Annotated in this window: 55 protein-coding genes (1 of these 55 running past the window's edge); 35 read left to right on the top strand and 20 right to left on the bottom strand. The window is 68.8% G+C overall.

What is annotated here, in order from left to right; genetic code table 11:
• Positions 1–254 precede the first annotated feature (254 nt).
• On the bottom strand, positions 255–1,976 hold the full coding sequence (locus tag FB382_RS16370; RefSeq protein ID WP_343055640.1) for an AMP-binding protein: 1,722 nt from the start codon (positions 1,974–1,976) through the stop codon (positions 255–257).
• Between the two features lie 361 nt (positions 1,977–2,337).
• On the opposite strand from FB382_RS16370, the gene FB382_RS16365 reads away from it, so the two are divergent.
• Positions 2,338–4,671 (top strand): ATP-binding protein, encoded by a 2,334-nt coding sequence (locus FB382_RS16365; RefSeq protein WP_182540800.1) that lies wholly within the window; start codon positions 2,338–2,340, stop codon positions 4,669–4,671.
• A gap of 19 nt (positions 4,672–4,690) precedes the next feature.
• On the opposite strand, the gene FB382_RS16360 is transcribed toward FB382_RS16365, so the two are convergent.
• The 3 genes from FB382_RS16360 to FB382_RS16350 all read right to left on the bottom strand — a co-directional run bounded on the left by FB382_RS16360 (position 4,691) and on the right by FB382_RS16350 (position 7,354).
• Entirely contained in the window at positions 4,691–5,689 is a 999-nt protein-coding gene (locus FB382_RS16360; protein ID WP_182540799.1) for an acyl-CoA synthetase family protein, read from the bottom strand.
• Between the two features lie 73 nt (positions 5,690–5,762).
• Complete coding sequence (locus tag FB382_RS16355) at positions 5,763–6,764, bottom strand: alpha/beta hydrolase (protein ID WP_182540798.1); 1,002 nt, start codon at positions 6,762–6,764, stop codon at positions 5,763–5,765.
• Between the two features lie 203 nt (positions 6,765–6,967).
• Positions 6,968–7,354 carry a hypothetical protein gene (locus FB382_RS16350; protein WP_182540797.1) on the bottom strand — a complete coding sequence of 129 codons (387 nt, stop codon included), beginning with the start codon at positions 7,352–7,354 and terminating at the stop codon, positions 6,968–6,970.
• Positions 7,355–7,543: 189 nt separating this feature from the next.
• Between FB382_RS16350 and FB382_RS23125 the strand changes: the two genes are divergently transcribed.
• Both FB382_RS23125 and FB382_RS21845 read left to right on the top strand, forming a co-directional pair.
• Entirely contained in the window at positions 7,544–8,017 is a 474-nt protein-coding gene (locus FB382_RS23125) for an NAD(P)-binding domain-containing protein (RefSeq protein ID WP_220481393.1), read from the top strand.
• Complete coding sequence (locus FB382_RS21845) at positions 7,900–8,442, top strand: NAD-binding protein (RefSeq protein ID WP_425490135.1); 543 nt, start codon at positions 7,900–7,902, stop codon at positions 8,440–8,442. Before FB382_RS23125 ends, FB382_RS21845 begins: the two co-directional genes overlap by 118 nt.
• Positions 8,443–8,469: 27 nt before the next feature.
• Here FB382_RS21845 and FB382_RS16340 read toward each other — a convergent pair whose 3' ends face one another.
• The 6 genes from FB382_RS16340 to FB382_RS16315 form a co-directional block, all read right to left on the bottom strand.
• Positions 8,470–9,390 (bottom strand): TIGR03619 family F420-dependent LLM class oxidoreductase, encoded by a 921-nt coding sequence (locus FB382_RS16340; RefSeq protein ID WP_182540796.1) that lies wholly within the window; start codon positions 9,388–9,390, stop codon positions 8,470–8,472.
• Positions 9,390–9,851, bottom strand: coding sequence for a nuclear transport factor 2 family protein (locus FB382_RS16335; protein WP_182540795.1), 462 nt, complete (start codon positions 9,849–9,851; stop codon positions 9,390–9,392). The genes FB382_RS16340 and FB382_RS16335 overlap by 1 nt, the downstream gene beginning before the upstream one ends.
• A gap of 156 nt (positions 9,852–10,007) precedes the next feature.
• Positions 10,008–10,829, bottom strand: coding sequence for a crotonase/enoyl-CoA hydratase family protein (locus FB382_RS16330; RefSeq protein WP_343055639.1), 822 nt, complete (start codon positions 10,827–10,829; stop codon positions 10,008–10,010).
• Positions 10,826–12,412, bottom strand: coding sequence for an AMP-binding protein (locus FB382_RS16325; protein WP_182540794.1), 1,587 nt, complete (start codon positions 12,410–12,412; stop codon positions 10,826–10,828). Before FB382_RS16325 ends, FB382_RS16330 begins: the two co-directional genes overlap by 4 nt.
• Positions 12,409–13,794 (bottom strand): cytochrome P450, encoded by a 1,386-nt coding sequence (locus FB382_RS16320; RefSeq protein ID WP_182540793.1) that lies wholly within the window; start codon positions 13,792–13,794, stop codon positions 12,409–12,411. The genes FB382_RS16325 and FB382_RS16320 overlap by 4 nt, the downstream gene beginning before the upstream one ends.
• Positions 13,791–14,963, bottom strand: a complete 1,173-nt coding sequence (locus FB382_RS16315; RefSeq protein ID WP_182540792.1) for an FAD-dependent oxidoreductase — start codon at positions 14,961–14,963, stop codon at positions 13,791–13,793. The genes FB382_RS16320 and FB382_RS16315 overlap by 4 nt, the downstream gene beginning before the upstream one ends.
• A gap of 204 nt (positions 14,964–15,167) precedes the next feature.
• Between FB382_RS16315 and FB382_RS16310 the strand changes: the two genes are divergently transcribed.
• Positions 15,168–15,944 (top strand): acyl-CoA thioesterase domain-containing protein, encoded by a 777-nt coding sequence (locus tag FB382_RS16310; RefSeq protein WP_182540791.1) that lies wholly within the window; start codon positions 15,168–15,170, stop codon positions 15,942–15,944.
• Between the two features lie 153 nt (positions 15,945–16,097).
• Complete coding sequence (locus FB382_RS16305) at positions 16,098–16,793, top strand: TetR/AcrR family transcriptional regulator (protein WP_182540790.1); 696 nt, start codon at positions 16,098–16,100, stop codon at positions 16,791–16,793.
• Between the two features lie 60 nt (positions 16,794–16,853).
• Here the strand turns inward: FB382_RS16305 and FB382_RS16300 are convergent, their stop codons facing one another.
• Entirely contained in the window at positions 16,854–17,636 is a 783-nt protein-coding gene (locus FB382_RS16300) for an SDR family NAD(P)-dependent oxidoreductase (RefSeq protein WP_182540789.1), read from the bottom strand.
• 94 nt (positions 17,637–17,730) lie between these two features.
• Here FB382_RS16300 and FB382_RS16295 point away from each other — a divergent pair, with 94 nt between their 5' ends.
• From FB382_RS16295 to FB382_RS16255, 9 genes are read left to right on the top strand one after another with little or no spacing between them, the layout of a single operon-like run.
• Complete coding sequence (locus FB382_RS16295; protein ID WP_182540788.1) at positions 17,731–18,912, top strand: thiolase family protein; 1,182 nt, start codon at positions 17,731–17,733, stop codon at positions 18,910–18,912.
• Positions 18,912–20,141, top strand: coding sequence for a CaiB/BaiF CoA transferase family protein (locus FB382_RS16290; protein WP_182540787.1), 1,230 nt, complete (start codon positions 18,912–18,914; stop codon positions 20,139–20,141). Before FB382_RS16295 ends, FB382_RS16290 begins: the two co-directional genes overlap by 1 nt.
• Positions 20,138–21,352: a cytochrome P450 gene (locus FB382_RS22960; protein WP_220481391.1), complete on the top strand. Its 1,215-nt coding sequence runs from the start codon at positions 20,138–20,140 to the stop codon at positions 21,350–21,352. The genes FB382_RS16290 and FB382_RS22960 overlap by 4 nt, the downstream gene beginning before the upstream one ends.
• Before the next feature lie 39 nt (positions 21,353–21,391).
• On the top strand, positions 21,392–21,937 hold the full coding sequence (locus FB382_RS16280) for a DoxX family protein (protein WP_182540786.1): 546 nt from the start codon (positions 21,392–21,394) through the stop codon (positions 21,935–21,937).
• A complete protein-coding gene (locus FB382_RS16275) occupies positions 21,934–23,025 on the top strand; it encodes an NAD(P)H-dependent amine dehydrogenase family protein (protein ID WP_182540785.1) in 1,092 nt (363 codons plus the stop codon). Before FB382_RS16280 ends, FB382_RS16275 begins: the two co-directional genes overlap by 4 nt.
• Positions 23,022–23,213, top strand: coding sequence for a ferredoxin (locus FB382_RS16270; RefSeq protein WP_182540784.1), 192 nt, complete (start codon positions 23,022–23,024; stop codon positions 23,211–23,213). Before FB382_RS16275 ends, FB382_RS16270 begins: the two co-directional genes overlap by 4 nt.
• A 28-nt stretch (positions 23,214–23,241) precedes the next feature.
• Positions 23,242–24,270: an acyl-CoA dehydrogenase family protein gene (locus FB382_RS16265; RefSeq protein WP_182540783.1), complete on the top strand. Its 1,029-nt coding sequence runs from the start codon at positions 23,242–23,244 to the stop codon at positions 24,268–24,270.
• On the top strand, positions 24,270–25,436 hold the full coding sequence (locus FB382_RS16260; RefSeq protein ID WP_182540782.1) for an acyl-CoA dehydrogenase family protein: 1,167 nt from the start codon (positions 24,270–24,272) through the stop codon (positions 25,434–25,436). Before FB382_RS16265 ends, FB382_RS16260 begins: the two co-directional genes overlap by 1 nt.
• A gap of 26 nt (positions 25,437–25,462) precedes the next feature.
• Positions 25,463–26,308: an enoyl-CoA hydratase gene (locus tag FB382_RS16255; protein WP_182540781.1), complete on the top strand. Its 846-nt coding sequence runs from the start codon at positions 25,463–25,465 to the stop codon at positions 26,306–26,308.
• Positions 26,309–26,368: 60 nt separating this feature from the next.
• Here the strand turns inward: FB382_RS16255 and FB382_RS16250 are convergent, their stop codons facing one another.
• Positions 26,369–27,181, bottom strand: coding sequence for an SDR family oxidoreductase (locus FB382_RS16250; protein ID WP_182540780.1), 813 nt, complete (start codon positions 27,179–27,181; stop codon positions 26,369–26,371).
• Positions 27,182–27,292: 111 nt separating this feature from the next.
• Between FB382_RS16250 and FB382_RS16245 the strand changes: the two genes are divergently transcribed.
• The 5 genes from FB382_RS16245 to FB382_RS16225 are packed head-to-tail and all read left to right on the top strand — an operon-like array spanning position 27,293 to position 32,066.
• Complete coding sequence (locus FB382_RS16245) at positions 27,293–28,768, top strand: aldehyde dehydrogenase family protein (RefSeq protein WP_182540779.1); 1,476 nt, start codon at positions 27,293–27,295, stop codon at positions 28,766–28,768.
• Positions 28,761–30,440 carry a thiolase C-terminal domain-containing protein gene (locus FB382_RS16240; protein WP_246377218.1) on the top strand — a complete coding sequence of 560 codons (1,680 nt, stop codon included), beginning with the start codon at positions 28,761–28,763 and terminating at the stop codon, positions 30,438–30,440. The genes FB382_RS16245 and FB382_RS16240 overlap by 8 nt, the downstream gene beginning before the upstream one ends.
• 12 nt (positions 30,441–30,452) lie before the next feature.
• Positions 30,453–30,839, top strand: a complete 387-nt coding sequence (locus FB382_RS16235) for a hypothetical protein (RefSeq protein WP_182540777.1) — start codon at positions 30,453–30,455, stop codon at positions 30,837–30,839.
• A gap of 13 nt (positions 30,840–30,852) precedes the next feature.
• On the top strand, positions 30,853–31,617 hold the full coding sequence (locus tag FB382_RS16230; RefSeq protein WP_220481390.1) for an SDR family oxidoreductase: 765 nt from the start codon (positions 30,853–30,855) through the stop codon (positions 31,615–31,617).
• Complete coding sequence (locus FB382_RS16225; protein WP_182540776.1) at positions 31,614–32,066, top strand: nuclear transport factor 2 family protein; 453 nt, start codon at positions 31,614–31,616, stop codon at positions 32,064–32,066. Before FB382_RS16230 ends, FB382_RS16225 begins: the two co-directional genes overlap by 4 nt.
• A gap of 30 nt (positions 32,067–32,096) precedes the next feature.
• Here FB382_RS16225 and FB382_RS16220 read toward each other — a convergent pair whose 3' ends face one another.
• On the bottom strand, positions 32,097–32,900 hold the full coding sequence (locus FB382_RS16220) for an SDR family NAD(P)-dependent oxidoreductase (RefSeq protein WP_182540775.1): 804 nt from the start codon (positions 32,898–32,900) through the stop codon (positions 32,097–32,099).
• Positions 32,901–32,965: 65 nt separating this feature from the next.
• Here FB382_RS16220 and FB382_RS16215 point away from each other — a divergent pair, with 65 nt between their 5' ends.
• The 16 genes from FB382_RS16215 (at position 32,966) to FB382_RS16140 (ending at position 49,125) form a co-directional block, all read left to right on the top strand.
• Positions 32,966–33,970, top strand: a complete 1,005-nt coding sequence (locus FB382_RS16215; protein ID WP_182540774.1) for an acyl-CoA dehydrogenase family protein — start codon at positions 32,966–32,968, stop codon at positions 33,968–33,970.
• Positions 33,963–34,769 carry an enoyl-CoA hydratase-related protein gene (locus FB382_RS16210; protein WP_182540773.1) on the top strand — a complete coding sequence of 269 codons (807 nt, stop codon included), beginning with the start codon at positions 33,963–33,965 and terminating at the stop codon, positions 34,767–34,769. The genes FB382_RS16215 and FB382_RS16210 overlap by 8 nt, the downstream gene beginning before the upstream one ends.
• Positions 34,770–34,802: 33 nt before the next feature.
• Positions 34,803–35,606, top strand: coding sequence for an enoyl-CoA hydratase/isomerase family protein (locus tag FB382_RS16205; RefSeq protein WP_182540772.1), 804 nt, complete (start codon positions 34,803–34,805; stop codon positions 35,604–35,606).
• On the top strand, positions 35,591–36,388 hold the full coding sequence (locus FB382_RS16200; protein WP_246377214.1) for an enoyl-CoA hydratase/isomerase family protein: 798 nt from the start codon (positions 35,591–35,593) through the stop codon (positions 36,386–36,388). Before FB382_RS16205 ends, FB382_RS16200 begins: the two co-directional genes overlap by 16 nt.
• Positions 36,385–37,854, top strand: coding sequence for a class I adenylate-forming enzyme family protein (locus tag FB382_RS16195; protein WP_182540771.1), 1,470 nt, complete (start codon positions 36,385–36,387; stop codon positions 37,852–37,854). The genes FB382_RS16200 and FB382_RS16195 overlap by 4 nt, the downstream gene beginning before the upstream one ends.
• Positions 37,854–39,056, top strand: a complete 1,203-nt coding sequence (locus FB382_RS16190; protein WP_182540770.1) for an acyl-CoA dehydrogenase family protein — start codon at positions 37,854–37,856, stop codon at positions 39,054–39,056. Before FB382_RS16195 ends, FB382_RS16190 begins: the two co-directional genes overlap by 1 nt.
• Positions 39,057–40,241, top strand: coding sequence for a CoA transferase (locus tag FB382_RS16185; RefSeq protein WP_182540769.1), 1,185 nt, complete (start codon positions 39,057–39,059; stop codon positions 40,239–40,241).
• Positions 40,238–40,882, top strand: coding sequence for a hypothetical protein (locus tag FB382_RS16180; protein WP_182540768.1), 645 nt, complete (start codon positions 40,238–40,240; stop codon positions 40,880–40,882). The genes FB382_RS16185 and FB382_RS16180 overlap by 4 nt, the downstream gene beginning before the upstream one ends.
• Positions 40,879–42,417 (top strand): class I adenylate-forming enzyme family protein, encoded by a 1,539-nt coding sequence (locus tag FB382_RS16175; protein ID WP_182540767.1) that lies wholly within the window; start codon positions 40,879–40,881, stop codon positions 42,415–42,417. The genes FB382_RS16180 and FB382_RS16175 overlap by 4 nt, the downstream gene beginning before the upstream one ends.
• A complete protein-coding gene (locus tag FB382_RS16170) occupies positions 42,410–43,234 on the top strand; it encodes an SDR family oxidoreductase (RefSeq protein ID WP_182540766.1) in 825 nt (274 codons plus the stop codon). Before FB382_RS16175 ends, FB382_RS16170 begins: the two co-directional genes overlap by 8 nt.
• The gene (locus tag FB382_RS16165) at positions 43,231–44,073 is read left to right on the top strand and encodes an enoyl-CoA hydratase-related protein (RefSeq protein WP_182540765.1); all 843 of its coding nucleotides are present in this window, start codon (positions 43,231–43,233) and stop codon (positions 44,071–44,073) included. Before FB382_RS16170 ends, FB382_RS16165 begins: the two co-directional genes overlap by 4 nt.
• Positions 44,070–44,897, top strand: a complete 828-nt coding sequence (locus tag FB382_RS16160; RefSeq protein ID WP_182540764.1) for a hotdog domain-containing protein — start codon at positions 44,070–44,072, stop codon at positions 44,895–44,897. Before FB382_RS16165 ends, FB382_RS16160 begins: the two co-directional genes overlap by 4 nt.
• A 230-nt stretch (positions 44,898–45,127) precedes the next feature.
• A complete protein-coding gene (locus FB382_RS16155) occupies positions 45,128–45,895 on the top strand; it encodes an SDR family oxidoreductase (protein WP_182540763.1) in 768 nt (255 codons plus the stop codon).
• The gene (locus tag FB382_RS16150; RefSeq protein ID WP_182540762.1) at positions 45,895–46,728 is read left to right on the top strand and encodes an SDR family oxidoreductase; all 834 of its coding nucleotides are present in this window, start codon (positions 45,895–45,897) and stop codon (positions 46,726–46,728) included. The genes FB382_RS16155 and FB382_RS16150 overlap by 1 nt, the downstream gene beginning before the upstream one ends.
• A 78-nt stretch (positions 46,729–46,806) precedes the next feature.
• The gene (locus FB382_RS16145; protein ID WP_182540761.1) at positions 46,807–48,012 is read left to right on the top strand and encodes an amidohydrolase family protein; all 1,206 of its coding nucleotides are present in this window, start codon (positions 46,807–46,809) and stop codon (positions 48,010–48,012) included.
• A gap of 126 nt (positions 48,013–48,138) precedes the next feature.
• Complete coding sequence (locus FB382_RS16140; RefSeq protein ID WP_182540760.1) at positions 48,139–49,125, top strand: NAD-dependent epimerase/dehydratase family protein; 987 nt, start codon at positions 48,139–48,141, stop codon at positions 49,123–49,125.
• Positions 49,126–49,148: 23 nt separating this feature from the next.
• On the opposite strand, the gene FB382_RS16135 is transcribed toward FB382_RS16140, so the two are convergent.
• The 7 genes in view from FB382_RS16135 to FB382_RS16105 are tightly spaced (at most 10 nt apart) and all read right to left on the bottom strand, a layout consistent with a single transcriptional unit that may run on beyond the window.
• Positions 49,149–50,807, bottom strand: a complete 1,659-nt coding sequence (locus tag FB382_RS16135; RefSeq protein ID WP_182540759.1) for an AMP-binding protein — start codon at positions 50,805–50,807, stop codon at positions 49,149–49,151.
• On the bottom strand, positions 50,804–51,622 hold the full coding sequence (locus tag FB382_RS16130; protein ID WP_220481389.1) for an amidohydrolase family protein: 819 nt from the start codon (positions 51,620–51,622) through the stop codon (positions 50,804–50,806). Before FB382_RS16130 ends, FB382_RS16135 begins: the two co-directional genes overlap by 4 nt.
• Complete coding sequence (locus FB382_RS16125) at positions 51,619–53,307, bottom strand: class I adenylate-forming enzyme family protein (RefSeq protein ID WP_182540758.1); 1,689 nt, start codon at positions 53,305–53,307, stop codon at positions 51,619–51,621. Before FB382_RS16125 ends, FB382_RS16130 begins: the two co-directional genes overlap by 4 nt.
• Complete coding sequence (locus FB382_RS16120; RefSeq protein WP_343055638.1) at positions 53,304–54,035, bottom strand: enoyl-CoA hydratase/isomerase family protein; 732 nt, start codon at positions 54,033–54,035, stop codon at positions 53,304–53,306. Before FB382_RS16120 ends, FB382_RS16125 begins: the two co-directional genes overlap by 4 nt.
• Positions 54,032–55,243 carry an amidohydrolase family protein gene (locus FB382_RS16115; protein WP_220481388.1) on the bottom strand — a complete coding sequence of 404 codons (1,212 nt, stop codon included), beginning with the start codon at positions 55,241–55,243 and terminating at the stop codon, positions 54,032–54,034. The genes FB382_RS16120 and FB382_RS16115 overlap by 4 nt, the downstream gene beginning before the upstream one ends.
• 10 nt (positions 55,244–55,253) lie before the next feature.
• Positions 55,254–56,153, bottom strand: coding sequence for an enoyl-CoA hydratase-related protein (locus tag FB382_RS16110; RefSeq protein ID WP_220481387.1), 900 nt, complete (start codon positions 56,151–56,153; stop codon positions 55,254–55,256).
• On the bottom strand, positions 56,146–56,833 hold the end of the coding sequence (locus FB382_RS16105; RefSeq protein WP_182540756.1) for an acyl-CoA dehydrogenase family protein. It continues 1,523 nt past the right edge of the window; 688 of the gene's 2,211 nt are visible here — the last part of the coding sequence; its start codon lies beyond the right edge, outside the window; its stop codon occupies positions 56,146–56,148. The genes FB382_RS16110 and FB382_RS16105 overlap by 8 nt, the downstream gene beginning before the upstream one ends.

Below are 56,833 nucleotides of genomic sequence, written 5' to 3'. Positions count from 1 at the left end.
CCAATCCCTCGCCGGCGTACGGCGTCTCGGGTGCGAGTTGAAACGCCATTGCCGTGCCTTCCTAGAACTGTGTGCACTGAGGCTAGGTGGGCACTGTCACATCCGCCAACGCACTACCCCCAAACGGGGGTAGTCCCCGCCCCCCTCGTTCGATGCGGCAGGGTGTGGCGCTCGATGATCCTTCGGAGTGTCGCGTCTCAACCGGAGTGCGCGACGACCTCGGCGACGGAGCCGCGGCGGGCGGGAACGCCGTCCTAGCGCCTGACTTGGGGGAAGTCCTCGTCTCGGTACTCACCCACTGGACGGTCGCCCTCGACCGCGACCTCGCGGTGACGGAGCTCGACGCGGCGGATCTTGCCTGAGATGGTCTTGGGCAGGTCGTGGAACTCCAGACGACGTACACGCTGGTACGGCGCGAGGTGCTCCCGTGCGTACGCCAGGATCGATTCGGCGGTGTCCGGCGTTGGCTCGAAGCCGGGAGCGAGCGCGATGTACGCCTTCGGCACGGCGAGCCGCACGGGATCGGGCGCGGGCACCACCGCCGCCTCGGCAACGGCGGGGTGCTCGATGAGCACGGACTCGAGCTCGAACGGACTGATCTTATAGTCGGAGGCCTTGAAGACGTCGTCGGTGCGGCCGACGTAGGTGATGTAGCCGTCCTTGTCCCGAGTGGCGATGTCGCCCGTGTGGTAGAACTCGCCCGCCGTCGCACCTGCGTTGCGCTCGCCGTCGCCGTGATATCCGGTCATCAGGTTCAGCGGCCGGGGCGTCAACTCGAGGCAGATCTCACCCTCGCCTGAACCCTCGACGGCGGTACCGGTCACTGGATCAAGCAGTGCGACTGGGACGCCCGGGAGCGGTCGGCCCATCGATCCTGCTTTGACGGCCTGGCCTGGGGTGTTCGCAATGCAGGCGGTCGTCTCCGTCTGCCCGAAACCGTCCCGGATCGTGAGGCCCCAGTGCCGCTCGACCTGGCTGATCACCTCGGGGTTGAGCGGTTCCCCGGCGGCGATCGCCTCGCGGAGCGAGCCGGGGCCGCCGGAGAGGTCGGCTTGGATGAGCATCCGCCACACCGTCGGCGGTGCGCAGAACGTGGTCACGTCCTCTGTCCGGATCTTCTCGAGCAGCTCGGCCGCGTTGAACCGGGCGTGGTTGTAGACGAAAACCGTTGCCTCGGCCAGCCATGGCGCGAAGAAGTTGGACCACGCGTGCTTGGCCCAACCTGGGCTGGAGATGTTGAGGTGAACGTCGCCTGGCCTCAGCCCGAGCCAGTACATCGTCGAGAGGTGACCGATCGGGTAGGAGACGTGCGTGTGTTCCACGAGCTTCGGCCGGCTCGTGGTGCCCGAGGTGAAGTAAAGGAGCAGTCGGTCGCTACTGGCGTTACCTGGATGGGCGATCCGCGTCGCCTCAGCGTCATCCGCCGGCGCGAATGGCTCCCACCCATCCGCTTCGCCGACGACAAAGCGGAGATAGTCGCCAGGCACCGCGTCAAACTTCCCGGCGTCCGCAGCATTGCAGATCACCGCACGCGCCCGGCCACGATCGATCCGGTCGGCCAGCTCGGTCGGCCCAACCGCCGTCGTGGTCGGCATGATGACCGCACCAAGCCGTATGAGGGCAAGCATGCTGTCCCACAGCTCGACCTGATTGCCGAGCATGACCACGACGCTGTTGCCGGGCCCGACTCCCTGCGTCCGCAGGTTCGCGGCCGCCTTCTCGGACCTGGTCAGCATCGCGTCGAAGGAATAGGAGCGGCGGGTGCCGTCCTCCTCCGCGATCACGAGCGCCGGTCGTTCATTCCCGCGGGCAAAGACATCGAACCAGTCATGGACGAAGTTGAACGTCGGACCGACGTCTGGCCACGAGAACGACGCCACGGCCTCGCCGTACGACGTGCGCAGGGCAAGGAGCCGCTCTCGAGCGGCGCCAAGAGCGGTAGTCGCGCTCAGGGTGGGGGGACTCGCGTTGCTCACGACGCAACCTTCTCGCGCCGGCCGCACGCGGACCACCCGCAAATGGGGGTGACGCGTGATCCGTCGTTGGCGGCGGGAGTCTTCCACCAACTTCCCGTCAAGACAGGCAGTTCAGTTTGTCTGCGACTTGAGCCAGCGAGTGCCGGGTCCGTTGTCGACCAATGCTCGCGTGAGACCGAAGGACAAGGGCGCACACCTGCCCCCGCTACAAAGGAAGTTGCAGGTCAGAGGCAGTTTCTGGAGAGATCCGGGAGCCGCCTCTGGGACGCTGCGAAGCGCGAATAGATCGCGAATTCAGGGCATGCGAGAGCAAATGATCGGGTCACCCGGAAAGTGGCCCTGGTCGGCATACAGTCGATCCATGGAGGGCTCGACGTTCGAGACCACCCGGTTCGTCGGTCGACGGGCAGAGTTGCAGGCGCTTCGAAAGTTGCTCGGTGAGTCGCGGCTGTTGACGCTGACCGGACCAGCGGGCGCGGGCAAGACGCGGTTGGCGTCGGAGGCGGTGGGAATGCTTTCGCGTCAGTTCGGTCGCCGGGTCTGGTTCGTGTCGCTCGCCGAGTTGCAGGACGAGTCGTTGCTGGCGCACACCGTTGCCGCGGCAATGGACCTTCAGCTTGGATCGCAGAGGTCGGCGCCTGCGGCAATGGCGGACTTCATCGGTGACCGTGAGGCGCTGCTGGCTCTGGACAACTGCGAGCATCTCGTCGACGTGGTTGCGAACCTGGTCGCCGAGTTGCTGCGGTCGTGTCCGCGACTACGGATCATCACGACCAGCATCGTGCCGTTGGAGGTCGCTGGCGAGACGATCCTGTCGGTGCCCGCGTTGTCAGTTCCTGACGAGCGGGCTTTGCGGTCCCCCGAGGGTCTCTCCCGGTACGACGCTGTGGGCCTTTTCCTTGATCGTGCCACGGCGGCGATGCCGTCCTTTAGTCTCACGACCGACAATGCCGAGGCCGTCGCACGCCTGTGCATGGCGCTCGAGGGCAGTCCACTCGCTGTCGAGATCGCGGCCGCACGGATCCGCACCCTCACGCCGCAAGCGATGCTGGACCGGCTCGAAGACCGCTTTGCACTCCTCAGCAAGGGCTATGCGGCGGCACCGGACCGTCACCGCTCTCTGCTGGCCGCGGTCGAGTGGACCTTCGACCTGTGCACGCGTCAGGAACAAGAGTTGTGGCTGCGTGCGTCGGTCTTCGCCGGCGGCCTCGATCTGGCAGCCGTGGAAGGCGCATGCTGCGGTGAGGGTCTTGACGAGCGGGAGATCCTCGACGTTCTCGCGGGCCTCGTGAACCGGTCCGTGCTCCTCCGAGATCCGAGGGGGACCGAGGACCGCTATCGGATGCTCGAAACGATCCGTTCGTTCGGCCTCCGCAGGCTGGATGCCCAGGAGCGGACCGACTACTGGCGGCAGCGCCACCTGACGTGGTGTGCAACGCTCGTCGACGACTTCTACGGGCGCTGGTTCGGTCCGGAGCAACCGACCCTCCTTGAACGGATCAGGCGTGAGATCCCGAACCTGCGAGCCGCCTTCCTGGACGCCGCCCAGACAGACGACGCTCCTGGAACTGGCCTCCGCATGCTCTACCAGCTAGAGCCGTACTGGACTGCGCACGGCCAGCTGAGCGAAGCCGGTCACTGGGCGCAGGCCCTGCTGGCGAAGCCGGGAGGCACCCCTGACGAACGCGCGCGTGCGCTCCTCCTCGGGGCCTGGGCCGCGGCCGTTCGGGTGGATCTTCCCGCGGCTCAACAGATGCTTGACGAGGCTGCGGCGTTGATCGATGACACCGTGGAACCCACGACGCTCGGGATGCTCCAGTTGCACAGGGCCATGGTCGATCGGTGGCGTGGCGACCGGGACGCTGCGATCAGGCAGCTCCCGGCCGCAACGAGGACGCTCGCCGACGCAAGGAGCGGCTATGAGGCAGCCGCGCACTTGCTGCTCGGGTTCACGGTCGCCGAGAAGGGCGAGCTCGACGAGGCAGCCGCAGCACATCAGCGTTGTCTTGACGTGTTGGCCGGCACGGGGGAGCTGTACCAGACGTCGTACGCACTGGTCGGCCTCGGCTACGTCGCAGGGCAACGCGGAGACCTCGCGACGTCCACCGAGCACCTGGAGAGTGCCGTCCGGATGAAGGCGAGCCTGAGGGACTACGTCGGCCTGGGCGTAGCCATCGAGACCCTGGGCTGGTTGGCGTCCGCCCAGGGGAACGCGGAACGGTCTGCGACCCTGATGGGCGCAGCAGCGGGCCTGAACAAAGTCACCGGAATGTCGATGACCACCGATCCGGCCACAACCGCCTTCCACGACGCGTGGTCGTCTCACGCCACCGACCTCATCGGCGAAGAACGCTTCGAGGCGGCATTCCGTCGTGGAATGGACATGCCTCCCGGGGAGGCTGTGGCCTACGCACTGGGTGAGCCAGCTCCGGTACCTGCGGTCGCGCGGCGGTCACAATCGGAGTCGCCCCTGACGCCTCGTGAGCGCGAGGTGGCCGGCCTGGTCGCCCAAGGCGCCTCCAACAGGGACATCGCCGCCCGGCTCGTGATCTCCGAACGGACTGCCGAGACGCATGTCGACCACATCCTCCGCAAGCTCGGCTTCAATAGGCGCACGCAGGTGGCCGCATGGGTCACTGAGGGAGGGATCCGCAGCGACGGAGGCGATCTAAGCGACGAGGGCAGCGGTCACTGACCAGCGCTTTGCGCAGGTACTAGGCCGCTTGAGCGACTCTCCACAGAAGCACGGCGACCGCGGCACGTTGGCGACCTCCGGGATGCGTCAACGCGTACCCGATGTGGTTCGCCAACCACGCGAGCCGCTCCTGGAGTGTCGAGTGGTGCACGTGCAGAACGGAGGCAGCCTGTCGAAGACTCGATCGATCGAGGACCGCCTGGACAATGTCGACAACCCACGGGTGGCCTGGGAGGAGGGCCTCGATCCTGCGTACGTCTTCCACGGCGGCGGCCTGCTCGGGCGTGAACCGCTCTGCGATCGACGCCAGCGCGCTGAGGTGGTGGTGCAGCACGATCGACGCGCCCGGGCCGTCCACCCGGTCGGTCACTCGGAGCGCGACGAGGGCCCTTCCGACCCCCAGCGGCAGGTCAGGTAGGGCATCCGCTCGTGCGGTGCCGGCTCGAACCCCCGCCGCGAAGGTGGGCAAGCCAGTAAACAACGTGATGACGTGGTTGCCGATCGGAGTGCTCCGGGACGACAGCCGCACTCCCAGGGCAGTGGCGACGACAGTGATAGGCCATGACAGCCCCAGCTTCGCCACAGCATCGCGCCGATCGGCGCTCGACGTGTCAGCGTCGCACGCGATCCGGATGGTCGCTGTGGTGGAGCCGACCATGCCCGTCGTCGACGATTGGAGGGCCCGGACGTACCTCTCGAGGACAAGCGGATCTAGTGGACCGGCGTCGCCGACTCGTTCGAGCCACACAGACGACCCCGGCCGCCCGGGCACGCTCAGACGTGGCCAGATGTGGTCCGCGTCATCCGGGAGCGCTTGACCGTTACTCGCGAACCGGCGGGTCAGGGTTCGGCTCGCGTCGTGGAAGCCGGCAGGACAGCCCGCCAGAGCGGCCGCGGCGCGGACCAGTGGTGTCGTCGCCGCCCCCGCCTCGACGAGGTGGTCGAAGTGGTCGATGACCCGGAGTGCACCAGCGGCGCCGTTGTCGGCGACGTCCAACCGCTCAATGAGCTCGCGCAAATCCGAGGCCTCTCCGGGGCTACCTGCATCCGGTGACCACGATGCAGCCTCGGGCAGTCCCACAACGCGCGGTTCAAGCCTCGAGCGCTCGACGGATGAACTCGTCCCGGGCGGCCCCAGCCGCCCGGGAGACCGCGGCGAACGGGCCCAACGCTTCGGATGCGTGGAAGGCGCCACCCCACATGTGGAGATCGACGAGCACCCCGGCCTGTGAGAGTCTGCCGGCGTAGGTGAGTGCCTCGTCGCGGAACGTGTCCACCGATCCAACGTCGATGAAGGTGCGCGGAAGACCTGCGAGGTCTTCTGCGCGAGCGGGCGCAGCGTAGGGCGACACGTCCGGACCGCCCCGCCTCTCCCCGAGCAGCGCGGTCCAGCCGTACAGGTTGTCGTTCCGGTCCCAGATGCCTTCCCCGTCGAGCATCCGGCTGCTGTGGGTCTGGAAGCGGTCGTCGAGCATCGGACAGATCAAGATCTGGTGGCTGAGCTGTGGCAGGCCCCGGTCGCGAGCCAGGAGCGCAGTCCCGGCCGCGAGACCACCGCCTGCGCTCCCGCCGGCGATCAGGATCCGGTCGGGGTCGATACCCAGCTCGGCCGCATTCTTCGCGGTCCAGAGCAGGCCCGCATAGCAGTCCTCGACCGGGGCCGGGTCGGGATGCTCGGGCGCGAGTCGGTACTCCACCGAGACGGCGACAGCAAGCCCTTCGGCGACGTAGGGAAGAACGAGGTCGACCCCGGTACGACGGTCACCGACGACCATGCCGCCGCCGTGTGTGTGGTAGATCCCGGCACGCGGCCCCTCGCCTGCGGTCGGGCTGAGGATCAGCAGGGTCACGTCGGGTGCGCCCTCGGGACCGGGCACCTGACGCTCCTCGACGCACACGGCGCCACCGGCCGTCAGGTCGGCCGGCTCCATTCCGGGGATGCCATCGGACATCGACCGCGCGGCCTCGAGCGTCTCGGCGCTCAGGGTCGAGTTGAACTCGCGGATCATCGGCAGCAGCGGCGCCAGCTCCGGATCGAACGGGGGCCGCGTCGGCGTGTCGGGATAGGTGTCGCTTGCAGCACTTTCCGCCATGGTGGTCTCCTCCGTAGGGGTGTGATTTCAGTTTCAGCGCCGCAGACTGTGTCCGCTTACCTCCACGCGGCTGGAGGCTAGGCCGCGGCCCCTGCCAGGTGGTGGGGCACCGCTCCTCCGAGGACTCGATCGAGCCCATGCGGCTCCGAGGCGGCCGACCGCAAGGCTCGCTCCCATCGCGGGGCCCACCCCGATACGACTGGCTAGTCCGATCGGATGAGCCTGATCAGGCTGCGGCAGCTGATTCCAGCGTCGCGGTCGTCGGGGATGAGGTCGTGTGGCACCCACAGGTCGTCACGGTTGGTTCTCGCCGCTCCTGCCACCGCGGACGTGACGATGACGCCAACGTCCTCAGTCGGATCCGGTAGATCTACGACGCGGCCGAGATGCTGGTCGATCGTCTCGATCTCGCTACCAAGAACGTTCACGACCGTGCGCTCGATCGCATCGAGTTCTACGCGCGCCGTGGTGCTCGAGGGTTCAAGCGTCGTGATCGACCCTCCACGGCCGTAGACCTTGACTGGGAGTCCGGTGCGGTTGACCCAGCGGGTCGGCGACGATGACATCCGGCTCCTTACCTTGACGGCCAAGCCTCATGGCCTTGCACAGCCGATCTCTGAGACGCAGACTGGAAACGTGCCTCAACAGGGTGCGAGTGTAGCGTTCTCCTTATAGGAGAGGGAAGCATTCATCACGCCTCCCGGCGTGCTGGGCCCTCCACCTGACCCTGACAGGAGTCCTAAGGACTTCCATCCCTTCAATCTGCCAAAGGCAGGACGATGACGATTGCTGACGACTGCATGACTGGCCGCGTGGGCTTCATCGGCCTTGGAGACATCGGAAAACCGATGGCCGGGCAGCTGGTGAAGTGGCCCGGTGGCCTGAGTGTGTTCGACGTCGTGTCCAGTCCTGTCGAGGAACTCGTCGCCAAGGGGGCCAGGGCGGCTCAGTCAGTCGCCGAGCTGGCGGCCGAGTGCTCGGTCATCTGCATCATGGTCCGCACCGACGACCAGGTGATCGACGTGATGGGGGAGATCTTCGGGGCGGCCAGGCCGGGCACGGTCATCGCTGTGCACTCGACGATCTCCTCGACCTTCCGGCACGGCTGGAGGACCTGGCGGCTCGTCATGACATGTTGTTCGCCGACGCACCTGTCAGCGGAGGGGCGATGGGTGCCGAGGCCGGCACGCTTGCGATCTTGTTCGGAGGCAGCGAGGCGGCCTTCACCGCGATCGAACAGCCGTTTCGGCTGATGGGCTCTGAGCTCGTGCACTGCGGCCCGGTCGGGAAGGGGACGGCGTTCAAGCTGGCTCGCAACATGCTCCACTTCATCTCCTACACCGCGACCGACGAGGCTCTCCGGCTGGCGGAAGCTGCCAGCCTGAGCCTGCAGGACCTGGGGCGTGTGGTCCGACACACCGATGCGATCACCGGAGGTGCCGGGGCGGTTATGCATCGCGACAACGCACGAAACCTGACCGAGGATGACCCCTGGTGGGACATCTTCCAACTGCCGCTCGGACTCGCCGGCAAGGACCTCGGTCACGCCCTGGAGATGGCCGAAAGGCTCGGCGTGGACGTGCCGATGGCGCGGTATGCACAGGCGAATATTGGTGCTGCTTTGGGCTACCCGACCGGGTACCGGGCTCCCGACGCGAAGCCGGACCGGGTCGGATGAGGGTCGGGCTTCGATCCGGTCTGCCGACTAGTCCAGTGCCCCCGTGATCACGTCTTCGCCGAACGCGGCAATGTCTTCCAGAGCCTGCTTGAAATTCACCTTGTCGTAGGGCACGGACGTCCAAGTGACCCCGGCCTCGACGAGCTCGGCCACGTGAGTGTGCTTCTGGTCCATCGAGTCGGTCGCCTTCAGCATCCTGATGCCGGGTGCAGCGACGTCCAGGGATTCCGGATCGCGCCCAAGCGAGTCCATGTGCTCCTTGATCTCGCCGATCTGACGGGTGAAGTGGGCAAGGTCGGGGATCGGCGCTGTGCGTGACACCTTCCCCGAGATGGACCCGCCCAGGGTCAGCGGCGCCCAGCCGTTGCCCCACTGCGCTACTCGGTCTCGCACGACCTTGGCATTGCCACCGAGCCACAAGGGAGGGTGGGGAGCCTGGATCGGGGGTGGCGACATGGTGACGCCGAGGGCCTTGAAGTGGCTGCCCTCGTGGTGGAACTCGTGCGGCGAGGCGAGCAGTCCGCGAACGACTTCCATCGCTTCGTCGAAGAGTCCGTTGCGCTGATCCATGTCAACGCCGAGGGCGGCGAACTCCGAGCGGAGGTAGCCGGTGCCGAGGGTGAACGTCGCGCGGCCACCCGAGACCACGTCGACCGTGGTCATGGCCTTGGCCAGCAGGAAGGGGTTCCGGTACGGCACCACAGTCAGGTAGGTCATCAACCGGATCGTGTCGGTGCAGGCCGCGAAGAAGCTGAGCCCCGCGAACGGGTCCAAGGTGTCGTGCCCCCCGGCATCGAGCCACTTGCGTGAGGGTGCCGGGTGATCGGTGAGCGCGATCGCACCGACGCCGGCCGCCTCGCAGGTCTGGGCGAACAGCTTCATGTTGGCCGGATCCAGCCAGGCCCCGTTGTCGACGTCGGCGAGCTGGTAGTCGAGGTAGTAGCGCATCAGTCCACCTGGTGGGTGTCGGCGTTGACGGTGGGGAGCCTCTGGGGCAGATCGACATAGCCGCGGCGCTCGGCGATCCGCCAGACGCCGCTCTCGCGGCGGAGCTGGTCGACGTGGCGCCCGAGCGAGGTCAGTCGCGGCTTTCCGTCGGGGTCGCGCTGGATGACCGTCCACATCACCTCGGACGTCGCCCGGTCGCCATCGATCTCGACCCGAGGGCTGCTGATCACGTGGTACGACGACCCGACCCGGTTGGCGAGCACCTTGCCCATCAGCGCGCGGATGTTGTCCCGGCCCTGAGTGCGTCCCAGGGGTCCGAGCATCACCTCGCCGTCCTCGGTGAAGAGCGCGGCGTAGGCGTTGATGTCGCCGCTATCGAGGTGTCGGCCGTAGTCGACGAAGAGCTGGTGGATCGCGTCCCGGTCCTCGAGGCGCTTCAGTCGTTCTTCCAGGCTGGTCATGCGGTTGCCTCCGGTTCGGTTGCGAGCAGGGAGATGACGTCGAGGTCGCGGATCGCCGCGCAGCCGCGCTCGATCGTCGTCAGAAGCAGACGAAGGCCGCGCCGACGCCGGCGAACGTCGGGAGGAGAGCGCCGCGGTGCTGCGTCGATGTCGCGGCTACCTGCCCTGCCACACCGGCTCGCGCTTCTCGGCGAAAGCCCAGGGCCCTTCGGCTGCGTCCGCGCTCGCGAAGAGCGCGCCGATCTCGGCCTCGTTGGCGGCCCACATCGCGGCCTCGCCGGCGGGCTCGCCGTCGATGAGGCGGTAGGCGAGCCGCTTGCTGGCCTGAACGGCGAGCGGAGCGTTCTTGGCGATCTGCGCAGCCAGGGCCAGTGCGCAGGACAGCGCCTCGCCGTCCGGGACGACCCGGTTGACCAAGCCCCAACGCGCGGCGTCCTGGGCAGACATCGGCTCGCCGGTCAGCAAGAGCTCGAGCGCAATCTTGTGGGGGATCGCCTGGGTGATCCGGAAGACGCCGCCACCGCCGGCGATCAGGCCGCGCTTGACCTCGGGCAGCCCGAAGCTGGCGCTCTCGACGGCGACGATCAGGTCACAGGCCAGGGCGAGCTCGCTGCCACCGCCGAGCGCTTTGCCGTTGACCGCCGCGATCGTCGGCTTGCTGGTGAAGTGCCGGGCGAACCCGGCGAAGGAGTACTTCGCCATCTCCGGTGGGATCCGCAGGGTTCCGGTGGAGAGCGCCCTGAGGTCGAGGCCGGCGGAGAAGGCCAGGTCCCCGGCACCGGTGAGCACGATAGCCCGGACCTCGGGGTCGTCCTGGGCCTTCTCCAACGCGTCGCCGATCAGGAACCACACGTCGCCGTCGACGGCGTTTCGGGCCTCAGGCCGGTTGATGGTCAGGATCAGCACGTGGTCGCGGTTCTCGATCACGACCTTCGACGTGTCGATCTCAGCCAAGATCTTCGGGGCCGTCTCGGTCACGGCGTGTCTCCGTTCGTCTGGGGGTGCTGGATCATCTGGTCGCGCAGTTGGCCCTTGAGGAGCTTCCCGGTCTCGGTCCGGGGCAGGACGTCGGTGAACTCGAACCTCCGCGGGCACTTGTAACGGGCGATGCTGGCTTCGCACCAAGCGCTCAGCTCCGCAGCGAACTCGGGTCCCGCGTCGTTCGGGTCGACGAGCTGGACGATGCCGACGGCGATCTCGCCGAGCTCGTCGTCGGGGAGCCCGATCACTGCCGCGTCGTATACCCGGGGGTGGTCGATCAGCCGGTTCTCGGACTCTTGCGGGTAGATGTTGACCCCGCCGGTGATGATCATGAAGTTCGCGCGGTCCGTGAGGTAGAGGAAGCCGTCCTCGTCGAAGCGGCCGATGTCCCCGACGCTGCGCCAGCCCTGCACGCTGGTGGTGGAGGCGTTCTTGCCCGCGTCGTTGACGTAGCTGAACTCGACCCCCTCGGCCCAGATCATGCCCGGCTCACCGATCGGCAGCTCGTTGCCGATCGGGTCGCAGATGTGCAACGGGCCCAGGACAGACCGGCCGACCGAGCCCGGGTGGGTGAGCCAGTCCGCGGAGTTGATGAAGGTGAACCCGGCTCCTTCGGAGGAAGACCAGTACTCGTTCACGATCGGACCCCACCAGTCGATCATCTGCCGCTTGATGTCGATAGGGCATGGGGCTGCTGCATGCACCACTCCCTGCAAGCTGCTCACGTCGTGGGCGAGCCGTTCCTGCTCCGGCAGCTTCAGCATCCGCGTGAACATCGTCGGCACGAACTGGCCGTGGGTGACGCGGTGCTTCTCGATCGCGGCGAGGGCGCCGACCGGGTCGAACTTTTCCATCAGCACGACCGTGGCGCCCATGCGCAGCATCGACATCGTCCAGTAGAACGGGGCTGTGTGGTACAGCGGCGCGGGGGAGAGGTACGTCGAGCTGCCGTCGGCGCCGATCAGTGAAAGCAGGAAGGTCTTCATGTCCTCGGCAGGGGTCTTCGGCGCCGCGATCATCGCGCGCTTGATCCCCTTGGGACGACCGGTCGTGCCGGACGAGTACTGCAGCAGGTCCCCCTCGAGCTCGGTGTCCGCGACGAAGATGGGGGCGTCGGCAAGCACGTCCTCGATCGGCGTCCAACCGGGAAGAGGGTCTCCGCGCAAGATCCGGTGCCGGATCGCGGGCGTGCCGGATGGGTCCAGGGTGCGGGTCGAGGCGACCTTGGTCGAGGCGATCAGGGCAATCGCGCCGGAGTCGTTGAGGATGTAGTCGACCTCGTCGGCCACCAGGCTGGTGTTCAGCACGACATGGTAGAGCGCGGCGAGACGACAGGCCCACGCGATCTCCAGGAACGCCGGCGAGTTCTCCGACAGGATCGCGACCACGTCGCCCTCCGCCAGTCCCAGCTCGCGCAGGGCGCCGGCCAGCCGGGCCGCCCGTTCGGCCAGCTCGGCATAGGTCACCGTCTCGCCGTTGGTGCAGATGATCGCGGGGCGGTCCGGGTCGGTACCGGAAGTGGGGATCGCCTGGAGTGCGGCTGCCCCGGGGCCTGCCACGGTGTCAACACTCTCGCTCATCGGGTGCCCACCTTCACCGGCAGGCGCTCGACGCCGTTGATGAAGGTCGACCCCACGTACGTCGGGTCGCCGTCGAGCTGTAGGTCGGGGAACCGGACCAGCAGCTCGGTCAGCATCGTCGAGATCTGCAACCGGGCCAGCCGGGTGCCCAGGCAGAAGTGCGGGCCGATGCCGAAGCCCAGGTGCGGGTTCGGGTCGCGGTCCAGGTCGAGCTCGTGTGGGTCGATAAAGACCTGCGGATCCCGGTTGGCGGCGCCGTACCAGAGGACGACCTTGTCACCGGCACGGACGTGTTGGCCGCCGAGAATCACGTCGCGGGTGGCGGTTCGCCGGAAGCACATGACCGGGCTCACGAACCGGATCAGCTCGTCGGTGACGGTCTGGTCGATGCTGCGGGTGCCGGCCGCGACATCGGTGGCCAGCCCCTTCCAGAGGCCGCGCTTGAGCAGGGCGATGATGCCGCCGGACAGCGAGTTCCGGGTGGTCTCGTTGCCGGCCACGATGAGTAGCAGCCAGAACATGCAGAACTCATCGACGGTGAGACGCTCACCGTCGATCTCGGCGGTGGCCAGGCCGGAGACGACGTCGTTACGCGGGTTGGCCCGACGCTCCTCGAAGATCCTGGCGCCGTAGTCGTGTACGGCCCCCAAGGTCAGCGCGGCGGCCATCAGGTTCTCCTCGGTCGGGTCGGACGCCTCGCTGGAGATCAAGGCGTCGGACCACTCCGGGATCAGGTGCCAGTCCTCCTCGGGCATGCCGAGCAGCACCGCCAGCACGCGGGTGGGCAGCTCCTTGGCGACCGTCTCGACGAGGTCGACCGTGGCACCCCCGGCGCCGGCCACGGCCACCGCGTCTGCCAGCTCGCGGGTGTTCGCGGCGACTGCCTCGGTCATCAGGTCGATCGACCTCGGGGTGAACGATGGGACCAGCAGTCGGCGCAGCCGGGTCTGGTCCGGCGGATCCATGAACAGCAGCATCAGCCGCATGCCGGCGAGCATCATCTCGTCCATGTTGACCACGGAGATACCGCCGAGGTACGACGAGTAGGCGACCGGATCCTTGGAGACCTCGCTCACGACGTCGTGACTGGTGGCCATCCAGAACCCAGGCGAGGGAGGGGTCTCGGCGCCGCTCTGCGCGGTGAGCGTGTTCTGCTCCGGCGGAGCCTCGTCGTGCCAGACCAGGCCGCCGCCTGTGCGGACGGCATCGAACGCGGCGTGCGGCGGGCCGCTGCGGAAGTTGGTCGCCGCGGTGAAGTCGACGTCGCTGAAGTCAGCCGCGCGCAGGGCGTGCTCCGGGACCGTCTGGGGTTGCGTGATGCTGAGGTCCAGGTCTGAGGTCAGGGCGCTGATCGAGCCGGTCGCTGCGGTGTCCAAGGTCATTCCATCTCCGGTGGCCACGGCGGCCGAGCCGCCAGTTTGATGCGCTGCCGGACCAAGGCTCCGGGCGCGTTGAGCGCGAACGCAGAACTCTGTGCGCCGCGGGATCCCGCGACAGCCACGAACTTCTCGGATGTGTCGAGGACGGGACGGACCTCGTCCTTGGGCTCGGGGAGACCGGCTACCTGCACCTTGTGCCCGAACTGGTCGGACCACACATAGGGGATCGCGTCCGCGGCGACAGGGTTGCCCGTCAGTGTGGCCGCCACGGCGTCAGCATGCTCCCCGGCCGAGGTCCAGTTCTCGCACCGGATCGAGCGTTGGTAGCCGGGGTGGGTCCAGCGGGCGACGTCGCCGACGGCGTACACCCCGGGTGCCGCGGCCAGGAACGCGTCGCAGACGACGCCGTCGGCGACCGTGAGCCCGGATCCGTCTAGCCACGTGGTGTTCGGTGTGGCGCCGATGCCGATGACCAGGAGGTCGGTGGGCAGGACGGTGCCGTCCGAGAGGGTTGCTGCTTCGACGCGGTCGGTCCCGTGCACGGTCGCGATCGAGGTGCCGAGGCGGAGCCGCACGCCGGCGTCGGCTGCGATCCGGGTCATTCGGGCGCCGAGCACGGCGCCGAGACCGCGTTCCATCAGGACGGGGGCGACGTCGACCACGGTCACGTCGAGTCCGAGGTCCCGTGCGCTCGATGCGACCTCGGCACCCACGAAGCCGCCCCCGAGGACGACGACGCGGGGATCGAGCTCGAAGGCACTCCGGAGTGCCGCGGCGTCGGCAAGGCTGCGCAGGAGGTGGATGCCGTCCAGGTGGGGCAGGTCGTTGGGACGACGGGCGGCCGCGCCGGTGGCGATGACCAGGTCGTCGAAGCCGACCCGGTCATCGCCGACAAGCACGGTGCGGCGGGCCAGGTCGAGGCCGTGGGCTGCCGCACCGAGGCGGAGGTCGACCTCGAGCGCGGCGAGGTCCGCTGCGGTGGTGAGGGCGACGTCGGCGGGCCCTGCCTTGCCGAGGAGCACGTCCTTGGACAGCGGCGGACGGTCGTAGGGGAGCTCGGGTTCGTCGCCGATCAGGGTGATCGGGCCGTCGTGCCCGAGGCGACGCAGGCCCTCGACGGTGCGCAGCCCGGCCAGGGAGGCGCCGACGACCGCGACATGGCGTGAGCCCACGGGCCTGCCTCCTGCCGGGTCGATGCGGACGAGAACCTGGATTCGGGCCGTTCTCAATTACGATGTTCGTGAGATGGTAATCGTATTCTCCATTTTCGCAAGTACACATTCGTAGGTGATCGCTGTCAAGGAGAGAAGACGTTGCCCGAGCCCCTGACCGGACGTGCGACCGCAGCGGACACGGCGCAGGCGCGCGCCCTCTTCGTGCGCGTCGGGGAGCTCGTGAGACCCACTGAGCTGGCGCGTGGCCCGTGGCGTCCTGACGCCCTGCACGGAGGCGCGGTCGCGGCACTGCTTGCCAGTGCGCTCGAGGTCCCGGGTCGGACCCCCGTGCGGGTCACCTTCGACCTACTCAGGTCCGTGCCGTACGCGCCGCTGCGTCTCGTGGTGACACTCCCCGAGGGAGGAGAGCGCGTGGTCAGGCAGACCGTGAGCCTGCTCAGCGGGAACGTCGAGGTGGCCACGGCCCAGGCGCTGGCGATCCGCCAGGTCAATCTCAAGCTCCCGAGCCGGCCGGAGCCTCCCGACCCCTTCGCCGGAGCGCCCGTCCCGGATCTGACCCACACCCGACCGAAGGTGGCCGAGATGGTGGGCTGGACCTGCTTCGACAGCGACGCCATCAGTGCTCGCACCCTCTCCGCCGAGCTCCCGGGTAACGCGAAAGGCATCTACATCAAGCTCTTGGTTCCGGTGATCGCCGGAGAGCCCACACGCTCGATCTCGCGGGCGGCTGCCGCAGCCGACTACGCCTCGAGCAGCCTCGCCGGGAGGATGGACTTCGACTCCTGGAGCTTCATGAACGCCGACTTGACCCTCCACCTGTCTCGGATCCCGGCTGATGACTGGATCGGACTTGCCGCGACCGGTGTCATCGACCCGAACGGCAGTGGGCTGAGCGTCGCCGAGCTGTTCGACCCGAAAGGGCGGCTCGGACAGTCGATCCAGTCGCTGGTCGTCGAGGCGCGCACCCGGGTGGGGTGAGCTCCGCGCCGCGCGACGCTCGCATCCGCCTTGGCGCGCCACACGGGCCTAGCAGATTCTCGAAACACAAGATGACCGGTACCATTCACCTGGTTGTTCATTCTCGCCTGTCAGGGCGCTACGCCAGTCCGGACGACCGCCCAGGAGGTAGCGATGGCCAAGGCCACAGAACAGACCAGTACGACCATCGATAGCGAAGGGTCCTGGCGCGACCGTGCCCTGGAGCGGTCGCTCGCCACGGCAAAGGCCAAGGCGGTCTCGCGGAGTGACCGGTTCATCGCGACCGCGATGGAGATCCTCGAGGAGACCGGCCGAAGCGACTTCACCGTCCAAGAGCTCGTCGATCGGTCACGCACGTCGCTGCGGTCCTTCTACCAATACTTCTCCGGCAAGGACGAGCTGCTGCTCGCCCTGCTCGAGGAGTCGATCGCGCAGTCCGTCGCCGCCTGGCGCGAACGGGTCGACGGCCAGGACACGCTCACGGCCCTCAAGACCGTGGTCACCAGCATCTACGGTGGCGCGAAGGACGGAGCCGGTGTCACCGGCGCGAGTGGTCTCAACCGCGGGCTGGCGCCGTACCACGTCGGACTCGCCGACAGTCACCACGCGGACTACCAGCGTGCAGTCGCGCCGATGGCGCGGCTCATCCACGAGCTCATCAACCGCGGGGTCGAGGAGGGCGTCATTCGCACCGACCTGCCCGCGGACAAGCTGACCGCGGTGTTCATCCAGGCAGTCATCGGCGCGGCACTGTTCACCGCGCTGTCGAACACGGAGGCTGACCGCAAGGCAGACGCCGACGCAATGTGGGAGTTCTGCCGGCTCGGGCTGGTCGGCGCCGAGAAGTAGCCGCGCCTGGGAGACGAATCGACCGGCCCGACCAGTGCGCTCGGGCCGGTCGAATGTCTGTCAGCCCTTGGGGCCGAAACGCAGCCCGCCGTCGATCCGGATGGTCTCGCCGTTGAGGTAGTCGTTGTCGATGATGGACAGCGCCAGCTTGGCGTACTCGACCGCGCGGCCCATGCGCTTGGGGAACTGCACGCCCTGTGCGAACCGCTCGGCGGCCTGCTCCTCGGTCATGAAGTCGCCGAAGGCGGGCGTGTAGAAGGTTCCCGGCGCGATGCAGTTCACCCGGATCCCGGCGACCGCGAGGTCGCGCGCAGCCGCGATGGTCATGCCGACGACACCGCCCTTGGCGGCGGCGTAGGGGACCTGGCCGATCTGGCCCTCGAACGCGGCAATACTCGCCGTGGTGATGATGACGCCGCGGCCGCTCTCGCCGACGGGCTCGTTCCTGGCCGTCTGCTCCGCGGCCAGACGCATCACGTTGTAGGTGCCGATCAGGTAGAAGTCCAGCGTCTGCCGGAACCCGTCGAGCCCCAGGGCCGAACCGTCCTTGCCGACGAGCCGTCCGGCGAGAACGGGGCCGCCATGCGGGGTAAGCGTGACGCGGAGCGGGGCCATCTCTTGTGCGGCTGCGATGGCTGCGCGGACGTCCTCCTCCTTGCGCACATCGGTCTTCACGTAGACGACGTTGTCGCCGCCCAGCTCCTCGACGATCGCTGCACCCTTGTCGTCGGACACGTCCGCGACGACCACCTTCGCGCCGGCTTTGACGAGGTGTCGGGTGGTCTCGCCGCCGAAGCCGCCACCGCCTCCGGTGACGAGTGCGCTTGCGCCTTGCAGATTCATGGATCCTCCTAGTCAGGAACTGAGAACTCGATTACCATATCTGGAAATTGCATTCGCATGTGGACTCGGATCCACCCCAGTTCAGGAGATCTCGATGACCGAAGCAGTGATCGTTGCCGGAGCCCGCACCGCCATCGGGACGGCGTACAAGGGGTCGCTGGTCAATGTCAGTGCCTTCGAGCTGGCCGAGGCCGTCGTCAATGAGCTGGTCGCCCGGGCGGGGCTTGCCGGGGACGAGATCGACGACCTGGTGCTCGCCGAGAATCTGTACGGCGGCGGCGTCATCGGTCGGCACGTCGCGGTCTCGGCCGGGCTGACCTCCGTGCCGGGTCTGTCCCTGAACCGGCACTGCGCTGCGGGTCTGAGCTCAGTCAGCGTGGCGGCGGCGAACATCATGGCCGGGATGCAGCAGACGGTGATCGCCGGCGGCACGAACTCGCAGTCCACGGCGCCTCGTGCCAGTTGGCGCGACCCGGCCACGGGCCAGGAGCACAAGTACTGGATCTCGCCGTCGCACCCGAACACGCCGAGCGCGCCGAACATGGACATGGGCATCACCGTCGGTCACAACACGGCTGTCGAGGCCGGCCTGACCCGCCTCGACATGGACGAGTGGGCCTTCGAGTCGCATCGCAAGGCCCTCGTCGCCATCGCCGCGGGCAGCTTCGTCGGAGAGATCGTGCCGCTCAAGGTCGACCGCGGCGCTGACGGGACCGCTCTCTTCGAGGTCGACGAGCACCCACGGGCCAGCACCATGGAGAAGCTCGCCTCGCTCAGGGTCCTCCACCCCGAGATCGACGGCTTCGAGGTCACTGCGGGGAGCTCGGCCGGCCTGAACGATGCCGCGGCGGGGCTGGTGCTGATGTCGGCGGAGAGGGCAGCCGAGCGTGGCCTGAAGCCGCTGGCCGTGGTCAGGAGCTGGGCCAGCGTGGGAGTGGCACCGGAACGCACCGGGCTGGCTCCGATCGAAGCCATCCCGAAGGCCCTCGCGCTCGCGGGCGGTCGAGCAGTCTCCGATGTCGACCTCTGGGAGATCAACGAGGCCTTCGCGTCGGTGCCGATCGCGGCCACCCGCGCACTGGGGATCGACCCGTTGCTCGTCAACCCGGTCGGCAGTGGATGCAGCCTCGGGCACCCGATCTCGGCCAGCGGCGCCCGGATGGTCGTGAGCCTGGTCAACGAGCTCGGCCGTCGCGGCGGTGGCACCGGTGTCGCTGCGATGTGTGCCGGCGGGGGCATGGGTCAGGCGCTCGTCCTCGAGGTGGCAGGTTCCTGATGACTGAAACGGTCGTCAACGACGTCCTCGCCGGGATCAAGGTCCTCGAGGTGGCGGCCTGGACCTTCGTGCCGGCCGCAGGGGCGGTCCTCGCCGAGTGGGGCGCGGAGGTGGTCAAGGTCGAGCCGCGCGACGGCGGTGACCCGCAGCGCGGGCTGGTCTCCTCGGGTTTGATCCCGTCGGGTCCGGGTGGGGTCAACTACATCATCGAGGTGCCCAACCGCGGCAAGAAGTCGATCGGCATCGATCTCTCCACGACCGGTGGGCGCGAGGTGCTCTACGAGCTCGCGAAGACGGCGGACGTCTTCCTCACCAACTACCTGCCGTCAGCGCGGGCCAAGCTCGGCATCGACCTTGCGGACCTGCGCAGGGCGAACCCGGACATCATCTACGTCCGCGGCTCGGCGCACGGCCCCAAGGGCGAGGACGCGGACAGCCCCGGGTACGACGGTGTCTCCTACTGGTCGCGTGGTGGCATCGCCTACGCGCTCAGTGGTGCCGACGCCGAGCCGGTCGGAGCCCGGCCGGCGTTCGGTGACGTGATGGGCGGTCTCACCATCGCCGGCGGTGTCGCGGCGGCACTGTTCAAGCGTCAGCGCACCGGTGAGACCTCGGTCATCGACGTGTCTCTGCTCGGCCTCGCGGCCTGGAACCTCGGCCCGGACGTGACCAGTGCCCGGATCTTCGGCCGTAACCCGGAGCCGACCAAGGACCGTCGCAAGATGCCCAACCCGCTGGTCGGCAACTACCGGACGGCCGACGGCCGCTGGATCACCTTGATGATGCTGCAGCAGGCTCGGTACTGGCCCGAGGTGCTGACGCTGCTCGGGCTCGAGGAGCTCCTGGGAGACCCCGAGCTCGCCGACGACATCGGCCGGTACAAGAAGCGTGGGGAGGTCATCGACCGGATCGACGAGGCGTTCGCGTCCCGACCGCTCGCGGAGTGGGTGAAGATCCTCAAGCCGCTGTCGGGTGCCTGGAGCGTGCTGCAGACCCCGATCGAGCTGCACGACGACTCGGCTGTGATCGCCAACGGCTACATCACGCTGGTCACCACCCAGAACGGCACCGAGTTCGGGATGCCCGTCAACCCGGTCCAGTTCGACGAGGTTCAGGTCCGGGCGACCGGTGCGCCCGAGCACGGGCAGCACACCGAGGAGCTCCTGCTCGAGGCGGGCGTCGAGTGGGACGACATCGAGAGGTACAAGAAGGACGGTTCGATCCTGTGAGTGGGACGAGCGCGCTCGAGTTCGATCCGTTCTCGGACACCTTCTTCGTCGACCCCTACCCGACGTACAAGAGGATGCGAGACGAGGCGCCTGTCTACTACAACGCTGACCTCGACTTCTACGCGCTCACCCGGTACGAGGACGTCTCGGTCGGGCAGCGCGACTTCGAGACCTACTCCTCGGCGTACGGCATCGAGCTGGCTGGGGTGAAGTCGGGCCGGAAGAACCGCTTTCCGATGATCATCATGATGGACCCTCCGGAGCACCGCCGGATGCGGTCGCTGGTCAACCGCGTCTTCACCCCACGCGCGATCATGGCGCTGGAGCCGATGGTGCGTCGGATCATCGGGGACCACCTGGCGCAGTGCGATCCCGCGCAGGGGTTCGACGCGGTCGCCGACTTCGCGGGCCCGTTCCCGGTCGAGGTCATCAGCGAGATGCTGGGCGTCCCGCCGGACGGGCGACAGCAGATCCGGCACTGGCTGGACATCTTCCTGCACCGCAACCCGGGCGAGCAGACCATGCCTCCCGCGGGGGTTGAGGCGATGGCGGAGATGGGTGCCTACTTCTTCGGCCTGATCGGCAGCAAGCGCGCGAACCCGGCCGACGACATGATCTCGGACCTGATCCGGGCCGAGATTGTCCGCGAGGAGGACGGCGGGCTGACCACGCTCGACGACGTCGAGATCGCCGGGTTCCTGACCCTGCTAGGCGGCGCCGGTGCCGAAACGGTCACCAAGCAGGTGGGCAACGCCGTGGTCGCGTTCGCAGACCATCCCGAGCAGTGGGCAGAGCTGCAGGCAGATCGCACCAAGATTCCCGCCGCCGTCGAGGAGGTCCTGCGCTATCTGGCGCCCTCGCACTACAACGTGCGGCGCTCCCAGAAGGAGCACACGCTGCACGGCGTCACGATCCCGGAGGGCGCCGCTGTGATGATGATTGTCGCCTCGGCGAACCGCGACGAGCGGGTGTTCTCCGATGCCGACCGCTTCGACATCAACCGCGCCGGTGACGACGCCCAGAACATCGGCTTCGGCTTCGGTATCCACAGCTGCCTGGGTGCCGCGCTCGCTCGGCTGGAGACCCGGGTCGCCCTGGAACTGCTGCTGGACCTCCTGCCGACCTATGACATCGACCGGACGGCGCTCGAGCGGGTGGCGATGACGAACGTCGCCGGCTACGCCAGGGTTCCGGTCCTTCCGCAGAGCTGAGGACGAACACGCATGAATGGTCTTGAGATCACCACCGGCATGGACGTCGTCCTGTTGCTGTTCCGCGGGGCCCTCGGCATTGTGATGTTCCTGCACGGGTACAACCATCTGTGGGGACCTGGGGGCCTGGAGGGCACCGCGCGCTGGTTCGGTGGGCTCGGCTTCCGTCCGGCCAAGCTGCACGCCTTCCTCAGCGGGGTCGTCGAGCTGGCCATCGCCGTCGGCCTGGTCTTCGGCTTCCTGTTTCCTCTGTCCTGCGCCGCGCTGATCGGGGTGATGGTGGCAGCCGGGTGGACCGATCACCGCCCGAACGGGTTCTTCATGTTCCGCAACGGCTACGAGTACGTGCTCGTCTTCGGCCTCACCGCGGTGGCGCTCGCGGCGATCGGGCCCGGCAGCCTATCGTTCGACAGTGCGATCGGGCTCGTCGACTACGGCGACCCGGCCGACCCGGGTCTGCTCGGGCTCCCCGGTGCCCTGATTGCCGGGACCGTCGGTGTCGCGAGCGGGGCACTGCTCCTGGTCTTCGGCTGGCGTGAGGTGCCGAAGACCGATCCGGTCGACGCAACCATGGAGGCATCATGACCATCCGCGTAGTGCAGTGGGCGACCGGACCGGTCGGCCGGCATGCCGTCGCCGCCCTCGTCGATCACCCGGACCTGGAGCTGGTCGGCGCCTTTGTCTACGACGAGGCCAAGGTCGGCCGCGACCTTGGGGAGATCTGCGGCCTCGATCCCATCGGGGTGATCGCGACCAGGGATCGGGAAGCGATCCTCGCGCTCGACGCGGACTGTGTGCTCTACCTGGCGCAGGGCGAGGCCGACCCGCTCGGCGCACTCGCCGACATCTGTCCGTTGCTCGCGTCGGGCAAGAACGTCATCTCCACCGCTGTTACGCCGCTGATCTACCCGGCCGCGATGGGCGAGGAGATCGTCCAGCAGCTCGAGGACGCGTGTGCGACCGGCGGGACCAGCTTCCACGCCACCGGCATCGAGCCAGGGTGGGCCTCCGAGGTGCTGCCGTTGGCGATGTCCGGACTGCTGCGCTCGGTGGACTCGCTGACGGTGCAGGAGATCATCGACTACTCGACGTACAACAACGCCTTCATGCTCTTCGACGTGATGGGGTTCGGGCATGCGCCGGACTCGACTGACTACTTCGCGCACGACCCGTCCATGCTGGGGTCGGTCTTCAAGGCGCCGATCATGCTGGTCGCCGAAGCACTAGGCGCGACGATCGAGGACTGGGTCTTCGACCGAGAGGTCTGGCTGGCGCCGGACGCCTTCGATATCGACGCAGGCCGACTCGAGGCCGGCACCACGGCGGCGCTGCGCTTCGGCGCCTCCGCGATCATCGATGGTCGTCGGGCGCTCACCGTCGAGCACATCACCCGGCTCCGCCCCGATGCTGCACCGGAGTGGCCCGACCAACGGGGCTGGCGGGTGACGGTCGAAGGGGTGCCTTCGATGCGGGTGGAGGCGAAGGTTGCGATCAACGGCGAGAACGAGAACGACCAGGCCTGCCTCGGCACCGCCATGCACGCCGTCCACGCGATCGCGCCGGTGTGCGCCGCCGCCCCTGGGATCCGCACGTTCCTCGACCTGCCGAACGTGCTCGGACGGCACGTCCTCACCCGGTTGAACACGTCCGCCGTCCGGGGAGTCCGACCGTGAAGGTGATCGTCGACTTCGACGTCTGCGAGAGCAACGCCGTCTGCATGCAGGTCGCACCCGACGTCTTCGAAGTCCGCGACGACGACTTCCTCTACGTGCTGGTCGACGAGATCGGACCCGACGAGGAATCTGCCGTCTCTGAGGCCGCCCGACGCTGCCCACGCCAGGCCATAACACTCCGAACCTGAAACCCTCACCCACAGGAAGGCCGTAGTCGTGGACCTGCGACCCACCACCGAGCAGCAGGAGATCGTGAGCGTCTTCGCCGACGTGTACCGCGATCACTGCTCACCGACCGCCGTGCAGGCCGCCGAGGCCGGCCCGGTCCCCGGTCATGACGCCGGGCTCTGGCGCCGGATCGTCGAGCTCGGTGCCGTCGAGATGGCCCTCCCGGACGACGACGGCGAGGCCGTCGCTTCGCTTCTTGACCTGGCCCTGGTTGCCGAGCAGCACGGGCGATTCGTCGCGCCGACCCCGGTGATCGAGGTCCAGGTCGCCACCCGACTGCTGGTTCGAGCCGGTGCCTACGAAGCCGACCGGACCGCGACCATCGCGGTCCGAGCAGCGCGTCGTGGCCGGGCAGCGCGTCGTGGCCGGGCAGAGCTGGTCCCCGGCGGAACTGTGGTCGACGACGCGGTGGTCCTGGTGGGTGACCGGCTGCTGGTCGTCCCGCTCGAGGGTCGCCGGACTGCGGTCTCGAACCTGGGCTCGATGCCCCTGGCCGATGTCGACCTGACCGGCGACGAGCGCGAGCTCGTCACCGGCCCGGAGGCCGTCGCGCTGTTCGAGCACGCGGTCGACGAGTGGCGGGCACTGACCGCCGCCGCCCTGGCCGGGCTCTCCCAGCGGGTGCTGGAGATCGGCGTCGAGTACGTCAAGGAGCGCAAGGCATTCGGTCAGCCCGTCGGCCAGTTCCAGTCTGTCCAGCACCGGCTCGCGGACCGGGCGACCGAGAGCGACGGCGCCGAGCTGCTGGCCCGCGAGGCCGCCTGGTCGGCGGAGTTCGAGCCGAACCGGTTCCGCTCGCTCGCCGCAATGGCCCTGGCCTTCGCCGCCGAGACCGCGATCGCGACCAGCCACGACGCGCTGCACTTCCACGGTGGCTACGGGTTCATGCTCGAGTACCCCGCGCAGCTCTACTACCGCCGGGCCCGTTCCTGGGCTGCCGTGCTGGAGAGCCCGGCCGACGGCTACCGCCGGGTCGCCGGCGAGCACCTGCGGGCTACCGAGGAAGGAGCGGCCTGATGGACTTCCGACTGGGTGAGAGGAGCGAGCTCTTCCGCAAGGAGGTGACCGAGTTCCTCGACGAGGTGCTCACCCCCGAGGTCCTCGAGCGGTGCCACCGCACCGGCGTCAACCACGACCCCGCCTTCTCCCAGGCGGTCAGGGAGAAGGGCTGGCTGGCCCTGGGCTGGCCGGTCGAGCACGGCGGTCAGGGCAGGGACCCGATCGAGGTCCTCGCGTACAGCGAGGAGACCCAGCGTCGCAATGCTCCGGTCTACGGCATCAGCACCACGATGATGGTCGCCAGCGTGATCAACCAGGTGGGCACCGAGGCGCAGAAGGCCGAGATCCTGCCGCGCGCCTTCCGCGCCGACGTCGTGATCGCGCTCGGGTTCACCGAGCCGGAGAACGGATCGGACGCCGCGGCGGCCGCGACCAGGGCAGTGCGCGACGGCGCGGGTTGGCGGATCACCGGGTCGAAGATGTTCACCACCAACGCGCACATCGCCGACTACGTCTTCATGCTCGCGCGCACCGACCCGGACGTCCCCAAGCACCAGGGGTTGACCACGTTCCTGCTGCCGTTGGACCAGGAGGGTGTCGAGGTCAACGCCGTGCACACCATCTCCGGGGAGCGCACCAACGTCACCTTCTACAACGACGTGTACGTCGACGACGCCTGGCGGATCGGCGAGGTCAACGGGGGCTGGCGGGTGATGAGCGTGGCCTTCGCCTCCGAGCACTCCGCGTCCTTCAGCGGTGAGCAGGCCCGGTTGCTCGACGCGTTCACCGCGTGGGCACGGACGACCACCCGTGAGGACGGCGCGGCGAAGACCGCGGACAGCGCGGTCGCTGAGCGGATGGGCCGTACGGTCACCGAGCTCGAGGTCTCCAGGCTGCTTGCTCGTCGAGGGGCCTGGTACAAGGCGACCGGGGCGAGGGAGCTGCACTCCCGGGGTCCGATGTCGAAGCTGTTCAGCACTGAGCGGCTGCAGACCCAGGCCGACGCGACCCTGCAGCTCATCGGACCGGACGCGCTCCGCGCCTGGGGCGATCCGACCACGCTGGAGGGCGGCACCATCGAGCACATGGTGCGGCACGCCAAAGGCACCACCATCTACGCCGGCACCTCCGAGATCCAGCGGAACATCATCGCCCAGCACGCCCTGGGCCTGCCCCGCGGCTGACGCCCTACCACGTCAAGGAGCGCATCATGAGTGACGACCTCGTCCTGTACGACGTCAGCGACCGCATCGCGACGATCACGTTGAACCGGCCCGACGTCGCGAACGCGCAGAACTTTGCGCTCCTCGACGAGCTCGACGCTGCCTGGACCCGCGCGGCCGAAGACGACGACGTCAAGGTGATCGTGCTCCGTGGCAACGGCAAGCACTTCTCGTCCGGTCACGACATCGCCGCGGCCGAGGCCCGCAAGGACGGACAGGAGCGGGCGACGCTGCCCTCCGGCCTGACCACCTCGGTCGAACGGATCTACAAGGTCGAGTCGCAGCGTTACATCGGCTACTCGCTGAAGTGGCGCAACATCCCGAAGCCGTCGATCGCGGCGGTGCAGGGTGTGTGCATCGCCGGCGGGCTGCTGCTCGCTTGGCCCTGCGACCTGATCATCGCCTCCGAGGACGCGAAGTTCTCCGACCCGGTGATCACCATGGGCATCGGCGGTGTCGAGTACCACGGTCACACCTGGGAGCTGGGCGCGCGCCTGGCCAAGGAGATCCTGTTCACCGCACGCTCGATCTCCGCCGCCGAGGCGAAGTCTGTCGGAATGGTCAACCGGGTCGTCCCGCGTCAGGACCTCGACTCGACAACGCGCGACCTGGCGCTGACGATCGCTATGCAGGACGCGTTCGCCCTGAGGATGGCCAAGCGTGCGGTCAACCACACCCTGGACGTCCAGGGGTTCACCACGGCCGTCCAGGCTGTCTTCGACCAGCACTCGCTGGCCCACGGCAACGCCCTCAGCGTTGGTGGTTGGCCGGTCATGGTGGACCTGGAGAAGATGAAGGCTGCTCAAGCTGCTCGCGAGGGAAGGAAGGGCTAGTCGGCCCAAGGTGCGGCTTGGCCATCCCGGCCCTTCCTTCACCTTCTCAGCGGGCGCGGGTCAGCGAAGAATCGTGGTGGCGCCGCCATCGACCAGCAGGTCGGTTCCGGTGACGAAGGACGCAGCGTCGCTGAGGAGGAACGCGACAGCCTCGGCGATCTCCGCGGGAGACGCCGTTCGTCCCAGCGGGCTCTCGCTGACAAGGCTTTGGATCAAGGCTGCGTCGGGGCCGGCAGCCTCGCTCCGGCCCATCTCGGTGTCCACGACGCCTGGACTGACGCTGTTGATGCGTGCTCCGCGCTTTGCCCAGGCTCCGGCAGCGGCCTGGACCCGAAGCTGATTGCCGCGCTTGGCGAAGCCGTAGGCGACCTGGCTGCTGTCCAGGTCCGTGAACAGGTCAAGGCCAGCCAGGTCTTCGGGCGCTGATGTCGCGAGCGCGGTCTCCTGCGGGGCGGTCAGGTTGGACGCAAACATCGTTCCCGCCATGCTGGCGACGACGACGCCGGCTCCGCCCGGAGTGACGACGGCGCCCGCTACTTCGAGGAACAGGGCAGTGCCCACGAGGTCAACGTCGAGGATGGCTTCGACCGATGCCTGAACCGGGGACACCCCGGCGGCGAGCACCACCGCGCTGACGGTTCCGATCGCGGCGGCGGACCGTGCGACCTCGGCAATCGATGCTCGACTGGTGATGTCGACCTGCATGGCGACCGAGTCGCAGGCGAGAGAGTTCGCGACCGCCCTGGCTCGGTCGAGGTCGAAGTCAGCGACCACGACGGTCGTGCCTGGTGCGGCCAGTCGTGCCGCGACGGCAGCTCCGATACCGCCTGCGCCTAAGACGGCGGCGACCCGTGAGGTCAGGTTCTCGGTCATGTGGTTCGTCCTTCTGTGGTTGCGTCGGGGTCCGGAAGTCCGAGAGAATGTGCTTCTCAACTAGTGTAAGTCTGGTTGCCGAAAATGGGCAGACGCCGATATTCTGAATTCATGACGACGCTGGAGCAGGTGGGCGAAGCCCGATTGATGATCGACGGCGAGCTCCGGGGGAGCGGTTCGGGGGCCGTGTTCGAGAACGTCAACCCGGCTACCGAGGAGGTGCTCGGCGTCGTTGCCGACGCGACCGCGGCCGACATGGACGAGGCTATCGCGGCTGCCCGGCGTGCCTTCGACGCCGAGGTCTGGTCCACCGATCTCGACCTTCGGCTCCGATGCCTGCGACAGCTGCAGACAGCCCTGGAGGAGGAGAAGGAGCTCCTCCGCGCCGAGCTGATCGCCGAGGTCGGCGCACCGATCGCGCTCACCTACGGGCCTCAGCTCGAATCGCCACTGGCCGACTCGCTGCTGTGGCCGATCGGGCGCGCGGCCGACTACCCCTGGGAGCGGCGGATCGCGGACGGACGCGCGTTCGGCAAGTCCAAGAGGATCGTCGCGAAGGTCCCGGTCGGGGTGGTGGGCGCGATCGCTCCCTGGAACTACCCGTTCGAGATCGCTCTGGGCAAGCTCGGTGCCGCGCTGGCCACCGGTAACACGCTGATCCTCAAGCCGGCCCCGGACACCCCGTGGAACGCGACCCGGATCGGTCGGCTGATCGCAGAGCGCACCGACATCCCGGCAGGTGTGGTCAACGTGGTCACCTCCTCCGATCACGCACGAGGCGAGCAGCTCGTCACCGACCCTCGGGTCGACATGATCTCGTTCACCGGCTCGACCGCCACCGGACGTCGGATCATGGCTCAGGGGGCCGCCTCCCTGAAGAGGCTCTTCCTCGAGCTCGGCGGCAAGTCCGCCCAGATCTACCTCGATGACTCGGACCTCGAGAGCGCGCTCGCCGTCGCGGCGTTCAGCGTCTGTGCCCACGCCGGTCAGGGCTGCGCGATGCCGACCCGGATGCTGCTGCCGCGCTCGCGTTACGACGAAGGGCTGGAGATCGTCACGCAGGCGTTCCGCGACCTGAAGTACGGCGACCCGACCGACTTCGACAATCTCCAGGGTCCGCAGATCAGCCGGGTTCAGCGCGACAAGATCCTCGGGATGATCGAGCAGGGTGTGGCAGAGGGAGCACGCCTGGTCCTCGGTGGTGGCAGGCCGGCGCACCTGGAGACGGGCTGGTACGTCGAGCCCACCGTGTTCGCCGACGTCGACAACTCGATGTCGATCGCCAGGGATGAGATCTTCGGGCCCGTCCTCTCCGTCATCCCCTTCGACGACGACGAGGACGCCGTCCGGATCGCGAACGACAGCGAGTACGGCCTCTCCGGGATGGTGTCGTCCGGCGACCTCGACCGCGCGCTCGCCGTGGCGAGCCGGGTCCGCAGCGGCACGATGACTGTCAACGGCGGCCAGTGGTACGGCGCGGATGCACCCTTCGGTGGTTTCAAGGCCAGCGGCGTCGGTCGCCAGAACGGCGACGAAGGTCTCGAGCAGTACCTGGAGACCCGCACGATCGGAATGCCCCTTGACTGACCAGCCGGCGCACCGCCGCCCGGTCCCAGAGCTGTCTCCGTGGAACCGCCCGTTCTGGACCGGCGGCAGGGACGGAGAGCTCCGGCTCCCGCACTGCGAGCCGTGCGACGTCCTGACCCATCCGTCCCAGGTGGTCTGCCGGTCGTGCCTCGGGGACCTGACCGAATGGGTGGCGGTCGACGGCGCCGGCACCGTCATCGGCGTGACCGTCAACCACCAGATGTTCATGCACCGCTTCGAGCCCCCGCCGTACGTGATCGCCGTCGTTGCCCTGGACGCGGCACCCGGGGTGCGGCTGACGACCAACCTGGTGGCCCCGGACGGGTCGACCTGCGCGCAGGACGAGACCCGGGTCGGTCAGCGGGTGTCGGTCCAGTTCGTCGAGCAGGACGACGTGTTCTTCCCGGTCTTTGCGCCTATCGACGAACCCCACGCCCGGACCGCTGACCTGGTCCCCCTGCCGCGGGTGGAGACCCGTCCACCGGCGTCGAGCCGTCGTTTCGAGCACGACGTCGTCGTCAGCGGCATCGGCATCTCTCAGGTCGGCCGCCGGCTGGGCCGCAACCCGCTCAGCCTCACCATCGAGGCGTGCCGGGCCGCCGTCGAGGACGCGGGGTTGGAGCTGGCCGACATCGACGGCCTCTCCACCTACCCCGGCGCCGCCGCGAGTGGAGGCATCTCCGAGGGCGGCATCGGCGTGGTCGAGGAGGCCCTCGGCCTGCGCCCGGTCTGGCACAACGGTGCGATGGAAACGCCCGGTCAGGCGGGCTCGATCCAGGCAGCGATGCTGGCGGTCTCCACCGGGCTCGCCCGGCACGTGCTCTGCTTCCGGACCGTCTGGGAGGCGACCCACTCCGACCTGCTTCGCACCGGAGGTCTCTCGCTGCCGAAGGGCGGGTTGGCGTCCGGCTTCTTCCAGTGGCGGGCGCCGTACGGCGCGGCCAGCGCGGCGAACTGGATCGCGATGATGGCCTCGCAGTACTTCGACCGCTACGGCGTCGGGCGCGAGACTCTGGGTTGGATCGCCCTGAACGCGCGGAAGAACGCGGCCCTCAACCCATACGCGGTCTACCGGGACCCGATCACCATGGACGACTACCTGGGCGCGCGGATGATCAGCACTCCGTTCGGGCTCTACGACTGCGACGTACCGTGCGACTCCTCCGTCGCCGTGATCATCTCCGCAGCCGAGACCGCCAGCGACCTGCGCGTGACGCCGGTCCGCGTCGACTCCGTCGGGACCCAGATGAGCGAGCGGCCCTCGTGGGACCAGGAGACGTTCACGCACCTGAGTGGGGTCTTCGGCCCCGCGGCGCACCTGTGGACACGCACCGACCTGCGACCCGCAGATGTCGACGTGGCCTTGCTCTACGACGGCTTCAGCTTCAACTGCCTGTCCTGGCTCGAGGCGCTCGGGTTCTGCGGAATCGGTGAGGCGAAGGACTTCCTCGACGGTGGCAGCCGGATCGCGCTGGACGGTGAGCTCCCGCTGAACCCGCACGGCGGCCAGCTCTCCGCCGGCCGGACGCACGGGTACGGCTTCTTCCACGAGGCGGTCACCCAGCTCCGCGGCGACGGCGGCGAGCGCCAGGTCGACGGTGCCCGCGTGGCCGTGGCCGCCATCGGCGGCGGCGTCCCCGGCGGCTGCTTCCTGCTCCGTACCGACTCGTAGAAGAGGACAATCATGGAGAACGCGAAGGGTCTCGTGTACGACGCGAGCGTCAGCGACCCCGCGGACTGGGCCGCCCTGGAGACCGAGCTCGACGCGGTCTTCCGGTTGACCCAACAGGCAGTCTTGGCCGGGGAGCCGATCGTGTACGTCGTCCACGAGCCGTCCATCTGGGGTCACGCCACCCCGCTGCGCTCGGCGCTCGCGACCGCGCTGATGGGCGGGATGCGCAGCGCCGCCGTCGAGGGTGCCAGGGCCGGCCTGGCGGCGAATGTGATCGCCACTGACGACGACGTCGATCCGACCAGGCTCGCGGACGCGATCGAGTTCCTGCTGACCTCCGGGCTGACCGGCCAGCTGCTCACCTGCGGAACCACTCACCTCGGAAGGCCAGCCGCATGAGTACCCCCGACCAATGCTCGCTTCGCTGCGGTTTGCCCCTGGACCCCGCATGAGTGCCGTCCGCACGGCCGTGGTGACGGGAGCCGCGCGCGGTATCGGTGCTGGGATCGCCGCCAAATTCGCGCGGAGCGGCTGGCACGTGGTGCTCGCCGATCTCTCCCCGGAGGTGGTCGAGACGGCCTCGGCCATCGCGGCGGAGACCGGCGCGGCCACCACCGGAGTCGTCAGCGACGTGAGCTCGCCTGACGGCGCGGCTGCGATCCTGGCTGCGGTCACCGAGATCGGAGACTTCCGGGCCCTGGTCAACAACGCGGGCATCACCCGGGACGCCATGATCAAGAAGATGACCCCCGAGGCCTTCACCGCCACCAACCGGGTCAACCTCGGCGGGCCGATCCGCCTGAACGCCGCCCTGGCCGAGCACCTGGCGGACGGCGGCACCATCGTGAACATCAGCTCCAAGTCCTCCCAGGGCAACGTGGGCCAGTTCAACTACGCCCTCTCGAAAGCCGGGCTGCTCGGCTACACCCGCGCGCTCGCCATCGAGCTGGCACCGCGGATCCGGGTAAACGCGATCTCGCCAGGTTTCATCGCCACCGAGATGACCGATGCGATTCCGGACGAGCTCCGCAACAACATCCTGGCCAGGATCCCGTTGGCCCGGCCGGGCCAGCCGAGCGAGATCGCCGACGTCGCGCTCTGGCTCTGCTCGGAGGCTTCCAGCTACGTGACCGGCCAGGTGCTGGGCGTGTGTGGCGGCAGGACCTACGCCCCGTGACTCCCGACCAGGCGGTCGCCCGCGAAGCGATCCGCTACACCCAGTCGGCCTACCACCTGGCCGGTGACCGAGGCCGGGTCGACGAACTGGTGCTGACCTTCACCGAAGACGGCGTACTGGAGCTCTCGGCCGGCACGTTCGTCGGGCGAGAGGCAATCGCCGAGCGGCTGGGTCGGGTCGGTGGCGACCAGCCCGCGCTGCCGCCCGGCGTACGGCCGTTCCTGCACCACCACCTGACGAGCTCGCACCTCGAGTTCCTCAGCGACGTCGAGGCCACCGGTGCCAGCTACTTCCTGGTGATGAGCCCAGTCGGGGTCGACCACTGCGGTCGGTACGCGGACACCTACGTGCGGGTGGGGGACCGCTGGCTGATTGCGCACCGCACGGCGACCGTCAGCTGGGCGGCGCCGGACAGCATCGTGGGTGCGAAGGCAGCGGCCGGAGCATGATGCGAAGACTCAGCTCCGCCGGGAGCTGGCCTAGAAGAAGTCTGAGCCGCCGTCCACGTTGATCGTGGCGCCGGTGACGTAGCCGTTGCGCCGCGAGACCAGATATGTCGTCAGCGAGGCGACCTCCTCGGGAAGACCGGCGCGGCCCAGGGAGGCGGACTCGCCGAACTTGTCCCTGATCCAGGTCATGACGTCGATCGGGTCGGTCGCGTCCAAGCCGTCGGCGGCGAGCCAGGGAGCGAGGCTCTCCGTGAAGCTGGCCGAGACGATGGTTCCTGGGCAGACGCAGTTGACCAGGATTCCGGCCGCGCCGAGCTCCTTGGCAAGCGTCTTGGTGATGCTCGCGGTCGCCGACTTCGACGCCGTGTAGGCGATGGTGCGGTTGTTGGGCCGCCGGATCGAGGAGGCCGCGAACGTCACGATGCGGCCCCACTCGGCGGCGCGCAGCAGCGGCAGCGCGGCCCGGACCGCCCGGACCGTGCCCATCGTGCCGAGGTTCAGGGTCTCCGCCCAGGCGTCGTCGTCGAGGTTCTCGAAGGCGCCGCCCTTCGGACCGATCGTGTGGACCAGGACGTTGAGCTCGTCCCAGCGTTGGGCGACCTCGGCGAAGCTGGCCGTGATCGAGCCTGCGTCGGCGAAGTCGGTGACGACGCCGAACGAGTCGGTGCTCCCGGCAGCGTGCAGGGCAGCGACGCTGGCGTTGATCGCCTCCTGCCCGCGGGCCATCACAGCGACGCTGGCGCCCTCGGCGGCGAGCGTCTCGGCGACCGCACGCCCTATCCCCTTCGAGCCGCCGGTGACGACTGCCCGGGCGCCGAACAGACCGAATTCCATCCTCGCTTCTCCATTCTGGTAATGATACTGTCAACTTTCGGTAATGATACTCCCAGAGAATCGAAATGGAGCGGGTGAAGGGCGCGATGGACGGCGGAACCGATGAGGCGCGCGAGGAGCTCCTGCTCGTGCTCCGTGAGTTCCTCGGAAAGCGCGAGGACGCTGCGTTGGCCGGGCCGGTCCCGTTCGAGCTCGACCGCTCGTGGTGGCACCAGCTCGCCGGGCTTGGCCTCTTCTCCCTGATCCTGACCGAGGACGACGGCGGTATCGGGTTGGGCCTCGATGACCTCGCCCGGACATTCGAGGTGCTCGGCGAGCACCGCGCGCCCGGTCCGCTGGTGTGGACCCAGCTGGCGGCCCTGGTCAACCCCGCGCTCGCGGCAGGAGATCTGGTGGTCGCCGGGGTCGATCTGACCGTCGTGCGACCCGGCGACGCCGTCTTGGTCCCGCACTTCGCGGGCGCCGACAGATTGCTCGTGCTGTGGTCGGACGCCGTGCGGATCTTCGACACCCGCGACGTCGAGTCCGTGCTCCTGGACGCGCCGATCGACCCGGAGACCCCGGTCTCCCGGATCGGGTTCCTGCCGGACGCCGAGCAGGTCGGGGGAGCCGAGGATGCCGACCGGTTGCGCAAGATCGGTGGCCTGCTCACCGCAGCGACCCTGCTGGGCGTGAGCCAGGCGGCCCTGGACGTGGCCGTGGCCTACGCCAAGGACCGACACCAGTTCGGCCGGCCGATCGGCAGCTTCCAGGCGATCAAGCACCTGCTCGCCGACTCCTACGCCCGCACCAATCTGGCTCGGGCCGCCGTCTACGCCGCGGCCGAGCTCCGCGGGGCGGGTGCCGACGGGGACGGGTACGACCTCCCCGCAGCCCAGCTGCTGGCGGCCAAGGCCGCCGACGGGAACTCCCGCACGGCCGTCCAGGTGTTCGGCGGGATGGGTTTTGCCTGGGAGACGCCCCCGCACCTGTTGCTCAAGCGGACCTGGCTGCTCGAGCACGAGTTCGGCACTACCGGCGAGCATGCCCTCGCCGTCGCGCACGCCCTCGCCGGAGGTTCTCGTGACTGAGGGCATCGAGGCCGCTGCGGCGGACGGCGTGCTGACGGTCAGCCTGGACCGGCCGGAGAAGAAGAACGCCCTCGACCAGGTTGCGCAGCGGCGCTTGGTGGAGGTCCTCGAGTCCGCCGCACTCGACGAGTCACTCCGGGTGATCCACCTGACCGCGGCCGGCGACAACTTCTGCTCCGGCTCGGACTGGGTGGCCGCCAACAACAGCCGAGAGGACCAGCCCGGCGGCAGGCCCCGCCCCGCCAGCCTGGTGCGCCGCCTGCCGCTGCAGAGCCATCGTGTCATCGAGCTGCTGCTCACGATCCAGCTGCCCGTGGTCGCCAGCGTGCGCGGGATCGCCGCCGGTATGGGCTGCCAGCTTGCCCTGGCTGCCGACTTCACGGTCGCCGCCGAGGACGCCAGCTTCTGGGAGCCGTTCGTGCTGCGTGGCTTCACTCCCGACACCGGGTCCACCTGGTTGCTGCCCCGCCTCGCCGGCCTCGCGCGGGCACGACGGATGTTGCTGCTCGGCGAGTTGGTCACCGGATCGACCGCCGCGGAGTGGGGGCTGATCCACGAGGCCGTCCCGGCTCCGCACGTCGAGGCCGCCGCACTCGCCCTGGTGGACAGGCTCGCCGGGGGACCGACGGTGGCGCTCGGCCTGACCAAGCAGCAGCTGGTCCGCTCCGCCGAGTCGACGCTCACCCAAGCCCTGGCCGACGAGTCCTATGGCCTCGAGCTGGCTGCCCGCACCTCCGACTTCCGGGAGGGCCTGAAGGCCTTCTCCGAACGCCGGGACCCCCAGTTCCGAGGGAACTGAGAAGCCAATGCCGCCCAGCGAGGGGACGTGAGCATGACTTACGAGACGATCCTGTACGACGTCAGTGAGCGGATCGCCACGATCACGCTGAACCGTCCCGAGGTTCTCAACGCGATCAGCCCGCTGATGGCGCGCGAGCTCAAGGACGCCTACGCCGCGGCGGAGGCGGACCCCGAAGTGTGGATCGTCATCGTCACCGGGGTCGGTCGTGCGTTCTGCACCGGAGCAGATGTCAGTGACATCCCCGGCACTGGCCAGGTCGTCTACGAAGAGGCGTATCTCTCGACCCACGAACAGTGGGACGCCCCGCAGGAGGCGAGCCCGCCGTTCCGCACGATGACCAAGCCGGTGGTCGCCGCCATCCAGGGGCTGTGCGCCGGCGCGGGCATGGATCTGCTCTCCACAGCCGACGTCGTGATCGCCGCGGACCACGTCGAGTTCCTCGACCCTCATGTCTCGATCGGGCTGGTCTCGGCGCGCGAGGCCGTCCGGTACGCCCGGGTGCTGCCCCTGAACGTGGCGATGAGGTTCGCGCTGATGGGCAAGCAGGAACGGCTCTCCGCCCAACGCTTTTACGACCTGGGTCTGATCACCGAGCTGGTGCCCGTCGACGAGCTTCCCGACCGCGCCCGGGAGATCGCCCGGATGGTCAACAGGAATGCGCCGCTGGCCGTGCGGGGCACCCGGATGGCCATCCGCAAGGGACTCGCGCTCCCCGTCTACGAGGCTGAGCTGCTCGCGGAGACCTACCGCGAGCGGGTCACCCGCACCGAGGACGCGCTGGAGGGGCCGAAGGCGTTCGTGGAGAAGCGCGCCCCGGAATGGCAGTGCAGATGAGCGAGTACGGCACCCTGCTCCTCGACATCGACACGGAGACGCACGTCGCGACCGTGACCTTGAACCGGCCGGACCGTCTCAACGCCTTCAACCGGCAGATGTGCGAGGAGGTCGCGCGGGTCTGGCACCGGCTCAAGTTCGACGAGACCGTGCACGCCGTCGTCCTTCGTGCAGCCGGTGACAAGGCCTTCTGCGCCGGCCTCGACGTCCAGGAGAGCTACGGCCAGCCCGACGACATCTGGAACCACGAGGACCCCGGTGAGCTGCTCAGCCCGAAGTGGCAGAAGCTCTGGAAACCGGTCGTCTGTGCGGTCCAGGGGATGTGCACCGCGGGTGCGTTCTACTTCCTCAACGAGGCCGACGTGGTGCTCTGCTCTGAGGACGCGACGTTCTTCGACTCTCACGTCACCTTCGGGATGGTCTCCGCGATCGAGCCGATCGGCCTGATGCGAAGGATCGGCCTCGGCGACACGCTGCGGATCGCTCTGGCCGGCAACGACGAGCGGGTCACCGCTACGACCGCGCTGCGGATCGGTCTGGTCTCCGAGGTCGTCGCCGACCGCGACCAGTTGTGGGCCCGCGCCGACGCGCTCGCCACCCGGATCGCCGCGAAGCCGTCGGCCGCCACCCAGGGGACCGTCCGGGCGATCTGGGAGTCGCTCGACAAGCCGTATCGGGTCGCCGTCGAGCAGGGTCTTGCCTACACCCGGATCGGAAACCCGATCGGGATGGCACAGGTGACGCGTGAGGGGATGCGCAAGGGCACGGGAGAGCGCCGATGACCTCGACGACCGAGAGCAACCTGGTTGCCGAGCGGCTGCGGCACGTGATGGCGCTCGACCCACAGGCCAACCTGATCGAGTTCGACGGCGAGTGGTGGACCTGGGGGCGGATCGCCGAGATGGCCCGCGCTGTCGCGACCCGGTTGCCGAGCCCGGGAGCCCCGGTCGGGATCCTGCTGCGCAACACCCCGCAGCACGTCGCCGCGGTCCTGGGCGTGCTGCTCGCCGACTGCTGCGTCGTCACGATCAACCCCAGCCTGGGCGGCGACCGGGTCCGCGCCGACCTCGCGGCGCTGGACCTGGACCTGCTGATCGGCAACGGCCAGGACCTCGCGGAATTCACCGACAGGACGTTCGGCCTGCCGCGCCTCGCCTTAGGCCCCGGCGGCGTGGCTGGGGGAGTGAGCGTCGCGCGGTCGACCCCGCGTCCGGGAGTTGCGGTGCTGATGCTGACCAGCGGCACCACCGGCCCGCCGAAGCGGATCGAGTTGAGTGCGCAGGTCCTGCTGCGCACGCTGGCCGGCGCCAAGCACTACGAGTCCTCGTCCGAGACCGCGCCCACGCTGCGCCGGGGCGTCGCCATCGTCAACTCGCCGCTGGTCCACCTCAGCGGCGTCTTCCGCACCCTCCAGTGCGTGCTGGACGGCCGGTCGTTCGCGCTGCTCCCGCGCTTCGACGTCGCGCTCTGGGCCGACGCCGTCCGTCGGCACCGGCCCAAGACCGCGAGCCTGGTGCCCACCGCGCTGCGGATGGTGCTCGAGTCCGACCTCACCCGCGACGACCTGGCGTCGTTGCTCTCGGTGACCTCGGGGACGGCGCCCCTCGACCCCGTCGACGCGGACGCGTTCGCCGAGCGGTTCGGGGTCCCGGTGCTCACGTCGTACGCGGCCACCGAGTTCGGCGGGGGTGTCGCCGGCTGGAACCTCAGGGACCACCAGAGATACGCCCCGACCAAGCGTGGCAGCGTCGGCCGCGCGCACGCCGGGTGTGGCCTGAGGGTCGTGGACGAGGACGGCACCGACCTCGGCGCCGATGTCACCGGCCTGCTCGAGGTGCGTCCGGCCCAGTTCGGCCCCGACGCGGCCTGGATGCGGACCACGGACCTGGCGCGGATCGACGCCGACGGGTTCCTCTGGATCCTCGGTCGCGCCGACCAGACCATCATCCGCGGCGGTTTCAAGGTCCAGCCCGACACTGTCCGCTCGGCCCTCGAGCAGCTGTCCGCAGTGCGCGCCGCGTCCGTCTTCGGGGTGCCCGACGACCGGCTGGGAGAGATCCCGGTCGCGCTCGTCGAGCTCCGTCACGGACACCAGCGGAGCGTCGAGGACCTGCTCGCCGACATCGCGCCGCGTCTGGCCCGCTACGAGATGCCTGCCCTGCTTCAGATCGTCGACGTGCTGCCGCGCACCGCCTCCGGGAAGGTCGACCTCACCGCTGCCCGTGCCCTGATCTCCGAGGAGTCCTGATGTCCGTCTTCCTGCCCACTGCTTCGGACGACGCCTTCCGGGCCGAGATTCGCGACTGGTTCGCGACCGCCCTGGTCGAACAGGGTCCGCCTCCGACCGAGCACGACTGGGCCGCCCGCCGTGCCTATGACGCGTCTTGGCAGAACCGCCTCTTCGAGGGCGGGTACGCCGGGATGAACTGGCCGAGCGAGTTCGGTGGGAGGGCCGCACCGCTGGGCCACCAGCTCGTCTACTTCGAGGAGTACGCCCGCGCCGGCGCACCCGCTCCGGGCACGATGTTCGTGGGCACCCGGCACGCCGGTCCGACGCTGATCGCCGAGGGCACACCGGCCCAGCGTGCCTTCCACCTGCCGCGGATCCTGACCGGCCAGGACGTCTGGTGCCAGGGCTTCTCCGAGCCCGAGGCCGGCTCGGACCTGGCCTCGTTGCGCACCCGCGCGGAGCTCGTGGACGACGAGTCCGGACCTCATTTCCTGGTCACCGGCCACAAGATCTGGAGCACGCGTGCCCAGGTGGCGGACTACTGCGAGTTGCTCGTCAGGACCGACCCCGGCGCCTCCAAGCACGCGGGCATAAGCTGGTTGATCCTGGACATGTCCTTGCCGGGCATCGAGGTTCGGCCGTTGCAGACGATCGACAACGACGACCATTTCTGCGAGATCTACCTCGACCGGGTCCGGGTGCCGGTGGCGAACCTCGTGGGTGCGGAGAACGACGGGTGGCGGGTCACCAACGTCACCCTGCGCTTCGAGCGCGGAACCGCCTTCGCCTCGCACACCATCGAGATGCGGGAAACCCTGCACGCGCTGGTGGCCCTGGCCAAGCAGCGCTACGTCGGGTCCGAGACCGCCTGGCAGGACGCGGGACTGCGCCGTGACGTCGGGGCGATGGCGGCGGAGGTCACCGCACTGTGGCGGATGACCCAGCTCTCCATCGCCGAGGTGGAGCGCACCGGGGTGCCGGCGCAGTTCGGCTCAGCGGTGAAGCTGCGCTACTCCGAGCTCGTCCAGGACATCGCCGACCTCTTCGTCCGGGTGGCCGGCCGGCCCTCCATCGGCGGTTCGCCGGTCGCCGGCACCGACACCGGCGGGTTGGTGCACGACTACCTCTGGTGGCTGCACACCACGATCGCCGCAGGAACATCGCAGATCCAGCGCAACCTGATCGCCGAGCGCATTCTCGGGCTCCCCAAGGGGGCCTGAGTGGGAGGCGTGCTCGACGGGATCAAGATCCTCGACTTCGGCAGGTTCATCGCCGCGCCCTGGTGCAGCGCGATCCTGGCCGACATGGGTGCGGACGTGATCAGGGTCGAGAAGCGCGAAGGCGGCGAGGACCGTTGGGTCCAGGCCGTGACCGCGGGAGGCGAGGGCGGCACCTTCCTGCAGTGCAACCGGAACAAGCGCTCGCTGACACTGGACACCACCACACCCGAGGGCCTCGAGATCACCCGCCGGCTGGTCGCGGAGTCCGACATCGTCATCGCCAACATGCCGTTGGTCGGTCTGCGCGCCAACGGCCTGGACTACGACACCCTGCGCGCCATCAAGCCCGACATCATCCTGGCCACTGCGACGGCGTACGGCGAGGGCGGCCCCTACAGCCACCGGATCGGGTTCGACGGCGCCGGACAGGTGATGTCCGGCGCTACCGCCCGGCAGGGCCTCGCCGACCAGCCGATCCGCACGGTCGTCCCCTACGCCGACTTCGGCACCGCGATGACCATGGCCATCGGCGTGATGATGGCGCTCTTCCACCACCGCAGCACCGGCCAGGGCCAGCACGTGGAGTCGGCGCTGCTGCCGACCGCTCTGATGCTCTCCAACGCGTTCCTGATTGAGCGCGAGCTGCTCGGGACCGACAAGCCCCGGATGGGCAACCGCGGCACCTCCGTCGCGCCGTGCGACCTGTTCGCGGTCAAGGACGGCTGGGTGCTGCTCCAGGTTGCCGGCCAGCCGATGTTCAAGCGGTGGTGCCGACTGGTCGACCGGCTCGACCTGTTCGACGACCCGCGCTTCGCCGATGACGACCTGCGCTGGGAGAACGGCGACGTCCTCAACGACCTGATGGCCGGCTGGTGCCGGGACAAGACCAAGGCCGAGGCGCTCGGGCTGATGGAGTCGTTCAAGCTCCCAGCCGCGCCGTTGCACTCCACCGCCGACGTGCTCGAGGACGCGCACATCGCGACGATGGGCTACCTGCACCGGGTGCCTTTCCCCGGGGCAGCCAAGCCAGTGCCGATCATCGAGACGCCGTTCCGGATGTCTGCGACACCGGGCACGATCCGGCGCCGCGCACCGCTGCTCGGCGAGCACACCGACGAGATCCTCGCCGAGGTCGGCATCGGGTCCACCGAGGTCGCCGGCCTGCGCGCACGGGGGATCGTGTGAGCTCCGCGCACCCGATGGAGTGGGGCGTCAAGCCACTGCCCGAGCAGGAGCGTTTCGCCGCGGTGGTCCGCGAGGTCACCGCGCAGGTGCTCAGCCTGGAGCAGGGGAGCCCGGTTCTCGACGGGCTGCTCGGCGTCCTGGAACGAGCTCGCGACGAGCTGGCCGGACTGGTGCCGGCGGCGATGCACCCGCGGGTCGGCGAGCGGGTCCACAGCGACGGTCGGGTGTTCGTCGACCACTGCCGTGACATCGGGGCCTTCAACCCGATGTTCCCGGTCTACACGATCGCCGTGAAGAGCGCCGAGCGAGCATGCGGCACCGTCAACTTCCCGATCGCGTACGAGGGCCCGGCGGGGTGCGTCAACGGCGGGTTCCTGGCGGTCTTCTTCGACGAGGTCGTCCAGCACCACAACTGCGCCCTCGGGGTCTCCGGGGCGACCCGCGACTTCGACATCTCTTATCGAAGACCCACACCACTGCTGGTGGACCTGGCGTTCGAGATCACCCGCGAGGTGACCGACCGCGTGGTCTGCTCCGAGGTCCGGCTGCTGCACGGCGAGGACCTGCTCTGCTCCGCCACCACGAACGCCGCCCTCATCGAGCGCGAGAGCCCGGCCGTTGCTGAACGGAGGTCCGGATGAGTCCGCGGACCGTCGGCGCGGTGCTGCGGCAGCGCGTCGAGGTGGACCCCGACGCCGTCTTCCTGATCTGCGACGAGGAGCGGCTGACCTACGGCGAGCTCCAACGCCGCTCGGCTGAGGCAGCGAAGGCCCTTCTAGCGGCCGGTGCGGGGCACGGCACCCACGTCGCACTGCTGATGCCCAACGGGGCGGACTTCGCGGTCGCGGCCGTGGCGATCATGCGGATCGGTGCGGTCGCGGTCCCGTTGAGCACGCTCTCCTCGGTCGCCGAGCTGCGCACGCTGGTCGATGGCTCGGACACCCGGCTCCTGCTCGCGGCCAGGAGCGTGCGCGGTCGCGCCTTCGACGAGCTGCTAGGTGCGGCGGTCGGCGAGCCTCCTTCGGTGCTGGCGCCGGCGCTACAGCGGACCGTCTTCACTGACGAGGTCCTGGCCGAGGCCCCGGTCAGCGACGAGCTGCTCGCCGCGGCCGAGGACCGGGTGCGCCCTGCCGACCCGGTCGTCATCGTGCACACCTCGGGCTCGACCTCGGCGCCCAAGGGTGTGGTGCACTCGCACAGTGGGCTGCTGGACCATCTGGTCGTCCTCAATGACCTGCGCAACTACCGGCCGGGGGAGATCCTTTTCTCCAACTCCCCGTTCTTCTGGATCGGCGGCTTCGCGTACACCTTCCTCGGCACCCTGGTCGCCGGCGCGACCGTGCTCTGCTCGCAGGAGGGCGACCCCGCGAAGGTGCTGGACCTGCTCGAACGCGAGCAGCCGACGATGTGCAACGGATACGCCGTCTCGGCCACCGCGCTGGCCGCCGATCCGAGCTTCCCCGGGCGTGACCTCTCCACGATGACGCGCGGCAACCTCTACGCACTGATGCCGGCGGAGTCGGTCCCGGCCGATCCTGCCCTGCGCACCAACATGCTCGGCATGACCGAGGGCGGCAGCGTGGTGATGACCGGGACCGCGGCCGAAGCCGAGGCCGACCTGCCCGAGCACCTGCGAGGCTCCTTCGGTCGTCCGACGCCCGATCTGGAAGCCAGGATCGTCGACCGGACCACCGGCACGGACGTCGCGACCGGCGAGCGGGGCGAGCTCTGGCTCCGTGGACCGGCGATGATGCTCGGCTACTACGGGCGCGAGCGCTGCGAGGCCTTCGACGCTGAAGGCTGGTTCCACACCGGTGACCTGGTGCACCGCGACGACAGCGACCACTGGTACTTCCACGGTCGCGGCGACGACATGATCAAGACAGCCGGTGCGAACGTCTCTCCGGCAGAGGTGCGTGACGCGATCCTCGCCGCTACCGGGCTGGACTCGATCGCGTTCGGGCTGCCGGATCCCGGGAAGGGTCACGTGGTCGCGGCGCTGCTGCTCACCGAGCGGCCCGCACCGGACGCCGACGTGCTCCGCGGGCTGCTCTCGCCATTGCTCTCGTCGTACAAGATCCCGAAGGTGGTGCGCTCGATCGCCAGGACGGAAGTGCCGTTGCGGTCCAGCGGCAAGGTCGACATGACGCGGGTGAAGGAGATGTTCGGTGGCTGAGGACGCGCTGGCGGGGCGAACGATCGTGATGTCCGGCGGAAGTCGCGGCATCGGGTTGGCGATCCTGCTCGCTGCCGCCGAACAGGGCGCGAACGCGGTCCTGCTGGCGAAGACCGATGCTCCCCACCCGCGCCTGCCGGGCACGATCCACACCGCCGTTGCGGAGATCGAGGCGGCTGGGGGTCGGGCGATCGCGGTGCTCGGTGATGTGCGCAGCGAGGACGACTGCGCACGCGCCGCGGCCAGCGCCCATGACGAGTTCGGCGGCATCGACGTGGTGATCAACAACGCCAGCGCGATGTCGCAGACTTCGACCGCCGACCTGTCGCTGAAACGCTACGACCTGATGGCCGACGTCAACATACGTGGGACCTTCAGCCTGACCCAGGCGTGCCTCCCCGCCCTGCGAGACGCCGCAGAGGCGCACATCCTGACCCTGTCACCGCCGCTGAACCTGGCCCCGCACTGGTTGGGCCGGTTCCCGGCCTACACGATGACGAAGTACGCGATGACCGTGCTGACTCTCGGCTGGGCCGCAGAGTTGGACGGCATCGACGCCAGTTGTCTGTGGCCCCAGACGCGGATCGCCACCACAGTGGTGAAAAATCTGCTCGGCGGAGATGAGGCGGTGGCCAAGTCGCGTGACCCGCGGATCATGGCGGACGCGGCGGTGGCGATGCTGGCTGCGCCTCGCGGCTGCTACAACGGACAGGCCTTGATCGACGTCGACGTCCTGAGAGACGCCGGGATCATCGACCTGTCGATCTACGGCGGCACCGATCAGCCGACACTCGACCTCTACGTGGACCCGCGATGAGCGAGTACGAACAGATCGCCTACGACGTCGCCGACGGGATCGCGACGATCACCCTGGCCCGCCCGGACGCGCTCAACACCTACACCCCACAGATGGGCCGCGAGCTGCTCAGCGCCTTCGACGGCGTGGACGGCGACGACGCGGTGCGAGTGTTGGTCATCACCGGCGCCGGCCGTGTTTTCTGTGCGGGCGCCGACGTGAGCGGCGGGGGCGACCGGTTCGCCTATCCCGGGGACGTCGAGCACGTCGACCCGGGAGGCGTGCTCGCGCTGCGACTGCACGCCCTGCTCAAGCCGGTGATCGTCGCGTTCAACGGCTCCGCGGCTGGCATCGGCGCGACACTTCCGCTGGCCGCGGACTTCCGGTTGGCGTCGAAGGACGCGCAGTTCGCGTTCGGCTTCACCCGCATCGGGATCGTGCCTGAGGCAGCGTCGAGCTGGTTCCTGCCGAACCTGGTCGGCCAGCAGCAGGCCCTCGAGTGGACCCTCACCGGGCGCAGGTTCGACACGACCGAGGCGCTGGCCGGCGGTCTGCTCCGCTCGGTCCACGACAGCGCGGACCTGCTGCCCGCGGTGTACGCCCTGGCGCGCGAGATCGTCGACAACGCCGCGCCGGTCGCGGTGGCGCTGACCCGGCAGATGATGCGGCGGCTCGCCGCGGAGGACACGCCCCTACCGGCGCACCAGGTCGGCTCAGCGGCCATGCAGGCGCTCGGTGGGGCGGCGGACGCGCGCGAGGGCATCGCTGCCTTCCTCGGCAAGCGGCCGGCGAACTTCCCCGGCCGGGTGAGCAGCGACCTGCCGGACTTCTTCCCCTGGTGGGGCAAGGAGCCGCCGTGAACTCGCACTTCCTCCGTGACCTCGGCACCGCCCAGGTCCTGCTCGACAAGAGCCGCGCCGTCCTGACCGCCCCGGTCAGCGATCTGGTCCGAAACGGCTGCGGCAGCGCTGCGCTCGGCGTCCTGGTAACCCTGGTCGACATCGTCACCTCCGATCCGGCGATGGCGTCGTGCCCGGACGACTGGCTGGCGACTCGCGACCTGGTCCTGCACACCGCAGCACCCGTGACTGTTGGCCCCGTCGTGGTCGACGCACGGTTGACCCGAGTCGGCAGTTCCGGTGTCGTCGTCGGCACCAACGTGTACGACGGCAACGGTTGCGACGACCTGGACGAGCTGGCCGCGACGATCGACCGTGGAGCGCTCGTCGCCGCGGCCACCGGGCTGGTCACCTTCGCCCGGATGACCCGGCTGGCGGCTCCGGGGATGGACCACTACAGCCCCGGTGACTGGATCGGCGAGGTCCGTCGGACCGTCGGTGACGCGACCGCGACCTCCCCCGTCTACGACCGTTTGGGCGCGCGCGTCCTCGCGGCCGGAGCGGTGGAGATCGACTGCTCTCCATACGTGGTCAACTCGATCGGCACCGTCACAGGCGGCGCCCAGGCCGCGCTCGCCGAGCTCGCGGCGCTCTCGGTGGCGCCCGGCCAGGAGGCCGTGGACATGCAGCTGCACTTCCTCGCCCAGGTGCGTGTGGGTCCGCTGCGGACCCGCAGCGCTGTCGTCCGCCGTGCCCCGGACCACAGCGTGGTGAATGTGCGACTGCTCGACGCCGGCGACGAAAACCGCCTCCTCACCCTCGCCACGGTCACGACCCAGGCCTGAGCCCAGCCCGTCGACCTGCCGCAGTCCCTGATGGTGCTGGGGCGCCCGGGAGCTTGGCGTGGATCGTCGGACGGGTGAAGTCGAAGTCGAGCAGCCCGGCGCTCGGCCCGCTCTCAGGCAGCGGGGCCTTCCACGGCCGGAGCGATATCGCCTCATGGGTGCCATCTCGCCAGGCGGGAAGCAAGGTTGCACAAGTTGAGAATATGATTCTCGCCAAGTACATTCGCCGGATGCGTGTTGTAGTCGTGGGAGCCTCGAGCGGCCTGGGCCGCTGCATCGGTGTCGGTCTGGCAAAGCGCGGCGCGCGGGTGGCGTTGCTCGCGCGTCGTCTGGACCGGCTCGAGCGCGCGGTCGAGGAGGCCGGCGACGGCGCGGTGGCGCTTGCCTGCGACGTGACCGACGAGGAGTCGGTGGCGGCGGCCGTCGAGAAGGCGGCGGTAGCCCTGGGCGGCATCGACGGTGTCGTCTACTCCACGGCACTGATGACCGTCGGGGCGCTGCGCGACGTGGGGGCGAACCGGTGGGCGGATGCCTTTGCGACCAACGTGACCGGCGCGGCGCGGGTGACCGCGCAGACCCTCCCGTACCTCGAGAAGTCCCGCGGCACGGCGATCTACCTCTCCTCGATCTCTGCCTCGCTCACGCCGCCGTGGTCGCTGATCGGCTCCTACGTCGCCACCAAGGCCGCGCTCGACAAGATGGTCGAAGCGTGGCGTTGGGAGCACCCGGACGTCGGCTTCACCCGGATCGCGGTCGGCGAGTGCGCCGGCGGGCCCGGCGAGTCCGGCACCCAGTTCGGCAGCCAGGAGGACCAGGCCGTCCTCACCGCCGGCATCCACGACTGGATCCGCCGCGGCTACATGACAGGTGACCTGGTCGATCCGGACGATCTCGTGCACGCCGTCGACGCCGTACTGAGGCTCGGTCCGAGCAGCTCAATCCCCCACCTCGCGCTGACCCCACGATCGGCTCCGCGCACAACAGAAGGAAGCAGCTGATGGAAGACGTGCTCGGCTACGCAGGGAAGCAGGTCGTCGTCACCGGCGCCGCATCGGGGATGGGTGCCGCCACCGCGCGGATCCTGACCGAGCTCGGCGCTCGAGTGACCGCGCTGGACATCAAGCCGACCGAGGTGGCGGTGGAGCGGTCGATCGAGGTCGACCTGCGCGACCCCGACTCCATCGACGCAGCCGCGGCGGCCATCGACGGACCCGTCGACGGGCTGTTCAGCTGCGCCGGTCTGCCCGGTCCGCCGTTCAGTGAGCTGGACACGATGCTGGTCAACTTCGTCGGGGCCCGGCACCTGGCCGAACGGCTCGTGCCCTTGATGCCGCCCGGTTCGGCGATCACGTGCATCTCCTCCTCGGCCGCGCGCGGCTGGGAGAAGCAGGTCCCGTTGCTCACCGAGCTGATCACGACTGACAGCTTCGAGGCTGCGGTCGAGTGGCTCCTGGCCAACGAGGAGAAGTGGAACTGGAGCGGGTACCTCTTCTCCAAGTGGACCACCGACGCCTGGGTCTCCTGGTGGTACGCCGACCTGGCCGCGGACGGGATCCGGATCAACTGCATCAACCCCGGTCCGACCGACACCGCGATGATGCCGGCCTTCCAGGACTTCGCCACCAAGGAGGTCGTGGACACCTCGATGGGTCCGGTCGGCCGGTACGCGACCGCGGACGAACAGGCCTGGCCGGTGGTGATGCTGGGCAGTCCGCGGTCGGGCTACGTGGCAGGCACCGTCCTGTGGACCGACGGCGGCTGGAACGGCGCGATGAACGTCAAGCGCCGGGCCGCGGAATGGGCGCAGAGGCCCGCGACCGTCAATGGCTGAGAACCCTAGTCAACAATCACCGAGAACGGTATTCTCCATGCCAGGTACACACTCGATCTGAACGAAGGAAGTCGACCGATGACGACCCCGCTGAGCTTCCCGGTGTTCGACGCCGACAACCACATGTACGAGACCCAGGACGCGCTGACGAAGTTCCTGCCCAAGGAGCACCAGGACGCGATCGCGATCGTCGAGGTCAACCGGCGCAAGAAGCTGTTGATCAACGGCCAGATCTCGAACATGATCCCGAACCCCACCTTCGAGAAGGTGGCGGCGCCGGGCAGTGCCGAGGCGTACTTCCAGGGCAACAATCCGGACATGCTCTCCTTCCGTGAGTTCATCGGTGACGCGATCCCGTCGCCGCCGTCGTTCCGCGACCCGGCCCCGCGCCTGGAGCTGATGAACGAGCTCGGGCTGGACTACGCGACCATGTACCCGACCCTGGCCAGCCTGATCGAGGAGCGCAGCGCGTCCAACCCGCAGTTGACCCACGTGATGATCCACGCGCTCAACGAGTGGATGCACGAGCACTGGAGCTTCAACTACGAAGAGCGGATCTTCGCCACCCCGGTGATCACGCTCCCGATCGTCGAGGAGGCGATCAAGGAGCTCCACTGGTGCCTCGAGCGCGGGATGAAGACCTTCTTGATCCGGCCGGCTCCGGTCCCCGGTCTCAACGGCCGCACCCGGTCGATGGCGCTGCCGGAGTTCGACCCGTTCTGGGCCGAGGTCGAGAAGGCCGGCGTCCCGGTGACGATCCACGCCTCCGACACCGGCTACATCAAGTACGTCGACGCCTGGGAGCCCATGGACGAGTGGGACGCCTTCAAGCCCAGTCCGTTGCGCAACCTGGTGATGGGTCACCGTGACATCTGCGACACCATCGCGGCGATGATCTGCCACGGCCTCTTCGACAGGTTCCCGAACCTGAACGTCGCGATCATCGAGAACGGCAGCTCCTGGGTTCCGGGACTGATCCACGACCTGAACCGGTCCTACGGCATCAACAGCGGGCTCTACAACGAGAACCCGGTGGACACCTTCAAGAAGCACTTCTGGATCCACCCGTTCTTCGAGGAGAACCCGATCGAGCTGATCGAGGCCATGGGCGCCGACCACGTGCTCTTCGGGTCGGACTATCCGCACCCCGAGGGGATGGCCGAGCCGCTCGGCTTCAAGAAGTTTCTCGACCCCCTCATGCCCGAGTCCGATGTCCAGAAGGTCATGGGCGGCAACATCGCCGGCCTCCTCGGCATCGAGCTGGAGCACAAGATCCCGGCCTGAGGTGCCCACTCTCCAGCAGGACGAGCGTCTCTCCGCGTCGGCCGTGGTCCGAGCGTCGCCGGAGCAGGTGCGCGCAATCGTCTCCGACGCCACCTGGACCCGAGACCTCGCCGAGGCCGGGTCAACATGACCGGGACCAAGCTCGTGATGGGGGCCAACGGCTTTCTCGGCTCACACGTCACCCGCAAGCTCGTCGAGCGGGGCGATCAGGTCCGGGTGTGGCTGCGTCGCACGAGTTCGAACGTCAACATCGCGGACCTCGAGGTCGAGCCACGCTTCGGCAACCTCGACGACATCGACGCGCTGCGGGCCGCGATGATCGGCGTGGACACGGTCTTCTACTGCATCGTCGACACCCGTGCCTGGCTGCGGGACTCCACGCCGCTGTTCGCGACCAACGTCGAGGCGCTGCGCGGAGTGCTCGACGTCGCCGTCGAGGTCGGGGTACCGAAGTTCGTCTTCTGCAGCACGGTCGGCACCATCGGCATCGTCGAGCAGGGTCTGGCGGACGAGGAGACCCCTCACACCTGGACGCACCTCGGTGGTCCCTACATCGAGACTCGGGTCCAGGCGGAGAACCTGGTGCTGGAGGCGGCACGCGATCGCGCCCTCCCCGCCGTGGTGCTCAACGTCGGGACCACGTACGGTCCACGCGACCATGGCCCGACGCCTCACGGGAAGATGGTCATGATGGCCTCGCGCGGCAAGATGGCCGGCTATGTCAGGGGAGCGTCGATGGAGGTCGTCGGCATCGAGGACGCTGCGGAGGCCTTCCTGATGGCCGAGCAGAAGGGCAAGGTCGGCGAGCGCTACATCATCTCGGAGCGCTACCTGACGATTCAGGACCTGCTCGCGATCGCGGCCGACGAAGGGGGTGTGACCCCGCCCCGCTTAGGTCTCTCGCTCCCGCTGATGCGGGTGATCGGTGCCATCGGCGGAGCCGCCTCGCGGGTGGTTGGCAGGGACTCGGTGATCACTCCGACCAGCGTCCGGCTGATGCACATCCAGTCCGCGCTCGACCACGGCAAGGCGAGCCGAGAGCTCGGCTGGGAGCCGGGCCCGACGCCGGACGCGATCCGGGCCGGCGTGCGCTGGTTCAACGAGCCTCGCTGACCGCGCTCGACCACTGGTCGGGCTCACGTGCTGACATCGGTACCTCCACTGCGCAGCCGGTCCCGAAGCTCCCTTTTCTTGATCTTCCCCGACGGCGTCCGCGGGAAGTCGTCGACCAGGTGCAGGTCCTCGGGCCACTTCTGCCGACCGAGGCCCGCCTGGGCGGCGGCGGCGCGGAGCTCCTCGACCCGCAACGGCCGAGCAGGGTCGCGGAGCCGGACGAAGGCGGCCACGTGCTCGCCGTACTTCTCGTCGGGGGCTCCGACGATCGCGAGCTCGGCGATCTCCTGCAGTCCGGCGAGGACCTCCTCGACCTCGGCGGCGCTGATGTTCTCGCCGCCCCGGATGATGATGTCCTTCTTGCGGTCGGTGATGCTGAGGAACCCGTTCGCGTCGAGGACGCCGATGTCCTCGGTGCCGTACCAGCCCTCGGCGTCGACCGCCTTCGGGGTCAGCGCCGCGTCGGTGTAGCCGACGAAGCAGTCCGGGCCGCGGCTGAGGATCTCGCCCGGCACGCCGGCCGGCACGTCGTTGCCCTCGTCATCGACGATCCGGATCTCCACGCCGGCCAACGGCCGCCCGTCGGTGGTGATCCGACCGCGTTCCGGGTCGCCGTGCCTGCTGCCGGTGATCGTGGGGTGTTCGCTGGAGCCATAGTTCCGGGTCAGGACGATCCCGCTGTCGGTCGCTCGCCGGGCGACAGCGTTCGGGACGGCCGCGCCGCCCAGGCTGATGTTGCGCATCAGGTCCAGGTGGGCCTGGGTCAGACCTGGGTGGTCGAGCAGGCTGGTCAGGAAGAACGTTGCGCCGGACCCGGCGGTGATCTGCTCGGTGAGCATCAACTCCAGCACGAAGTCCGGGTCCCAGGCATCCAGCCAGTTGATCGGGACCCCCTGCGTGACGGGCACGAAGGCTCCTGTGAGCATGCCGCCGAAGTGACCGATGGGGGCCGGTGTCAGCTTTCCCTGCGCGGTCGAGACCAGTGTCGCTGCCTGCCGGATCTCCGCGCCCAGCGTCCGGTGCGAGTGCACGACGCCCTTGGGCTCCGCCGTGGTGCCGGAGGTGTAGGCGACCAGGGCGGGAGCGTCCGGGGCGACCGCGGCGACGCCGACGTACGGCGCCTCGGCGAGCAGGTCGTCGTAGTGGACGGCTCCCTCCGGAAGGTCGCTGTCCTCGGCGCCGACGACGGCGAACAGGTCCAGCGTCTTCAACGTGGGGCGGTCCGCCGCATCGGCCAGGAACTCCAGTCGGCCGAACCGTGCGGTCGCGACGAAGGCCCTGACGTCGGTGCGCTCGAGGATGTAGTCGACCTCCCTGCGACCGTAGTAGTGCACGATCGGCACGATCACCGCGCCGAGGAAGGTCGCTCCCCACACCACCGCGACGGCTTCGCGCCAGTTCGGCAGCTGGCAGGCGACCACGTCGCCCGGTCCGATGCCGCGGGTGGCCAGCCCGGCGGCGAACCTCCGGGCCTCGAGCTCGACCTCGGCGTAGGTGCCACGGGAGGGGCGGATCTTCGAGTGCACGTTGAGGACCTGCTCCGGATGCTGCGCCAGCCCCGTCGTCAGAATCTCGCCCAGGGTGCGGTCGTCCCACAGACCCTCGGCGAGGTAGCGATCGGCGAGGGGCGTGGGTACTCGGCGCAGCCCCCAGCGGGAAGCGAGGTCGGCGTGCTTGCTCATGATCCCCATCCGAAGTACGAGTCCGCGTTCCCGCCAAGCCATGCGTCGCGCACGTCGTCGGGCAGATCGAGCTCCCGCGCCTCACTCACGCACCGGCTGATGCTGAGCACGGGGGAGTCGGAGGCGAACATGACCTTCTCCTTGCCGCGCGTGCGCATGAAGTGCAGCAGCTGGTCGGGCAGCCGCTTGGGCGCCCAGGCTGACGTCATCAGGCGCAGGTTCGGATACTTGATCATCAGCCGGATCGCCACGTCCCACCACGGGTCGGCGCCGTGGTGCATCACCAGCTTGAGCTCCGGGAACCGCTGGCAGACCCGGTCCAGGTGGATCGGGTTCTGTGCCTCGCCGGCGATCGGCGGGCCAGGAAGTCCGGTGGCCAGCGCCAGCGGCAGCTCCCACTCCGCGCACTTGGTGTAGAACGGGTAGTAGACCGCGTCACTGGGCGGGTACTGCCCGTCTCCCCAGAAGGCCGGTCCGACCTGGGCGTAGGCGACCGGGTGGTTCCTCCGAAACCCGTCCAGCTCGCGCAGCGTCGGCATCGGGCGGAGGAGGTCGAGCTTGATGGCGCCGAGGGCGAACCGCTCCGGGTACTTCTCGCAGTAGGCCAGAGCACGCGGGGACGGCTCGAACAGCGGCGTCAGGATGATCGCGCGGTCGACGCCGTGCTCGTCCATCTCCTCGAGCAGTGCGCTGAGCTCCGAGCTCGCGAGGAAGTCGTCACCGCCGTGGAAGTACTCGTCCTTGACGCTGTTCATCCAGTCCGGATGGCTGCGATCCGCGAAGTCGACGTTGATCAGGCAGTCGGTGACGCTCACGAGCCCTCCACGAGGACGTTGCGCAGGATCTTGCCGGCCGGGTTGCGCGGCAGCCGCTCGGTGCGCAGGTCCCACGACGTCGGCACCTTGTACGGCGGCAGGCCGCCACGGCAGTGCGCCGCGAGGTCGGCCTCGGTGAGGGTCGAGTCCTCGGCGAGGACGACGAACGCCTTCACCGCCTGCCCCGTGACCGGGTGGTCGACCCCGGCGACGCAGGTTTCCATCACCTCCGGATGCTCCTCGAGCCGGTTCTCCACCTCGGAGGGGTAGACGTTCTCGGCGGAGACGAAGATCAGGTCGCGGGCCCGGGAGTTCACGTACAGCAAGCCGTTCTCGATCCGGCCGATGTCGCCCATGCAGAGCCAGCGGCCGGGTCCGTAGACCCCGGCCGTCGCGGCGGCATCGCCGTGGTACTCGAGCATCGTGTACGCGCTCCTGACGTGGATCAGACCCTCGACGCCGGGCGGGAGCACGTTGCCGTCGTGGTCGCGGATCGAGACCTGGAGGCCGTCCTGGATCGGGCCCGTGGACTCGGGGTGCTCGGCGAACGCCGGGCCGCCGATGCTGGCGACGATGCTGCCTCCCTCGCTGCTGGTGTAGCCCATCCTCAGGCCTCCGGCAGCAGCCGCGGTCGGGAACGAGGCGCATAGCTCCTGCTTGATGGCGGGGCTCAGAGGTGCACCGCCGACCACGACGGAGGTCAGGCTGGACAGGTCGTACGACGCCCGCTCCGGATGCGCGGCGACGCGGGGGGCAGCGCTGCCCACGGAGAGCCAGACGGTGACCTTCTCGTCCTGGATCGCCTGCATCGTGCGGCGCTCGTCGAACCGACCCGGCCGCAGCACGATGGTGCCGCCGGCGCCGAGGAACATCAGCACCGCGCCGTACACCGCGGAGAGGTGGAAGAGCGGAGGCGCGATCAGCGCACGCGGAGCGGGCGGTGGGGACGAGGGAAGAGCACCCATCCGGAGCAGCGTGTTGAACCGGTTGCACTGGATGGTGCCCAGCACCGAGCGGTGGCTGTGCGCGACGGCCTTGGGTCGCCCGGTGGTGCCACTGGTGAACATCAGCAGGGCGACCTGGTCCTCGCCCTTCGGTGCGACCGGATCGAGGGTGGCTCGCGTGCTCGTGATCCGCGCGTAGAGCGCGCCCTCGAGCTCGACCACGGGGATCTCGGGAGCGACCCTGGCGAGCTGCTCGGCCCGACGGCTGTCGGTCAGCACCACCGCTGGCGTGGTCAGGTCGAGACCGATCCGGAGCTCGGGGTCGCTCCAGAAGCTGTTCATCAGCGTGGGCACCGCCCCGGCGGCCAGCGCTGCCCAGAAGGTGATCACCCATTCCATCGAATTGGCGGCGTGGATGCCGACCCGGTCACCGGGCGCGACGCCGTAGTCCTCGCGCAACAGCCCGGCCAGTGCGGCGACGGCGTCGAGGTGCTCGGCGTAGGTGAGCCGTCGGTCGTCGTCGACCAGGTACTCGTGGTCACCGAAGGCCGCGGTCGCGTCGGCGATCATCTGGAAGACCGAGCCGGCGCGGTTCTTGAAGACCGCGACCCGCTCGCCGAGGACGTCTTCCTCGACGACCTCGAACGCCCCGCCCGGAGCGATCAGCGATCGTCCGAACTCGGATGCGGACGCGTTCGGGAAGGTGGTTCTGATCAGGTCACCGCTCAGGTCGGTCGTCATGAGTCCTTCCCGGGTCGGGCGGCGACGGCGGCTTGCTGGGCATCGACCTCGGCGGCCAGGGCCTCGTCGAAGGTGCGGGTCCACGACGCGTCGAGAAGGGCGAGTGACTCCGCGGCCACGACGGGAGAACAGGCAGCCAGCTGCTCGGCGAGGTCGTCACCGATGGTGACCAGGTCCTTGGTCGCGACGACCCGGTTGACCAGGCCGATCCGGTCCGCCTCGGTCGCGTCGATGACCCGGCCGGTGAGGACCAGCTCCTTGGCGCGGGCAGCACCGACCAGCCGCGGCAGCAGCCAGCTCGCGCCGCCGTCCGGGGTGAGTCCGACCCGGGCGAAGATCGCGCCGAAGCGCGCCCGGTCCGCAGCGACCACGACGTCGCAGCAGAGGGCGAGACTCAGCCCGACTCCGGCCGCCACGCCGGGCACGACGGCCAGCGTCGGCTTCGGCATCGCGTGCAGCCGGGCGATGATGTCGCCGACCTCGCGGAGCTTGCTCGCGACCGACTCGGCCGATCCCGTGATGCCGCCTCCGAGGTCGGCGCCGGAGCAGAACTCGCCCTCCGCTCCGGTGAGGACGAGCACCCGTGCGGCGCGGTCGGCTTCGAAGTCCACCAGCGCCTTCGCGAGCACCTCCCAGCCGGGCGCATCGATCGCGTTCTTCTTGCCCGGCTGGTCGAACACGATTCGGGCGATCCGCCCTGGCTCGTACCGGACCGACGTAACACTCACGACGGGATGTCGGCCGCGGTCATGCCGAGCAGGTCGAGCACGTTGTCGCGCATGACCCTGGCAACGCCGGCGTCGTCGAATCCGCCCAGCTCCTTGGTGTAGTCGGTCGGCTCCGCCAGGCCCTCGCCGTGCGGCCAGTCCGATCCGAACAGCACCCGCTCGACGCCGATGTGCTCGGCCAGCTCCGCCGCGTCGTCCTCGAAGTACGGCGCCACCCAGACGTGCTCGACCAGCTGCGCCACCGGGTCGAAGGTGAAGTGCTTCGGCTGCTGGTTGGCGAGCTTCTTGAGCCGGTTCTTGAGCAGCGGCACCCATTGGGCGCCGTTCTCGATGCTGGCGATCTTGAGCGTGGGGTGCCGGTTGAACACGCCGTGCACGATCAGCGAGCCGATCGTGTCGTGGATGGCGCGGTCGCTGATCACCAGCTTGGTGAACGGGTCGATGTGGAACGGGTCGAAGTCGGCAGGGCCGCCCCACATCGCCGAGATGCCGGTGTAGCCGGAGTCGGAGAGGTGGAAGGCGACCGGTACGCCTGCCTCGGCGAGCTTCGCCCAGATCCGGTCGTGGGCCGGGTCGCCGAGCGAGCGCGCCGGTTGGCCGTTCTCGCCGGGCACCGGGGCCGGTCGGACGCAGACCACCCGCACCTGGCGCTCCAGCGCGTAGTCGATCTCGTGCAGCGCCTCCTCGACGTCGGCGAAGGAGATGATCGGGGCGGCGAAGATGCGGCCCTCGTAGGCGAAACCCCAGTCCTCCTCGAGCCAGCGGTTGAACGCCTTGACCGTGGCCACCATGGCTGGCACGTCGGCGCGCAGCGCCTGCTCGACGCCGCAGCCCATCGTCGGGAACAGCAGGATCGCCGCCAGGCCTTGGGCGTCCATCTGCTCCAGGCGTCCGTCGCGGTCGCGGTACTCGTCGTGGATGGGCTCGACGATCCGCAGGTCGTCGGGGTCCACGCCTTCGGGGATCTCGCCGCGGAAGTAGGGGTCCAGGGCGCCGGGTCTCAGCACCGGGTCGAACGTCGGGTTCGGGATGAACCTGCTGACCTTTTCACCCATCAGGACCATCGGCCGGTCTCCGGCCTGGACGACCTGGACGCCGCGGCGACGGAACCTCTTGTCGAGGTGACGGCTGAAGGCGTCGATGGTCTCGTAGTAGTGGTTGTCGGCGTCGAACGCCAGGAACGGCTTGCCATTGAGATCCATGGGCATGTCGGTCTCCTCAGTAGCTCTCGGTCTCGGGGAGCGGGTAGGGAACGTCGAAGTGCTCGTCGCGCAGGGTGAAGGCGCCCTTGTTGCCGTGCTCGGCACGGGTCTTCACGAAGTTGAACTCGCCGGGCTGGAACTGCAGGTTCGTGCCGTAGGCGTGCACGAACGGGCTCACGAACTCCTCGCCCTGGAACCCCTGGAGGTGCTCGATCAGGGCGAAGGTCTCCTTGGCGATGGCAATGCCGTCGCCGGGCATCCGCGATGCCTTCCGAGCCCACCAGTCGGCACGCGCACCCACCTCGTCGTCGTCGACGGTCTCGGTGAAGACGCCGAGCCCCTCGAGCTCGGTGGCCGTGAGCAGGTCCCCGGTCAGCAGCATCCGCTTCGCCAGCACCGGTCCGAGCCGGTGGAAGAACAGGTGCACGTTGCCGAGGGCGGGGCCGAGGAACCGGGTGGCCGGCATCCCGACCTTGGCACCGCGGCCGATCACCGAGATGTCGGCCATCAGGGCGAGCTCGAAGGCGCCGCCGAGGGCGAACCCCTCGACCTGGGCGACGGTGACCTTCGGGTAGCCCTGGAAGCGGTGGTAGAACTCGAACGTCTCCCTGTCCACGGTCAGCCGGCGGCGCTGGCTGGGACGGCGTTTGCTGCGCGAGTCGGCGCCCTGGCCGTACCAGGCGTAGGCGTTGCCCATGTCTGCCCCGGTGCTGAAGACCCCCTCGACACCGCGCAGATGGACGACCTTGATGTCGTCGTCCTCGGCGAGATCGTCAAGGTACGCGGCTACCTGGCGGCGCATCGGTGGGTCGTAGGAGTTGCGCCGGTCCGCCCTGTTGAGGGTGATCCGGCCGATGCCGTTCGTTTTGTCGCGGTCCAGGATGACGCGGTCGTCCCTGTCTTGCTCGTCAGTCACGGCGGTCCTTCTTCTGGATGGGCTGAGGCAGGCCGAGGTGGCGTTCGGCGAGGATCCGTCGCTGGACCTCGCTGGCGCCGCCGTAGATGGAGAGGATGACGGCGTGCCGGAACTCCTGGACGAGCTCGCCCCCGCCGGGGGCGAGCGGGTCGATCTCCTCGCGAAGGCCTTCGGTGCCGAGCAGGTCGAGCAGGATCGTGGAGGAGCGGATCCGGGACTCGGCGTGGAAGAGCTTGTGCATCGAGCCCTCCATCGTCGGGATCCGGCCGCTGGTCTCGACCCAGCAGCTGCGCCGGCCGAGCAGCTTGGAGACCTCGGTGTCGATCGCGAGCCGGGCGAGGGGCTCGCGGACGACGGGGTCGTCGAGCGTCCCGTTTGCCGTCACGGCCTCCACCAGGCGGCGGTAGGTGCGGGGGTCCTCGCCCACGCCGCTTCGCTCGTAGGCCAGGGCCGCCATCAGCACCTGCCAGCCGCCGTCGACCTCACCGACCCGGTTGGTGTCGGGGATCCGGACGTCGGCGTAGAAGGTCTGGTTGGTGCGCTCGCCGCTGAGGGTGCGGATCTCGTCGACCTGGACGCCTGCGGCGTCCAGCGGCACCAGGAACATCGTGAGGCCCTGGTGCTTGGCCACCTCGGTGTTGGTCCGGGTGAGCAGGAAGACGTAGTCGGCGGTCTCGGCG

The sequence above is a fragment of the Nocardioides ginsengisegetis genome (genome assembly GCF_014138045.1).
In the GTDB taxonomy this organism is placed as follows: Bacteria; Actinomycetota; Actinomycetes; order Propionibacteriales; family Nocardioidaceae; genus Nocardioides; species Nocardioides ginsengisegetis.
This window is presented reverse-complemented; position numbering and strand designations above follow the sequence as displayed.

What these genes read in the sequence shown, in the direction of transcription:
- FB382_RS16365 (WP_182540800.1), top strand. Translation starts at nt 2,338, where the DNA reads ATGGAGGGCTCGACGTTCGAGACCACCCGGTTCGTCGGTCGACGGGCA.
- FB382_RS16355 (WP_182540798.1), bottom strand. Translation starts at nt 6,764, where the DNA reads ATGGCGGAAAGTGCTGCAAGCGACACCTATCCCGACACGCCGACGCGG.
- FB382_RS23125 (WP_220481393.1), top strand. Translation starts at nt 7,544, where the DNA reads ATGACGATTGCTGACGACTGCATGACTGGCCGCGTGGGCTTCATCGGC.
- FB382_RS16340 (WP_182540796.1), bottom strand. Translation starts at nt 9,390, where the DNA reads ATGCGCTACTACCTCGACTACCAGCTCGCCGACGTCGACAACGGGGCC.
- FB382_RS16335 (WP_182540795.1), bottom strand. Translation starts at nt 9,851, where the DNA reads ATGACCAGCCTGGAAGAACGACTGAAGCGCCTCGAGGACCGGGACGCG.
- FB382_RS16325 (WP_182540794.1), bottom strand. Translation starts at nt 12,412, where the DNA reads ATGAGCGAGAGTGTTGACACCGTGGCAGGCCCCGGGGCAGCCGCACTC.
- FB382_RS16320 (WP_182540793.1), bottom strand. Translation starts at nt 13,794, where the DNA reads ATGACCTTGGACACCGCAGCGACCGGCTCGATCAGCGCCCTGACCTCA.
- FB382_RS16305 (WP_182540790.1), top strand. Translation starts at nt 16,098, where the DNA reads ATGGCCAAGGCCACAGAACAGACCAGTACGACCATCGATAGCGAAGGG.
- FB382_RS16300 (WP_182540789.1), bottom strand. Translation starts at nt 17,636, where the DNA reads ATGAATCTGCAAGGCGCAAGCGCACTCGTCACCGGAGGCGGTGGCGGC.
- FB382_RS16295 (WP_182540788.1), top strand. Translation starts at nt 17,731, where the DNA reads ATGACCGAAGCAGTGATCGTTGCCGGAGCCCGCACCGCCATCGGGACG.
- FB382_RS16290 (WP_182540787.1), top strand. Translation starts at nt 18,912, where the DNA reads ATGACTGAAACGGTCGTCAACGACGTCCTCGCCGGGATCAAGGTCCTC.
- FB382_RS16280 (WP_182540786.1), top strand. Translation starts at nt 21,392, where the DNA reads ATGGACGTCGTCCTGTTGCTGTTCCGCGGGGCCCTCGGCATTGTGATG.
- FB382_RS16275 (WP_182540785.1), top strand. Translation starts at nt 21,934, where the DNA reads ATGACCATCCGCGTAGTGCAGTGGGCGACCGGACCGGTCGGCCGGCAT.
- FB382_RS16260 (WP_182540782.1), top strand. Translation starts at nt 24,270, where the DNA reads ATGGACTTCCGACTGGGTGAGAGGAGCGAGCTCTTCCGCAAGGAGGTG.
- FB382_RS16255 (WP_182540781.1), top strand. Translation starts at nt 25,463, where the DNA reads ATGAGTGACGACCTCGTCCTGTACGACGTCAGCGACCGCATCGCGACG.
- FB382_RS16250 (WP_182540780.1), bottom strand. Translation starts at nt 27,181, where the DNA reads ATGACCGAGAACCTGACCTCACGGGTCGCCGCCGTCTTAGGCGCAGGC.
- FB382_RS16245 (WP_182540779.1), top strand. Translation starts at nt 27,293, where the DNA reads ATGACGACGCTGGAGCAGGTGGGCGAAGCCCGATTGATGATCGACGGC.
- FB382_RS16235 (WP_182540777.1), top strand. Translation starts at nt 30,453, where the DNA reads ATGGAGAACGCGAAGGGTCTCGTGTACGACGCGAGCGTCAGCGACCCC.
- FB382_RS16230 (WP_220481390.1), top strand. Translation starts at nt 30,853, where the DNA reads ATGCTCGCTTCGCTGCGGTTTGCCCCTGGACCCCGCATGAGTGCCGTC.
- FB382_RS16220 (WP_182540775.1), bottom strand. Translation starts at nt 32,900, where the DNA reads ATGGAATTCGGTCTGTTCGGCGCCCGGGCAGTCGTCACCGGCGGCTCG.
- FB382_RS16215 (WP_182540774.1), top strand. Translation starts at nt 32,966, where the DNA reads ATGGAGCGGGTGAAGGGCGCGATGGACGGCGGAACCGATGAGGCGCGC.
- FB382_RS16205 (WP_182540772.1), top strand. Translation starts at nt 34,803, where the DNA reads ATGACTTACGAGACGATCCTGTACGACGTCAGTGAGCGGATCGCCACG.
- FB382_RS16200 (WP_246377214.1), top strand. Translation starts at nt 35,591, where the DNA reads ATGGCAGTGCAGATGAGCGAGTACGGCACCCTGCTCCTCGACATCGAC.
- FB382_RS16195 (WP_182540771.1), top strand. Translation starts at nt 36,385, where the DNA reads ATGACCTCGACGACCGAGAGCAACCTGGTTGCCGAGCGGCTGCGGCAC.
- FB382_RS16190 (WP_182540770.1), top strand. Translation starts at nt 37,854, where the DNA reads ATGTCCGTCTTCCTGCCCACTGCTTCGGACGACGCCTTCCGGGCCGAG.
- FB382_RS16175 (WP_182540767.1), top strand. Translation starts at nt 40,879, where the DNA reads ATGAGTCCGCGGACCGTCGGCGCGGTGCTGCGGCAGCGCGTCGAGGTG.
- FB382_RS16165 (WP_182540765.1), top strand. Translation starts at nt 43,231, where the DNA reads ATGAGCGAGTACGAACAGATCGCCTACGACGTCGCCGACGGGATCGCG.
- FB382_RS16155 (WP_182540763.1), top strand. Translation starts at nt 45,128, where the DNA reads ATGCGTGTTGTAGTCGTGGGAGCCTCGAGCGGCCTGGGCCGCTGCATC.
- FB382_RS16150 (WP_182540762.1), top strand. Translation starts at nt 45,895, where the DNA reads ATGGAAGACGTGCTCGGCTACGCAGGGAAGCAGGTCGTCGTCACCGGC.
- FB382_RS16145 (WP_182540761.1), top strand. Translation starts at nt 46,807, where the DNA reads ATGACGACCCCGCTGAGCTTCCCGGTGTTCGACGCCGACAACCACATG.
- FB382_RS16140 (WP_182540760.1), top strand. Translation starts at nt 48,139, where the DNA reads ATGACCGGGACCAAGCTCGTGATGGGGGCCAACGGCTTTCTCGGCTCA.
- FB382_RS16135 (WP_182540759.1), bottom strand. Translation starts at nt 50,807, where the DNA reads ATGAGCAAGCACGCCGACCTCGCTTCCCGCTGGGGGCTGCGCCGAGTA.
- FB382_RS16125 (WP_182540758.1), bottom strand. Translation starts at nt 53,307, where the DNA reads ATGACGACCGACCTGAGCGGTGACCTGATCAGAACCACCTTCCCGAAC.
- FB382_RS16115 (WP_220481388.1), bottom strand. Translation starts at nt 55,243, where the DNA reads ATGCCCATGGATCTCAATGGCAAGCCGTTCCTGGCGTTCGACGCCGAC.